The sequence below is a fragment of the Mycobacterium sp. NGS59 genome (assembly GCF_059812345.1).
This window is the reverse complement of sequence record NZ_JCALCN010000008.1, coordinates 1-57,483: the sequence shown is the minus strand read 5'-3', so window position 1 is coordinate 57,483 and position 57,483 is coordinate 1. Positions and strand designations below refer to the sequence as shown.

The window sequence follows — 57,483 nt, the reverse complement described above, 5'->3', positions numbered from 1 at the left end:
AGACGGTTCTGGGAAGCAGCGCACAACCGTTGAGGCCGATGTCGGCGGGGTTCGGCGGGTAGATCAGGCTGGTTCCGTTGGGACGGCGCAGCTGAGTTTGCAGGGTGCTCAGCGCCGATGTGTACGCGGTGGGATTTCGCAACTGGTCCTCGACGAGAATCAGGACGACTTCGTTGGGGTTGGCGTTCAACCACGCCGCGATGCTGGGCAGCACCTGGTCCAGCAGCGGTTCGGTGGTGCAACCCAGGTTGGCCTGAGCTGCCGAAAGACCGTGGCAGACAGCGACACCGCGGCCGCCGAGCTGGCCGATCTGTGGCACGTAATGCAGATCCAATTCGATGGCTCGGACGTCGATATCGAGTTGTTGAGGCATCGACAGCTGCTGGTTGGAGTCGGCGTGGGAGGGGGTGAACTCGTTGGCGAGGCTGTTGAACGAGTTGTGGGTGCCGATCCACTGGGCGTTCGCGAACGGCACCGGGTCGCCGAGCGCGTACTGGAATCGGGCGGTGCGGTGTACCCATGACTGCAGATAGGCGACGGTCGCCGCTTGAGTCACTTTGTGCGCCAACGGAACCCGGCACAGGTTGTCCGGGATCCCGACCCTGCGGCATTCGGCGGCGACCGCGTCGGCGAGTTTGCCGGTCCCCACGCACGGGAAAGCGACCGGGCTGATGGCGTTGCACGGCGCGGTCGGCGACGGAGGGTTCGGAAGCTCGTTGACGTCGGCGGTCACCGGTGCGGCGTTGGCCCACGTCAGTGCCAGCGCACTCATGACGACCGCACACTTCAGCCACGGGGCGCTAAGCATGCGCGCAACCTTGGCACGGCGGTACTACCGGTTCAGGAAACGTTGTCGAGTTGGTTGAGTGTTGCAATCACGTCGTAACTACCGCGGTCGCAGCCTCCGTTGCCACTTCTGCTTCGTTGACGTTTGGCCGGTTTTCCCGGTTCACCGCCTACGCGCGGCAACGGTGAATTGCCGGGGTCCTGGCCGGACAATAGCCTCGGTTGTTGCTCGGTCCTATCGGTAGGCGGAGGGAGCCACAAGTGTTCGTCGACAACGCAAGATTGCGTTCAGGCGGCAGCGAATCGCACGGCGCTGGTGAGCACACCCACGTGGCCGTCAAACATCTTGCGCAAGCGATGTTTTCGTCACAGATGTTCGGTGACTATGCCGCAGCCTCCGCTTTTCACGATGTGGCGGCGTCGGCACGCGACCGGCATCAGGAAAGTTTGTCAGCTCACCGGACGAGCCTGGTCGCGATCGGTGACAACGCAGATGTCGCGGCGCAACGCTTCGCAGACATGGACGCCGACAACGCAACCCGGATTCGGGCGGTGCGGTGCACCTCCGCTATCTGAACGTCGCACAGCTGGTCGATCGCGCCGGTGGTGATCCATGGATCATTGACCAGAGCTTGCAGCGCGGACGCCCGGCGCAGATCGCAAGTCTGGCACAGGCTTTTCATGATGCGGGTCAGGCGACCAGCGACGCCGAGGCGGCGTTCGCCGAAGCCCGCCGCCAGTTCGAGGCGGCCTGGAACCGGGAGAACGGTGATCACCCGATCAACGACTCGGCCGAAGTCCGACGCACCACTGAATCCTTGGGAGTGCAAGCGGCACAACTTCCCAAGATCGCAGTGGCTCTGGAACGTGTCGCGGCGGCTTTGGCCGACGCGCAACGCGCGTCCCGTAGTCAAATCACGTCGCTGGAACGCGAACTCGAAGACATCGACCGCCAAATCGGGGAAGCTTACGCGCTCGCGGACAAAGGCCTCCTGTCGTGGGCCTACGAATGGGAGCTTGAGCGAGAAGTTGAAAGCCTCGAACAGCAGGCCGCCCATTGCCTGGCCAGGGTACTGCACGTGGTCAATTGGGTCAGGGACACGTATTCCGCTGTGCTGCAACGCCTGTCTGGAACAATGCGCTTCGAATTTGGCTATGATGCGGCACCGTTGGGCGCTTTGGACGGATACGAATTCGAGACGCCCTACCAGGCCGAACGCGACGTGCACGATGCCCTCGCCGGTGATCGACAGGCCGCTTCGCGGGTCAACGACATGTTGAACTCGATCACCGACGAACAGCGTGCCGGCAAGCAACCATTGACGCCCGAACAGGCTGCAGTGCTGAGTCAGTTGCAGGCTCAGCAGCACGGGATGTCGATCGCCGCAGTGGAAGCTGCCCAGGGTCGACTCGGTGACCAGGGGCAGCTGATCGCCAACTCGTGGCAATTGATGAGCAATCCCGCGATCGCGTTTCCGCGCACCGAACTCAAACCCGGGGCCACGCAGGGAACCGAGATGGTCAACGGTGGTGCGGCACAACTGCCGGACACCGTGCGGCGCGCACTGGATTCCCCCGGGGTTCTGTATGCGACTGATCTGCAGGCGATTTCGCGGTTGGTCAAGGGCGGCAATCCGGCTCTGCAAACCAACACAGAGCTGGATCGAGGAATGATGCGCAAGGCATCAGCGATCATGGGTGCGCCGATCTGGTCACATGACCGCGCCAGCAACGGCGAGAACTTCGGGCGGGACCCTTATCTCGACCCGTTAGTCGCCGGTATGTTCGCGGCGGTGTCGCCGGATCACCAGGTTGTGCACGATGCGTTGACTGGTAGAGGGGGTGACGAGTTCCTGGGACGCGTTACCCACCACTTCTGGTCTGATAACGGCAAAGGTGTTGCATCGCTGTTCAATTGGGCAGAGGCCGCTACGCATGGCCCGGAAGCGCGGCTCGCCGGCGAAACAGCTCACGCCGTCGCCACTTATATCGGGAGTCACGAACAGGAACTTCTCCATCTTCCCGGCCATCACACCCTCGGTGATGTGAATCCGCATCTGGTTGGGGGCATGGCACATGGACTGGCGCCCTACATCGGCAATATCGCTCACACGCCAGGCGGCCTGACGGAATTCGGCGAAGCCCCCGACAACATGGGTGCGGCCGAGTCCGGAACGATGCCGATGGCCAAGGGAATTTTCTCCGTGCTCAGCACTGAGCGTGCGGCTTCCGACTACTTCAACGGGATCGCCGCGAACCAGGCTCTGGTCGCCGAAAATGCTTATGTCAGCGAGCTGTTGAGCCATGCGCCGAACATGCACAGCTACAACGCCAACCTGGGCCATGCCATGACCCTGCGCGGGTTGATTGATTCGGGAATCCACAACGCGGTACAGGCGCGCGCCGACAATGAGCATGTTGTCGAGGATGCCGCACTGCGCAGCGAATACGACCAAAGAAAAACGGCGTACGAGGCTGGGGTCAAGATCGCCAGCTCGGGGATAGGCCTGATACCTAAGGTCGGTGTGATCACCGGCGCTGCAATAAGCGTGTACGGCACCCTCGTTGAGAACGACATCCTCGGACCTGCTCCCACAGCAACCGTTCTTACCGACCACGCCGTGCCGCCGATGTCCATCGGCAGGGCTGACCGCGAAATCCTCGACGCTGTACTCGCTTCCAGGCATCCCATCTCCCTTCCGGATGCGTACCTGGTTAACGGACATGTCGGGACCCCGGAAGAAGTGGCGAGGCTTATCAGCGGTCTGACGCCGGACGAATACGACCACGTGCTCAGCCAGGCGGTGACTGACCTGTTCGCACAGAACTTCGAGGCAGGCGCGAACCAGCCGGTCATCATCGACCAGCACATGATGCAGCGCTACAACCTGATCGTTGCGGACCCCGACCCGGCGAGGAAATAGCAACGTCCTGCCTGGCCTGGGTGTTGCGGCGGCACTGAATAACCGGGATGTCGAATTGGCGCTAGCATCACCGAATGCCGTGACCCTGCGGACGGTAAGCATCGAGGCGTGTGCTGGAGGCTCACAGCTTCAGGTACGGCAGCAACGCTTGGAAGGACATGATGAGCGGGGACGACCAGCTACGAATCATCCTCGACCAGCTTTCACAGCTGCTGGGGATACCCCCGCCGCCGATGATCACCCCTGACCAGTTGGCGACAGGGAGTTCTCAGATCAGTCAACTGCTGCGGGCGTTGGGTGCTGCGGCCAACGCGGGCGATGCCGGGGACAACAGCGAGGCCCAGGCCGGCCACGACGAACGGGAGGCGAAAACGTCCGATGCGCTGGCCAAGTTCCCGGCCAACGAGGAACAGGCCGCGGCGCAATTGGCCGGCGTCGGCGGTCAAGGTGAGATGTCTCAGATGTTGCAGCAGATGCCGCAGATGGTGTCGGGCATGGCCGGGGGGATTGCCGGCGCGCTCGGAGGTCTGCTGCAACCGCTGAGCCAGATTCCGTCCCAGCTCGCGCAGGCCGGGCAGCAGGCGATGCAGGCCGGGATGGGGATGATGCAGCAGAGCGCGGGCGGGGGTATGGGCGAACCCGCGGACCTGGTCGACGCCGAAGAACTCAGTGGCGGTGGCGGCGGATTCTCCGGAGGTGGCGGTGGCGTCAGCGGTGGTGGTGGCGGCGGTGCGGGCATCGAGGGAACCACACCAACGGCGATGCTCGGACCGCCGCCGACGCCCTCGGCCGGTACCGTGCCCGCCTCATCGCAGGCTGTCTCGTCTGCCGCGCCCGCGCCGGCGGAACCTGCGGCGCCCCAACGAGGTGCGATGGGAGCTATGCCGATGATGCCGCCGGGGGCCATGCACGGCGCCGCGGGTAGCAACAACGAAGCCAAGCCTGATACCAAACGCATCGTCGGTCCGACGGTGAAGAACGGTGCTCCCGTGCAGGGGCGCATCACCACACCACCGCCCGCGCCCGCGGTGGTCAAACATGTCGAGGGCAAGCCGGTGGCGACGCGGCGCATTCTGTTGCCGGACGACAAGCGCGGCGAAGAGGGCGCCGGCCCCGGCCGTTAACGCTGTCGCGGAGCAAATGCATGCTGTGGCTCTCGTATCCAGGTCAGCGTGCTTGTTCGGCGGTGGTGGCAAAGTGTGACTGGCGGAATTCCGGATGAACGATACGATCCTCGCGTGTCGAATGTGTCTGTGCCGCAGCCAGCTCCGTGGCCGCCCGTGGCGCCTCCGCCCCGGCGGCCGTCGCGGGGGCTCGCGCTGGTGTCGTTAGGGATTGCGTTGGTGGCAGTCGGCGTCGCCGTTGCGGCCTGGCTTCGTCCCGTACCCAAATATGAGCCTCCGGCTCCTCCGACGTATTCAAGTCAGCAGGTGGCGGATGCGAAGGCGAAAGTGTGCGCTGCGTACTCCAAGGTTCATCAAGCATTTGCCGTGGTTGGCGGACGCGACGGCGGTACGGATCCCACCGCTAGCCTCGCGGTTGCGACAAGTTCCCGCCAGGCGTTAGAAGTGGGTAGCCGGTACCTCCTGGCCAAACTTGCCGAGGAACCAGCTACTGTCTCCGATCTGGCGACGGCTGTCCGCAAACTGGCTAATGCGTATCAAGAGCTCGCTATTGACTACCTCGGCGACGCGAGCGATTCCGATGTGAAACCGTTGCGGCTATCGGTTGACCAACTTTCGGCAACAATTGATGGGCTCTGCTAGGTGACGGATTTCCCACCGGGGGAATGGTCCTTCTTGCTCATTGGCGATCAATGGCCTAGTGATCAAGAATTGATGGCTTTGCAGCGTGGTAGGTCAAATCGGCAAGCGCTCAGGAACGAATACTCCTGTTTCGCCAATCTATTACAAAGAGCTCAATCGGAGCTGCTAGCCGAGCAACATGGGCTCACGATTGACGATCTGCGCCAGCAGTTCCGACTCGGAGAAGATCATGCTCGACGCGTCGAAGAAAAAAACTCCGTGAAAGAAAAGGCGTATGGGGAGGCGTACGACAGTATGCAATGCCTGCGCCAAGCCTTGACCGCCCTGGCCGAAGAAGGCAATCGAGAAATCAGCGGAATTCAGAACTCCACGGAACCTCAGGCTGCCAAAGTTGCTCAGATCGTCGCAGTTATAGAGCGTTATCGAATGCTTGCAAACCTCGCGGCGGCCAAATACGGTAGCAATCTATTGGAGGCAATCCAGAGAATTCTAGTCGTCGAGGAAAACAATCAATCGGCTCGTGAATTCGCTACCGCCCATGGTGCTGACGTCGGCCAGATGTTCCGTCCTAGTGACCAGACCAAAGTGGAGGACCAAGTACGGACCATGCTCGGCGGACAGCCTGGTCCGACAAATTTGCCGGGTAATGCTTCCACTGCCCCCACGTCGCCGGGATCAACCTTGCAGGCCACGGGAAGAGAGGGAGTCCGACTACCACCCCATCTCGAAGACAGCCGATTTGTCGGCGGCTCCTATATACCGACACGCGGCGAGAGTCCGCGTTTGCCAGCAAACCTCCGAACAATACCGAAGGTCGATCCCGCGTCAGCACAATTGTCAGTACCGATAGCGCCGACACCGGCAGGCCAAGGCGGTGGAGGATCGACGTCGTTGCCTCATTCCATAGCGCCTTCCAACCCTTCATTGCCAGTCACTAATCCTGCTCCATACGGCCCGGGACCCCTTGCCGGCACCCCCGCGCCCCACGTCCTCCCATCCCCAACCATCTCCCCATCCGAACTCGCCCAAAGCTTCAACAAGGGCCTTGAGTCCGGCACTCCTCTATCCGCGACTGCCCATGCCGCCGCATCAACACCAACGGTGTCTGCGGAATCGCATCTCAGCCATCCCGCATCGACGACTCCGGCAGCGGTGCCTGCCGCGCAAGCCCATGTGCCAGTGGTCGATTCGCCGCCGCCGGCTCACCACGCCGCGGCGCCGGAAGCTTCGCCGCCTCCGCAGATAGTCGCGGCCGCGCCTGCGGTGGCGCCTGCGGTCACGCCGCAACCCGTCGGTCCACTCCCCTCTTACGGCGCTGACTTGAGGCCACCGGTTTCGACGACCATCGCACCGCCGCCACCTTCCAGTCCGCCCACAGCCGTGTCGGCGGCTCCGACATCGGCGCCGGTGAATCCCTCGGCCGGCCAATCGGGCACGGGCCAGCCTGCGGTGGTGCGCCAGACCAGCGCCGCCAACGCCGCATCTGCACCACCTCCGTCGGGCACGGCAGTCGCGGCTCACGCCGTCGCCGCCACGGCGACCGGAGCCGTTGTCGGCGCCGCATCAGCCGATGCCACCGCGCAAGCACGACTCCAGCGCCTGGTCAACGCGGTCGCCCGTCAACAACCTCGCCTGGCGTGGGCGATCGGCGACTGCGCGGATCAAACCACCGTGCTGACAACGGATTTGGCGAGCGGCTGGATCCCTCCGGGCATTGAGCTGCCGTCCGCGGTGACCCTGCTGGCGCCAGCCCGACGCCGCGGCAACCTGGAAGCCTTGCTGGGCGATGTCACGCTCGCCGCCAGCTACACGCCAATTCATCACGTCGCCGCCGACGACGACGAGCGGCCTGTGATGTCACCGCGACCACGATCCGCGCCTGAGGTCAACGAACTCGGCTGGGAACTCTGTCAGGCCACCCAGTGGCGAGACGGCCTCCCGCGACTGGCGCACACACTCGCGAAGGCAGTGACGGCGGGTACCGGGGTGCTGGACTCCGAAATCGACCTGCTGCACCAGCATTTGAAGACGGTCAGCACCCAAGTCCTCGACAGCTACCCCGACGCCGTCGACGCACAGCACATCGGTAACTGGCAACTGCTGGCTGCCATCGATGCGCTCATCGGCGGGGAAAAGGCCGTCGCCAACTATCACCTGGCTTGGTTCCTGACGGGCACACCCGACAACGGTCCCGATTAAGCGGTGTCACAACTTGTCGCTGATAGCCGGTCAATCGAGAAGCAAGTCCGGACAGTGACAGATGTGGCAAAGGCCGACGCCCGGCGCCCAAATCAGACGCCTCGCCTCACAAGTACATCCCCACCGGCGGTTCGGCTCGATACCGTCCGCTACCCAACTCAGCCAGCAGCGCCGCCGTACTCAAAGTTCCACTCAGCACCGCGCGACGAACGATCTCGCGGATGTCGCTGCCGGTGGTGCGCTCGGGTAGCGCGGCCACGACCGCCGCGGGATCGACGTCGTCACCACCCGGCACCCCGCGGATCAGCGCGGCCAGGATCAGCGCGGCATCGGCACGATCCGGATAGCCGACCTCGACGATCGAGTCGAAACGGCCGGTGCGAATCGCCGCCTTGTCCAGCGTCGCGGCGTCGTTCGTGGACGCCAGCGTCAGGATGCGGGCCTCGGGCTTGATGTCCATGGCCTGCAACAGTTCTGAGAGCCCCCCGCCGCCGGTCGCGCGGTCCCGACACCACAAATCGACATCCTCCAACACCAGCAGCACCGGACCACCGAGCCGCTGCGCCTCTTCCACCACTACGGTCAGCAATTCCGCACCGGCTCGCGCCTCGACGTAGATGACGGTGAAGTCACCGACCACTTCACGCGCCACAACCGCGCTCACCGCCGACTTGCCGGTCCCGGGCGGACCGCACAACAGCACTCCACGCCGCGCGCCGAGGCTGTGCGCGTTCAGCAGTGCGTGACGGTCGAACCGACGTCACGCCTAGCGCGACCTCAGTCCACACTTCGTCGCCCACGATCACGTTCTCGCGCGTCGCGGTCGAAGGCAGGTCAATCACCGACAAGCTCAACCCGTGCCGGTAGCTGGCGCGCACGACCCGTCCTCGGTACGGGTTGAGTTCGTTGGCGCGTTCGGCGAGCCGGTCCAGCACCGCACGAGCCTGAGCCTGCTCGGCCGGCGTCACATAGACGCCCACCGCGGCCGAATGCATCATGGTTTCGCGCGTCTCGATCTGCACCACGCAGCCCGTGTGGTGGAGCAACGTCCCGGCGGCGAAATGCACACGCAGACAAAGCGGATGGCGGTAGCGCTGCTCCCCGATCTCGGTTTGCGTCCACATCGGCGGGTTCGCGTACTCCCCCGGGCCGATCTCGCAGACGCCCGTGAACTGATCGATCCACTCCGCGAGCGCCAGCGCGGTCGTCAACCCGGACACCGCGTTCAGTTCGCGTTCTTCCTCCAGCAGATGCCCGCAGTCGGCCACGCCTAGGCAGCGCGCGGTGAATCGTTCGGCGGTTTCGGCAGTTTCGCGCTCCGTCGCACCGACCAACAGCTCGCCCAGCGCTCGCAACGCCGGCCGCACACCGTATTCCAGTCCGTCGAGCCATGCGTTGACGTCGGCGATGGACCGGCGGTGCGGGCCAGTTCCGGCGGTGAAGTCGGTCAGTTCTTGGTCAGTGAGGTTCATCTGCTTCGTGGTTGTTTCGGGGACAGCGCAACGGAGCAGGATCGCACCCGCACAGGCGGAAGGTCAATCGAATTTCTCAGGACACCGGCACAATGACGAGCTCGTGCGGACGGTTGTTGACCGACGTCGCGCCGTCGTCGGTCACCACCACGATGTCCTCGACGCGCGCGCCCCACCGTCCCGGGAAGTAGATGCCCGGTTCGATCGAAAACGTCATGCCCGCAACCAATGGCAGATCGTTGCCGGCGACGATATAGGGCTCCTCGTGTACGGACAGCCCGATGCCGTGCCCGGTGCGATGCACGAAATACTCGCCGAGGCACGCCGAGGCCAATACATCGCGGGCGGCGGCGTCGACCTGTTCTGCGGTCACCCCCGGCCGCACGAAGTCGAACGCCGCCCGTTGGGCTCGTTGCAACACCGAATACTGTTGCGCCACTTCCGGACTGGGTTCACCGATGCTGTAGGTGCGGGTCGAGTCGGAATGGTAGCCGGGCTCGTAGGTGCCGCCGATGTCGACGACGACGATGTCGCCTACCGCCAATTCGCGGTCCGAATACCTGTGGTGGGGATCTGCACCGTGCGGCCCCGATCCGACGATGACGAACGCCACATCTGAATGCCCCTCGGCCACAATTGCTTTCGAGATATCGGCGGCAACGTCGGCTTCGGTCCGGCCCGGCACCAGAAACGACGGCACCCGGGCATGCACCCGGTCGATCGCCGCGCCGGCCTTGCGCAGCGCGTCGATCTCGGCCTCCCCCTTGACCATTCGCAGCTCGCGAAGCACATCCGTGGCCAACACGGGCATCACACCCAACGCCGCGGCCAGCGGCAGCAGATGCAGCGCGGGCATGGAGTCGGTGACGGCCACCGCGGCCGGCTCCGACCCCAAAGCCTCACGCACCAACCGGTAGGGGTCGTCGCCGTCGACCCAGTCCCGCACATCCAGTCCCAATTCGGCCGCGGCCGAGCCCCGCAGCGACGCGAGTTCCAATCTCGGCAGCACTACCGTCGGGTCACCGACGGCCGGCAACACCAACGCGGTGAGCCGCTCGAACGTCTCCGCACGTGAACCGAGCAGATACCGCAAGTCATACCCCGGACTGATCACCAACCCCGCCAGCCCGGCCCGAGCGGCCAATCCGGCGGCGGCGTCCAAACGGCGGGCATAAACCGCGGCCTCGAATCGGTGAGAGTCCATGGCAGCCAAGGCTAACCGGACGCCCCTGGCAGGATTACCCGCATGTCCGCTCCCCTCGCGCTGTTGGACGGCGCCAGCATGTGGTTTCGCTCCTTCTTCGGGGTGCCGACCTCAATCAAGGCGCCCGATGGCCGCCCGGTCAACGCCGTCCGCGGGTTCATCGACTCGATGGCCGTGGTCATCACTCGACAGAAGCCGAGCCGGCTGGCGGTGTGCCTGGATCTGGATTGGCGCCCGCAGTGGCGGGTGGAGCTGATCCCGTCGTACAAGTCGCAGCGCGTCGCCATGGAAGAACCGGCCGGAGAGCCCGACGTCGAAGAAGTGCCCGACGAGCTGACACCGCAGGTCGACATGATCATGGAGTTGCTGGACGCGTTCGGGATCCCGACGGCCGGCGCTCCGGGTTTCGAGGCCGACGACGTGCTGGGCACGCTGGCTTCCCGGGAACGAAAAGACCCGGTGGTGGTGGTCAGCGGGGACCGCGACCTGCTGCAAGTGGTTGCCGACGACCCCATGCCGGTCCGGGTGCTCTACCTGGGCCGCGGTATGTCCAACGCCACCTTGTTCGGTCCCGCGGAGGTCGCCGAACAGTACGGAGTGCCGGTGGATCGGGCGGGGTCGGCCTACGCCGAACTCGCGCTACTGCGCGGCGATCCTTCCGACGGTCTGCCCGGCGTGCCCGGGGTGGGCCAGAAAACCGCAGCCACCCTGCTCGCCCAATACGGTTCGCTGGACCGGATCGTCGCTGCCGCCGCCGACCCGAAATCCAAGCTGGCCAAAGCACTTCGCGCGAAACTGCGTGACGCCGCCGACTACATCGTGGCCGCGGAAAAGGTCGTGCGCGTCGCCACCGACGCCCCCGTCACGCTGTCGACGCGCACCGACGAGCTGCCGCTGCACGCCAAAGACCCGAAACGCACCGCCGAACTGGCGACCCGCTACGGCGTCGGCTCTTCGGTCGCGCGACTGCAGAAGGCTCTGGATGCGCTGTAGTTACTGCGGCCGACCGACCTCGTAGGTGCCCTTGTCGTCCTGGAACGTCACCGTGACGCGCTTTGATGCGCCGTCGATGCTGACCGTGCAGTCGAAGGTGCCGCCCTTCTTCACGGTCGGGTCAGAACCGCCGTTGCACTTGACGTCTTTGACGTTCTTGGCGCCGTAACCGTTGGTTTCGTCAGTGAGAATCGACTGCACGCCGGAATTGGCTTTGTTCACGTCGAGCTTGGTGGTGACGAAGAAGCCGGGCACCACGAACCCGAGTATCCCGATGACCACGATGAACAGCGCCGCGATGCCGCCGATCACACCGATGAGGAGACCTTTGGAGCGCTTGGGTCCTGGTTGCGCGTACGGCGCGGCCTGACCCGGGTACTGGGCGGGTTGGCCGTACTGCGGGCCCGTCTGACCGGGCTGACCGTACTGAGGCTGACCGTACTGCGGCTGCTGCCCGTACTGGGGAGTCTGGCCGTACTGCGGAGTCGCGCCGAACTGGGTGGCTTGCGAATTCGGGTCGTAGCCGGGCTGCGCGTACTGCTGCGGATAGGCCTGGTCGGCTTGCTGTTGGTAGCCGGGATACTCCGCGGCCGGGTACGACTGGGCGTGCCAGGTCGCGTCCTGGTTCGGCTGCTGCTGCCAGGGCGACCCCGCCATCGTCGGGTCCGAGGAACCCTGGCCAGGTTGCTGCCACCTCGGGTCTGGTCCACTCATCGTCACTCCTCAGTCCGATTTGTGCTGGCCACACGCTGGGCCGGCGATCACGTCCGGATGTAACCGTAGCTTCGGCTTAGCCTACCCGGCGTCAACTGCGACGACGCCGCGCCGAACGTCATTGATAGCGCGCTTGGCTGTGGCCCGCACATCGGGGTCGGGCGCCGCGTTGCGAACCTGGTCGAGCAAGTCGAGCACCTGGCGGCACCAACGTACGAAGTCCCCTGCTGACAGCGGTGTTCCGGAGTCCGACACCGCCAACGCCGCCGCCAGGTCTCCGCTGCGCGCCCAACGGTAGACCACGCGGACGAAACCGTCGTCGGGTTCACGACTCTGAGTGATGCGATGGGTGTGTTCGTCGGCGCGCAACGCCGTCGACAACCGGGACGTCTGCAACAGTGCCCGGCGCAATGCCGGCGTGGGCACGTCTGACGCGAACGGTGCGCCCGGGCCGTCACCGCCGCGCGCTTCGAACAGCACCGCCGACACGACCGCGGCCAACTCGGCCGGCTTCAGACCCGCCCACGCGCCGGTGCGCAGGCATTCGGCCACCAGCAGGTCGCTCTCGCTGTAGATGCGCGCCAGCAGTCGCCCGTCGTCGGTGACCTTGGGATCCGCGGCGGGGCCGGTGATGAACTCGCGCTCGGTGAGCAGCCCGACGATGCGGTCGAACGTGCGGGCCAGGGAGTTGGTGGCGGCGGCAACTTTGCGCTGCAGCTGCGCATTGTCGCGTTCGATGCGCAGGTAGCGTTCGGCCTGGCGGACCTGCTCATCCAGGCCCGCCGACTTGTGCAGCGGGTGGCGGCGCAGCTCCTCACGTAACGAGGCCAGCTCGGGGTCGTAGTGCGCGTCGTCCTTGTCGCGACGGCCGGCGGGGATCGTCAGCCCCTCGGCGGCCGAGCGCAGCGCGGAGGCCAGGTCCCGACGCACCCGCGGTTGCCGGTGTTCGACCCGCTTGGGCAGCGTCATGGAGCCGACCGGCGGCGTCGACCCGGAATAGTCGGCCGAGGAGATCCGCCCGGCCCAGCGATGTTCGGTCAGCACCAGCGGTCGCGGGTCGGAACTGTCGCGCGCCGACTCCAGCACCACGGCCAGCCCGCCGCGGCGTCCGTGGTTGATGTTGATGATGTCGCCACGGCGCAGCGCGGCCAGCGCATCACTGGCAGCCTGCCGGCGGTGCAGCCGAGAGGCGCGCGCCTGGGAACGTTCGCGCTCGCCGATCTGCGCCCGCAGCCGGGTGTAGTCGAGTACCGGCGTCTGGTGACCGCCGATCTCGGCGGCGATCTCGTCGAGCATTGCCTTGCCGCGTTCGATGCCGCGAACTATCCCGACGACCGACCGGTCGGCCTGATACTGGGCAAACGACTGCTCCAACAGTCGGTGCGCCTGCTCGGGCCCCAGCTGATGCACCAGGTTGATCGTCATGTTGTACGACGGAGCGAACGAGCTGCGCAGCGGGAACGTGCGGGTGGAGGCCAAACCGGCCACCTCGGACGGCTCGACGTCCGGATGCCAGAGCACGACCGCGTGGCCCTCGACGTCGATACCTCGCCGGCCCGCCCGGCCGGTCAGCTGGGTGTACTCCCCCGGCGTCAGTGGCACGTGCTGCTCGCCGTTGTACTTCACCAGCTTCTCCAGCACGACGGTCCGCGCCGGCATGTTGATGCCCAGGGCCAAGGTCTCAGTGGCGAAAACGGCTTTGACCAGGCCGGCGGTGAACAGTTCCTCCACGGTGTGACGGAACGCGGGCAACATGCCGGCGTGATGGGCCGCCAGCCCGCGCAGCAAACCCTCACGCCACTCGTAGTAGCCGAGTACGGCCAGATCGGCGTCGGCCAGATCACCGCAGCGGTGTTCGATGACCTCGGCGATCTGCGCACGCTCGGCCTCGGTGGTGAGCCGCAGCGGCGACCGCAGACATTGCTGGACGGCCGCGTCGCAGCCGACCCGGGAGAACACGAACGTGATCGCCGGCAGCAGTCCGGCGGAGTCCAGCGCGGCGATCACGTCGGGCCGGGCCGGCGGACGGTAGAAGCGGGGACGGGCGGGCCCGCGCCGCCGGGGCTGCCAGTCCGACATCCGGTCGGCCTCGCGGCGATGGGCGATGTGGCGCAACAGGTCAGGGTTGACGTGCGGTTTGTCCTTCTGGGTGTCCGAGCGGTAGTCGAAGAGGTCGAACAACCGCTTGCCCACCAGGACGTGTTGCCACAGCGGCACCGGCCGATGCTCGTCGACGACCACGGTGGTGTCCCCGCGCACCGTCTGGATCCAGCCGCCGAACTCCTCGGCGTTGCTCACCGTCGCCGACAGGCTGACCAGCCGCACCTCCTCGGCCAGGTGCAGGATGACTTCCTCCCACACCGGGCCGCGCATCCGGTCGGCCAGGAAATGCACCTCGTCCATCACGACGTGTGAAAGTCCTTGCAGCGCAGACGAATTCGCGTAGAGCATGTTGCGCAGCACCTCGGTGGTCATCACCACCACCGGGGCGTCGGCGTTGACCGACAGGTCTCCGGTCAGCAGCCCGATCCGCTCCTTGCCGTAGCGGGCGGTGAGGTCGGAATGCTTCTGGTTGCTCAGCGCCTTCAGCGGCGTGGTGTAAAAGCATTTGCCGCCGGCGGCCAGCGCCAGGTGGACGGCGAACTCCCCGACCACGGTCTTGCCGGCACCGGTCGGCGCACAGACCAGCACGCCGTGGCCGGCTTCGAGTGCGGCGCAACCCCGCTTCTGGAAGTCGTCGAGCTGGAAGGAGAGCTCGGCGCTGAAGCGGTCCAGTTCGGTCATTTCGCACTCCGCGAGGGCGCCCAAAATGTCAGCTCCGCCGGCGTGTCGTCGTACATTTGGGCGCGCTCGCGGACGGAGCGGGCAGGAAGGTCAGGTGACGTCGTCATGCGTCCCGCCGAGCACCGAGGGCTCCGGTATCGGCTCGGGTTTGTCGATGACCGAGGCCTCGTCGTCGGGGATTGCTGCGGCCTCGCGCTTGGCCCTGCGCTTGTCGTGCAGTCGGGCGATCTGAATGGCGAACTCGAGCAGCACCGTCAGCGCCAGCCCGAGCGCGGTCATCGAGAACGGGTCCGAGCCGGGGGTGAAGATCGCCGCGAACAGGAACATGGTGAATATCAGCCCACGCCGCCACGCCTTGAGCCGCTCGTAGGTCAGCACGCCGGCGAAGTTGAGCATCACGATGAGCAGCGGGAATTCGAAGCTGACGCCGAACACCACCAGCAGGTTGATCAGGAAGCCGAAGTACCGGTCGCCGGAGAGCGCGGTGACCTGCACATCGCTGCCCACCGTCAACAAAAAGCTCAGCGCTTTGGACAACACCAGGTAGGCCAGCGCCGCTCCGGCCACGAACAGCAGCGCCGCCGGGATCACGAACGCCACGGCGAAGCGGCGTTCCTTCTTGTAGAGCCCAGGGGTGATGAACGCCCACAGCTCGTAGAACCACACCGGGCAGGCCAGCACGATCCCGGCCGTCATCCCGACCTTGAGCCGCAGCATGAACTGGTCGAACGGCGCGGTGGCCAGCAGTCGGCACTGCCCGTCGGCGCTGATGCTGGCGCGCGCCGATTGCGGCAGCGCGCAGTACGGCTGCCGCAGCCATTCACCCAGGCTTTCCAGCCCGAAGATCGGGTGCGAGTACCAGATGAATCCGAAGGTGGTGGTGACCACGATCGCGGCCAGCGAAATCAGCAGCCGGGTGCGCAGTTCGGTGAGGTGATCGACCAACGACATGGTCGCGTCGGGGTTGACGCGGCTGCGCCGATTGCGCGGATTGAGCCGTTTCAGAGGACCGAAGGCGCGCGCTGAAGCCCGGGAACCTTTCACCACATTCGGTCGACAGAGCCGCCGGGTTAGGCCGGCCGCGCCTCGGTGTGACCCTGCTCAGCGGCAGCCGGGGGGTCGACGCGCTGCGATTGCACCGGCGTGGGGGTCTCGATGGCCGCGTCGGTCTTGTTTTCGCTCTGCATCTCGCGGACCTCGGATTTGAAGATCCGCAACGACTTGCCCAGCGAACGCGCCGCGTCAGGGAGCCGCTTGGCACCGAACAGCACGATCACCACAACGGCCAGGATCAGCCAGTGCCACGGTTGAAGACTGCCCACTTTGATTACCTCCAGACGTTCGCCCCGATGTTACCGCAGGACAGGCCGCCCACCGGACCACGCGCACCGCGCGCCGCCGGCCACGACGCTGTCAGCCCAGTTCAGCGGCCTGGTAGGCGTCCAGCGCCGTTGCCGCGGCCGCACGCACCCGCTGCGCGAGCGACTCGGGCGCCAGCACCGTCACCTCCGACCCGAATCCGAGCACCAGCCGCGTCATCCAGTCGTCGGAGGCGTAGGTCATCGTCGCCTCGCAGGATCCGTCGGGCAGTTCGCGCACCTCACGCATCGGGTAGTACTCGAACATCCACGACACCGACGGCGCCACCAGCAGCGTCGCCGACGGCAACGACGGATCCCCGTCAAACAGCGACGTGTCCGGCGGCGACTGCAACGCCGGTTCGGGCGCGCGGGCGGCTTCGCCCAGGTCGGTGGCGTCGACGATGCGGTCGAACCGGAACAGCCGGACGCCCTCGGCTTCGCGCGACCACGCCTCCAGGTAGCTGTGACCGCCGATCAGCAGGACCCGGATCGGGTCGACGACCCGCTGGGTGAGTGAGTCGTGCGAGGCGGCGTAATAGTCGATGGTCAGCGCGTGCTGGTCGCGCACGGCGGCCCGCACCGCAGCCGCAGCGCGGCTCTCGATCGGTGCCGGTTCGTCGACGGCGGCGACGTTGGGTTCGTGCCCGACGGCACCGGCGCCGGCCGCCGCCGCGATCTTGGCGATCGCGCTGCGCGCGGCCTGCGGATCGACCACACCGGGGATGTCGGCCAGCGCACGCAGCGCCACCAGCAAACCGGTCGCCTCGGGCGAGGTCAGCTTCAACGGCCGGTCGATGCCTGCCGAGAACGTCACTTTGACTGTGTCGCCGGAGAACTCGAAGTCGATGAGATCGCCAGGCAGGTAGCCGGGCAGCCCGCACATCCAGAGTTGGTCGAGGTCAGCCTGGAGTTGCTTCTCGGACACCCCGAGCTGGGCGGCAGCGTCGGCTTTGGTGATGCGCGGGTTGGCCAGCAGGTAGGGCACCATGTTGAGCAGCCGAATCAGGCGTTCGGAGATGGCCGTCATTCGTCCCCGCCCTTCCCGGTCTGCGCCCGCAACCGGACCAGCACGTCTTCGCGCAACGACGCCGGCTCCAACACGATCGCGTCGGCTCCGTAGCCGGTGATGTCGCGCGCCAACCGGTCGCTGAACACGATGTCGATCTCGATCACGTCGCCGTCGCGGCCGGCCAAGCGGCGCTGCCCCACCAACCTGCCGGCGCGGCGCAACGCGGTGGCGCGGCCGTCGGCAACCCAGACGGTGGCGTGCGCGCCGGTCGGCGCTTCGGTGACCGCGGCGGCGACGATCCCGGGGAGGTCGACACCGTCGGGCACGGCCACGTCGCCTGGTTCCCCGATGGTCGTGACGCCGGGGCCGATGCGCGACAGTCGAAAGGTCCGGGTGGCGTCGCGGTCGCGGTCATGGCCGACGAGATACCAGCGGCCCCTGTCGGTGACGACGCCCCACGGTTCGACGGTGCGGGTGGCGTAGGGTTCGGCGCGCGACGGCCGGTGCGGGAATTGGACAGCCTGCCGAGATTCAATGGCGGACAACAGGATTCCGAGCGCATCCTCCGAGCCGCGAAGTCCGGTGACGCCGGCCGGGCTGGCGATCGCCACCGGCACTCCCTTGTCTACGGGGTCGACGTCGACGCCGGCTGCACGCAGCTTGAGCAGCGCGCCCTGGGTGGCGGTGACCAGTTCCGGCGACTCCCACAGCTGCGTGGCCACCGCGACCGCTGCCGCCTCGGCGGGGGTCAGCTCGACTTCGGGCAGTGCGTAGGCCTCGCGGTTGATCCGGTACCCCTCGGTGGGGTCCAAGTTGGATACCCGGCCCACTTCGAGTGGGATGCCGAGGTCGCGCAGTTCGTTCTTGTCGCGCTCGAACATCCGGGAGAACGCCTCGGCGGTGGGGCTGTCGGAGTAGCCGGCGACGCTTGACCTGATCTTTTCGGCGGTGATGTACCCGCGCGTGGACAGCAGGGCGATGACGAGATTGACCAGGCGCTCGACTTTCGAAGTGGGCATCCGGTTAAGGGTTACATACTCGCGATCAGCCGCTTGACCCGCTCGTCGACCGCCCGGAACGGGTCCTTGCACAACACCGTGCGTTGCGCTTGGTCATTGAGCTTGAGATGCACCCAGTCCACGGTGAAGTCACGCCCGGCGGCCTGTGCTGCGCTGATGAACTCGCCGCGCAACCTGGCGCGGGTGGTCTGCGGCGGATGGTCGACGGCGTCGGCGATCTCCTCGTCGGTGGTCACCCGCGCGGCCAGACCCTTGCGCTGCAACAGGTCGAACACGCCGCGGCCGCGTTTGATGTCGTGGTAGGCCAGGTCCAGCTGCGCGATCTTGGGGTCGGACAGCTCCATGTTGTAGCGGTCCTGGTAGCGCTGGAAGAGCTTGCGCTTGATCACCCAGTCGATCTCGGTGTCCACCTTGGCGAAATCCTGGCTCTCGACGGCGTCGAGTTGGCGACCCCACAGGTCCACGACCTGCTCGATCTGCGCGTTGGGCTCGCGGGTCTGCAGGTGCTCGACGGCGCGGCTGTAGTACTCGCGCTGGATGTCCAGCGCACTAGCCTGACGGCCACCGGCCAGCCGGACCGGGCGCCGCCCGGTGACGTCGTGACTGACCTCGCGGATCGCGCGGATCGGGTTGTCCAACGAGAAGTCACGGAACGCCACGCCGGCTTCGATCATTTCCAGCACCAGTGCGGCCGTGCCGACCTTGAGCATCGTGGTGGTCTCGGACATGTTGGAGTCGCCCACGATGACGTGTAGCCGTCGGTACTTTTCCGCGTCGGCGTGCGGCTCGTCGCGGGTGTTGATGATCGGACGGGATCGGGTGGTCGCGCTGGAGACGCCCTCCCAAATGTGTTCGGCGCGTTGGGAAAGACAGAAGGTGGCCGCCTTCGGCGTCTGCAGCACCTTGCCGGCACCGCAGATCAGCTGACGGGTGACCAGGAACGGCAGCAGCACATCGGAGATGCGGGAGAACTCGCCGGCGCGCACGATCAGGTAGTTCTCGTGGCAGCCGTAGGAGTTGCCCGCCGAGTCGGTGTTGTTCTTGAACAGGTAGATGTCGCCACCGATGCCTTCGTCGGCGAGGCGCTGCTCGGCGTCGACCAGTAGGTCTTCGAGCACCCATTCCCCCGCGCGGTCGTGGGTGACAAGTTGCACCAAGCTGTCGCATTCGGCGGTGGCGTACTCGGGATGGCTTCCCACGTCGAGGTAGAGACGGGCGCCGTTGCGGAGGAACACGTTGGAGCTGCGCCCCCACGACACCACCCGGCGGAACAGATAGCGGGCCACCTCGTCCGGGCTGAGTCGACGATGCCCGTGGAAGGTGCAGGTGACACCGAACTCGGTCTCGATGCCCATGATTCGTCGCTGCACAGTTCGAGGGTACTTGCTGTCCGACAGCGACGGTGAGCAAGCCGCGCAGTGCAGCCACGGGTTTTGTCTTGCCCGGCGCAAATTGCCGCGGTTTCCGGAGGCGGTAGGTATCGTGATGCCGAATCGAAAAGTTCGGCTCATCGAAAATCTCCGTCCTCGGCCCGGTCGGGAGGTCCTGTTTGATGTCAGCACCGGATGCCCGGTGACTGCCCCGTTGTTCATGGCCACGCCGCCGGAGGTGCACTCAGCGCTGCTGAGCGAGGGCCCGGGGCCCGCGGCGTTGCTGGCGGCGGCGGCGGCATGGAATTCGCTGAGCGTCGAATACGCCACGGCCGCCGAAGAACTGACCGGGCTGATCGCGTCGCTTGCCTGGGAAGGGGCCGGCGCGCAATCTTGCGTAGCCGCGCATGCGCCGTATGCGGCGTGGTTGCTGGACGCGAGCGTCGACAGCGCAGCGATCGCCGCGCAGCACGAGACGGCGGCCACGGCCTACGTCGCGGCGCTGGCAACGATGCCGACCCTGGCCGAGTTGGCCGCCAACCATGTCACCCACGCCGCGCTGGTCGCGACGAATTTCTTCGGGATCAACACGATCCCGATCGCGTTCAACGAGGCCGACTACGTGCGGATGTGGATCCAGGCCGCCACCACAATGACCGTCTACCAGGCCAGCGCGGAGGCGGCGCTCACCTCGACTCCGCAGCCGGTCCCGGCGCCGCGAATCCTGGCAGCACCGGCAGCGACGCTGGATCCCGGGCGAATGTTCTTCAACGCATTCCAATCGTTCCTGCTCGACCTCGGAGTCAACCCGCTCATCCGTAACCCGTTGGTTTCCAACGCACTTACCGATCTCATCGCGGACGTGCTGGAGAACTTCGGCATCTACTGGGACCCCGCGACCGGCATGCTCAACGGTCTGAGCTACGAGTACTACGCCGACGCGACTCAGCCGATGTGGTACGTCGCCCGGGGACTCGAACTCATCGGGGACTCGATGCAGATGACGCAGAACCCCGCCCAGGCGCTGCAGTATTTCGTCGCCCTGTCCGTGTTCGACTGGCCCACTCACATCGCCCAACTCGGAAACGCGCTGACCCAAGCCCCGCTGCTGCTGGCAGCTGTCGGGGGTGCGATGACGGTCCCCGCGACGGGCGCGGGCGCGCTCACGGGTCTCGCCGGGCTGGCGGGCTTATCGCACCCGACCACCGCGGCCGCGCCGGTGCCCATCAGCACGGCGCCGGACTCCTGGCCGGTCGCAGGCATGAACTCTCCCGTGACGGCATTCGCGTCGGCTCCTGGAACCGCGCCCACACCCAGTCCCGCCCCGTCGACCGTGTCGACCGCCGCTTCCCCACCGCCGTCGCCGCCGTCGCCTCCGGCAGGTTTCATGCCGCCTTATGCAGTGGGTCCGCCCGGCATCGGCTTTGATTCCGGGATGGCCTCTGGCCTGAGCGCTCAGGCCAAGAGGAAGGCACCCGAGCCCGACACCGCAGCCGCCGCGGCGCAGTCACCGGCCGCGAGTCGCCGGCAGGCCCGGGCGCGACAGCGCAAGCGGACAACGCAGCGTCATTACGGCGACGAGTTCATGGATATGGATGTCGAGGTCGATCCGGATTGGGCGGGGCCAGAGCCCGCCGAACCCGACACAGCCACGGCCTCACACCAGGGTGTCGGCCACCTCGGATTAGCTGGGACAGTAAGCCGTGATACCGGGGCCGACGTCGCGGGATTGACGACGTTGACCGGCGACGGATTCGGCGGCGGGCCCACTGAGCCGATGGTGCCGAGCACTTGGCGGTGACGGCGGTTGCGCGGCGTCCGGCCGTCAGTTGCGGGGAACTCAGTCCGCCGAATCGCCCTCGGACTCGGATCCCTCTGCTGGCCCATCCGAATCGTCCGAAGCGGGTTCCTGCAGCAGTGATTCCAGCGTCGAACGGTTGATCCGGCGGAACGCGCGCCGAGGCCGGTTGGCGTCCAGGATCGCCACTTCCAGGCTGGCCACGCCGACGCTGGACTGGCCGTTGCTGCTGGCGTCCGCGCTGCCCGCGCGCAACGCCTCGACCGCGATCCGCAGCGCGTCGGGCAGGTCGGCGTTCTCGGTGAAAGACTCCTTGAGCGCGTTGGTGATCGGCTCGGTGGTGCCGCCCATCACCACGAAGTGCGGCTCGTCGGCGATCGACCCGTCGTAGGTGATCCGGTAGAGCTCGGGGGCCTTCGTCTCGCCGTAGTGCGCCACCTCGGCCACACACAACTCGACCTCGTAGGGCTTGGCCTGCTCGGTGAAGATGCTGCCCAGTGTCTGGGCGTAGACGTTGGCGAGCTGGCGGCCGGTGACGTCGCGACGGTCGTAGGCGTAGCCGCGGGTGTCGGCGAACTGGATTCCGCCGCGGCGCAGGTTGTCGAACTCGTTGAATTTGCCGGCGGCGGCGAACCCCACCCGATCGTATAGTTCGCTGATCTTCTGCAGTGAGCGTGACGGGTTTTCCGCGACGAACAGCACGCCGTCGGCGTAGGCGAGCGCGACCACGCTGCGCCCCCGGGCGATACCTTTGCGCGCGAGCTCGCTGCGCTCGCGCATCGCCTGTTCCGGCGAGATGAAATACGGAAAGCTCACTTCTCACCACCATCGGGGCCGAAAGTGTCGGCGCGCGAGCGGCTCTCGATGACCTCGCGGGCCAACTCGGCGATGCGTCGCTCCGGGATGTCCAGCGCACCGTCGGCGTCGATGGTGACCGCGGTCGGATAGATACCGCGCACCAGATCCGGTCCGCCGGTGGCCGAGTCGTCGTCGGCTGCGTCGTAAAGCGCTTCCACGGCCACCCGCAACGCCGAATCGGCGTCGGCGACTTGCGAATACAGCTTCTTGATCGACGACTTGGCGAAGATCGAGCCCGAGCCCACCGACTGATAGCCCTCTTCCTCGATGTTCCAGCCGCCGGCGGCGTCGAAGGAGACGATGCGACCTGCCGATTCGGGGTCGCCGGCGTGGATGTCGTAGCCGACCAGCAGCGGCAGGGCCACCAGACCCTGCATCGCGGCGGGCAGGTTGCCGCGCACCATGATCGCCAGCCGGTTGACCTTGCCGGCGAACGTCAGCGGCACCCCTTCGAGCTTCTCGTAGTGTTCGAGTTCGACGGCGTAAAGACGGGCGAACTCGACGGCGATCGCCGCGGTGCCCGCGATGCCGGTGGCGGTGTAGTCGTCGGTGATGTAGACCTTGCGCACGTCACGGCCGGCGATCATGTTGCCCTGCGTCGAGCGGCGGTCACCGGCGATCAGGACGCCGCCGGGGTATTTCAGGGCGACGATGGTGGTGCCGTGCGGCAGCTGGTCGCCGACGGTCGCGCCGCTGATGCTGGCCGGAAGCAACTCCGGAGCCTGGCGCCGTAGGAAGTCGGCGAAAGACGACAGGTCTACACCTGATGTACCGGAGAGTGCTGGGTTGATGGGTAGGCGGTCGGGCAACTGCCAGGTCACTGGCCGCCCTTTTGGACGTATGCCCGCACGAAGTCCTCGGCGTTCTCTTCCAGGACGTCGTCGATCTCGTCGAGCAGATCGTCGGTGTCTTCAGTCAGCTTCTCCCGGCGCTCCTGGCCCGCGGCCGCCGCGCCGGTGATGTCGTCGTCATCGCCGCCGCCACCGCCACGTTTGGTCTGCTCCTGCGCCATCGCCGCCTCCTGCTCCCTCACGGGCAGTCGCCCGTTGGCTTTTTTCTACCCTACCGGTCACGACCGACATCTCGTCGGCCTAACAACCCTCAGCTGGTCAGTTGTTCCACCAGTTCCGCGGCGCTGTCCACCGAATCCAGCAGTGCGCCCACGTGCGCTTTACTGCCTCGCAGCGGCTCCAAGGTCGGGATCCGCACCAGCGAATCACCACCCAGATCGAAAATCACCGAATCCCAGCTGGCCGCGGCGATGTCGGCGCCGAACCGGCGCAGGCATTCGCCACGGAAGTACGCGCGGGTGTCGGTCGGCGGGTTGTCGACCGCTTCGAGCACCTGGTGCTCGCTGACCAGACGCTTCATCGATCCTCGCGCCACCAGGCGGTTGTACAGGCCTTTGTCGAGTCGCACGTCGGAGTACTGCAGGTCCACCAGGTGCAGGCGGGGTGCCGACCAGCTCAGGTTTTCGCGCTGCCGGAAACCTTCCAGCAGCCGCAGCTTGGCCGGCCAATCCAGCAACTCGGCGCACTCCATCGGGTCACGCTCGAGCAGGTCCAGGGCGTGCGCCCAGGTCTCCACGACATGCGAGGCGCGCGGATCCGGGTCGCGGCTGTCGACCAGTTTGGCCACCCGGTCGAGGTAAATCCGTTGCAGCGCAAGGCCGGTGAGTTCCCTGCCATCGACCAGCGCCACGGTTTGACGCAGCGACGGGTCCCGGCTGATCGCGTGCACCGCATGCACCGGGCGCGCCAGCGCGAGGTCGCTGAGGTCGACACCTTCCTCGATCAGGTCGAGCGCCAGCGCGGTGGTGCCCAACTTCAGATAGGTCGAGGTCTCGGCGAGGTTGGCGTCGCCGATGATGACGTGCAGTCGCCGGTACCGGTCGGCGTCGGCGTGCGGTTCGTCGCGGGTGTTGATGATGCCGCGTTTGAGGGTGGTCTCCAGGCCCACCTCGACCTCGATGTAGTCCGAGCGCTGCGAGAGCTGGAAACCGGGCTCGTCGCCGGACGGGCCGACGCCGACGCGACCGGATCCGGTCACCACCTGCCTGGAAACCAGGAACGGGGTCAGGCCCGCGATGATCGCCGAGAACGGTGTCTGGCGGCTCATCAGGTAGTTTTCGTGCGACCCGTACGAGGCGCCCTTGCCGTCGACGTTGTTCTTGTACAGCTGCAGTTTCGCGGCGCCGGGCACGCTTGCGACATGCCGGGCGGCGGCCTCCATCACCCGCTCGCCCGCCTTGTCCCAGATCACCGCGTCCATCGGATCGGTGCATTCGGGCGCGGAGTACTCCGGATGCGCGTGGTCGACGTAGAGCCGCGCTCCGTTGGTCAGGATCATGTTGGCCGCGCCGACCTCGTCGGCGTCGACCACCGGCGGGGGGCCGGCCGAGCGGCTCAGGTCGAAGCCGCGGGCGTCGCGCAGCGGCGACTCGACCTCGTAGTCCCAGCGGGTCCGCTTGGCGCGCTGGATGCCGGCGGCCGCGGCATAGGCCAGAACGGCCTGCGTCGATGTGAGGATCGGGTTGGCGGTCGGGTCCGACGGCGAGGAGATGCCGTATTCGACCTCCGTCCCGATAATCCGTTGCATGCCTTGAGCTTAGGCGGGTCGACGATGCAGCCCCGGCCGGGGCTGCTGAGGAGGCCGCGGCTGGGGTGCTCGATTAGCGGGCTGGGCGCTCGATTAGCGGGCTGGGCGCTCGGTTAGCGGGCTGGGCGTCGAGTGTGAACTCAGGGACTCGAGCGTGAACTCAGGGACTTGAGCGTGAACTCAGGGACTTGAGCGTGAACTCAGGGACTTGAGAGTGCAGCTACGGTGGCCTGGGGGGCGAAATCCCGCCCAGGCTTCACCCGCAAAGCCTGGGCTTCACCCGCAACGCCCAGGCTTCACCCGCGGAAGCCCCGCGTTCAAACTGGAGACGCTGAGCGCCACACTCCACCGGACTAATTCGCGGATCGGCGAGCGTCCCGAGGTTAAGGTGAGCCGTCATGGGCCCCTCATCGGCCACGGACGAGGCGGAAAGCTGGTTCTTGGCGCGCGGTCTGCCGTCGGTGCTCACGACACGCGGCCGGTGGCGCCGACTGTGGTCGCGGTCGGCCCCGATGTTGACTGCCAACGCGACGCTGCACTGCTGGACCGTGCCGGTCCTGCTTGTCACCGAAGGCAAAGACGTCGTGATCGACGGCGCGCCGTCACCGCGGGAATGGGTCCTCCTGCTGCTCATCGTGCTCGCTCCGATAGCAATGACGACCATCGGGTGGCTGGTATCCCGCATATCGAACGGTCGTTATCGGGCATTGGCGTCCACGGTGGCGATGACGATCATCGGTGTCGTCATCGTCGTCGGAGCGAACCCTGCACACCTTTTGAATGCCGTCGGCGCCGCGGGGGTCCTGATGCTGCTGACCGGCTGCGGCGTCGGGTCGGTGGCGGGCTGGTCGGCGCGCATGACGCTCAGTCACTTCGCGACCATCGGGGGTCTTGCCGTCCGGGCATTACCGGTGGTGCTGTTGACCACGTTGGTGTTCTTCAACGGCAACGTCTGGCTGATGTCGGCCACGATCAGCGCCGAACGCCTGGCGTTGGCGATGCTGTTCCTGGTCGGTATCGCGGCCGCGTTCGTCGTGTCGGCGACGGCCGAGCGGGTCAGACCGATGCTGCGGACGCATGCGGCGGGTCCTACCGCATCGGAGTACCTGGTCGACACACCTTTCGAGACCATGCCGGACCCGCCGAGCAGTCCCCCGCTGAGCCGCACAGAGCGCGCCAATGTGGTCTTCGTGCTGGCGGCCTCACAGCTGGCGCAGATCACGGTCGTTGCGGTGCTGACTGCGGCAATATACGTGACACTCGGGCTCATCGTGCTCACGCCACAGCTGTTGAAGGAATGGGCGCACACCGCCTCGGACAACGCCACCATCTTGGGCCTGACCGTCCCCGTCCCGGACGCCTTGATCCATCTGTGCCTGTTCCTGGGCGCGCTGACGTTCATGTACATCAGCGCCCGCTCGGCCGGTGACGACGATTATCGCTCCACGTTCGTCGACCCGCTGATCGACGATCTGCGCGCGACGCTGACGGCCCGCAATCGCTACCGTAGCCGCGTGCGAACGCGCCGGTGACCATTGTTGACGCCGCTGACCTGGGTGATTAGGTTCACCCTGGTGTCAGCCCCTCAGTCGAGCTCCCCCCGCCACCAGAAGGCGGACGATTTGTCCGGGAAACGTTATGGCGAAGTACTTCTCGTCACTCCCGGCGAGGCGGGGCCCCAAGCCACCGTCTACAACAGCTACCCCCTCAACGACTGTCCGGCCGAGTTGTGGTCGGCCCTCGACGCCCACACCATCGCGACCGAAAACGGCGCTGCCACAGCGCTTCTCAACGGTCCGCGCTACTGGCTGATGAACCGGATCGAAAAGACTCCGAAGGGCCCGCAGATCGTCAAGAATTTCGGCGGCATCGACATGTTGCTGCAGGCCACCGTGCTGCTGTCGTCGATGAATCCGACGCCCTACACCGTCAACCAGGTGAGCCGGAACACCGTCTTCATCTTCGACGCCGGCGAGGAGATCTACGAACTTCAGGACCCCCACGGCCGGCAATGGGTCATGCAGACCTGGAGCCAGGTCACCGATCCCGCCCTGTCGCGGGCCGACCTGCCAGGGCTCGGCGACCGGCTCAACCTGCCAACCGGATGGGCCTACCGCTCGCGCGTGCTGACCGAAGAGTTGCGCGTCGACACCACGACTCAGGCGGCCCAGGTGCTGCAGGACGACCTGACGAACAGCTATTCGCTGGCAACCTAGTCCCTGCGGTTCGCCATCCAGCTGCGATGCTTGATGGCCGCCTTACGCGCGGCCTTCGAAAGCGCCTTGTCCGACAGGTGATGCCCTAGCGCATCGAGCACCACGGCGGTCTCGGGCGCGGCATGACGCCACAGGTCCTCGAGCACCTGCAACGGTTCGTCCAGTTTGGCGAAAAAGCTGCGGAGTTTCTCCGGGTTGTCCACCTCGATTGCCAGCGAGTCAACCAATACCGTGACGTCGATGAAGCTGCCGAGGGTCGCCGCGTCGGCGCGCTCGCGGGAGATCAACCACAGCGCCGCATGTCCGGCGACCGCAGTGTCCAAGAGTTGACGAATGATCGGCTCGGATGTCTCTACGTCGAACGAATCCAGCGCCGCGAAGCCCGTAATCCGACTCGCCGCGTCATCGGAAGCCACGATGGCCTGGGTAAGCATCTGCACCCGCTCGGCCGGCGACCGGGACGGTTGCCAACCGGCCATCAAGGCGTCGCAGCTGTCCGGCATCGACACCATCGCGGCGAGCAATGTGCTGGCGTCGCTATCGGCTACGTCCTCCGCCTGCCGCAGGACGTAGCCGGCCTGGTCGAGAAAGTCGGGCAACACATGACGACCAAGCGCGGTCAGTGACACGGTGCCATCAGTCCAATAGCCCCCATACCGATGCGGTACCTCCACGCGGTCGGCCCACCGCACTGCGCCGGTTTGCTCGAGAATCTCGAAAATGCGGCTCATACAGTCCCCGACGAACCTGTCCATCAGGTTTGCATCGTCCTGCAACTGATCGTCGGTGACGGAACGGGCCCACTGCAGAATCGAATCGAACGAAAGTTGGGAGTTCCCAGGTGCGAGCAGCGGGGCCAGCCAATGCACGACCCCGTCGTCGAGCAACTCGTGGAGGTCGTCGAAATACGGATAACCGCCGGCATAGCGCAACTGCAGGGGCCCGAACTCGATGATCGTCGCAACGAGTGTCTTCGCTCGCTGCAGGATCGAGTGGGCGTTCCACGCCTTGACTGGAACCAAACGGCGCTGATGCACCCGGACCGCCCCGACGACTTTCGCGATGTCCAGGACGAAATTCAACCCGGGCAAATTGGCCGTAGTGTGTGTCCGCCAGGTCTTGTCGCCGATCTGCGGGTCCATCTCGTCGCCGGTGTCGAGCAGTTCTATCAACGCCCGACCATCGGCTAACTTCAGATTTCCTTTGGCCGTCAAGGCTTTTCCGCCCGGGCCGAGATAGTCGCGCAGCGCATCGAGCTTGGCCATCAGTGGCGCCGCCGCGGCAGCAGCCTCCACGTCGGCCATTGGCGGCGCGACGTAGACGAACGGCAACTCGTATGGCTCGGCCGGAGCCGCTTCGGGCTCTTCGCCCTCGAAGAATCTGTCGGTGAGCGCTCTGCGCTGCTCGAACGGCAGCGCGTTGAACTCGTTCATCCGCGCGTCCAGCGCGGCCTGCACCTCGGACTCGGACAGTTCGGACAGATCCAAACCATCCAGTAATGATTTGCCCATGCCGAAGTTGGCGGGATCGCTCATCTCTTCTCGCATACTCGCGACGAGATCTACGGCCAAGCGCCCGAGTCGGTTCGCCCGATCCACACCGCCGACCAACCGGCCACTGCGGGCCATGAAGTCGAAGTAGACAGAGACCGCTTCGCACAACTCGTGGGCGCTGTCGGCTGCACGAGCGACCTTGCGGGGACACCACTCGAGCAGAAATTCAGTGACGTCGCTGGCGGAGAACTCGTCGAGCTTGCGGTTGGAGTAGTGGTAGCGCCAATCCAGGAAGAGCTGGATGTCGGACGTCAGTCCGTCCGGCACGTCTCCAGAACCGCCGAGTTCATAGAGCAACTCGTCCCGGACCGCGTAATAGGCATCGTCGTCCCCGGCCTCGAAACGCAATCGCACCGCTGCGACATTAGTCGCACAGGCCGCCGGATGCTTAAAGGTACTGACCCAAGTTCGACTCGGTGTCGATGGCCCGCGACGCGCTCGACGACTTACCCGTGACCAGCGTGCGGATGTAGACGATCCGCTCGCCCTTCTTGCCCGAGATCCGTGCCCAGTCATCCGGGTTGGTGGTGTTGGGCAGGTCCTCGTTCTCGGCGAACTCGTCGACGATCGAGTCGAGCAGGTGCTGGATGCGCAGACCCGGCTGCCCGGTCTCCAGCACAGATTTGATCGCGTTCTTCTTCGCGCGGTCGACCACGTTCTGGATCATCGCCCCGGAGTTGAAGTCTTTGAAGTACATGACCTCCTTGTCACCGTTGGCGTAGGTGACCTCCAGGAACCGGTTGTCGTCGATCTCGGCGTACATCCGCTCGACGACCTTTTCGATCATCGCGGCAATGCAGGCCGACCGGTCGCCGTCGAACTCGGCCAGATCGTCGGCGTGCACCGGCAACGTCTCCACCAGGTACTTGGAGTAGATGTCCTGTGCCGCTTCGGCATCCGGGCGTTCGATCTTGATCTTGACGTCGAGACGGCCGGGCCGCAGGATCGCGGGGTCGATCATGTCCTCCCGGTTGGAGGCGCCGATCACGATGACGTTCTCGAGCCCCTCCACGCCGTCGATCTCAGACAGCAGCTGCGGGACCACGGTGGTCTCGACGTCCGACGAAACGCCGGTGCCGCGGGTGCGGAAGATCGAGTCCATCTCGTCGAAGAACACGATGACGGGTGTGCCCTCCGAAGCCTTCTCCCGCGCACGCTGGAAGATCAGCCGGATGTGGCGCTCGGTCTCACCGACGAACTTGTTCAGCAGCTCGGGACCCTTGATGTTGAGGAAGTAGGACTTCGCCTCGCGGGCGTCGTCGCCGCGCAAATCAGCCATCTTCTTGGCCAGCGAGTTGGCAACGGCCTTGGCGATCAGCGTCTTACCGCAACCGGGCGGGCCGTAGAGCAGCACACCTTTGGGCGGCCGCAGCGCGTACTCCCGGTACAGATCCTTGTGCAGGAACGGCAGCTCGACGGCGTCGCGGATCTGCTCGATCTGGCGGGTCAGGCCGCCGATGTCGGAGTAGCTGACGTCGGGAACTTCTTCGAGCACCAGGTCCTCGACCTCGGCCTTGGGGATGCGCTCGAACGCATAGCCGGCTTTGGTGTCGACCAGCAACGAGTCGCCGGGCCGCAGCCGACGCGGCCGGCTGTCGTCGTTGAGGGCGTCGGGGTGGCCTTCTGGCAGATCCTCGGCGACGAGCGGCTCGGCCAGCCACACGATGCGCTCCTCGTCGGCGTGGCCGACCACCAACGCGCGGTGACCGTCGGCGAGCACCTCGCGCAGCGTGGAGATCTCGCCGACGGATTCGAACGTCCCGGCCTCGACGACGGTGAGGGCTTCGTTGAGCCGGACCGTCTGTCCCTTCCGCAGCACAGTGGTGTCGATGTTCGGCGAGCAGGTCAGGCGCATCTTGCGACCCGAGGTGAACACGTCGACGGTTTCGTCCTCGTGAGTGCCGAGCAGGACGCCGTAGCCGCTGGGCGGCTGCCCCAACCGGTCGACTTCCTCCCGCAACGCCAACAGTTGTTGGCGGGCCTCTTTAAGAGTTTCCATTAATTTGGAATTGCGCGCGGCAAGGGAGTCGATTCGGGCTTCGAGTTGGTGCACATCGCGGGCAGAACGCGTCGAGCCTTGATGCGCGACCGCGTTGTCCAACTGTTCGCGCAGAACGGCGGCCTCGCGGCGCAGCTGTTCTAGTTCGGCAGCATCGTCGCTGGACAGGGGGATATCGCGGGATGTCTTGAAGGCTTCAGAACGCTCTGAGTCACCCATGTTGCGCTCCTTTCCCGCACCAGGAATGGCGTGGCGGATACATCCAAGCTACCGGCCAACGGCGTTCGATGTGCGCAGTCAAATGCCGTTGAAAAGTTACAAGTTGGGTCACGCTGGTAATCTCTGCTTCTACTCGGGCCGAGCGAAAGGACTTCTGTGACCGTGAAATCCCTAGCCACAGGCATTCTGATCGGCACGGCACCGGGCGTTGCGGGCCCGGGTGTGACTTACGTTGCATTCCGCTGTTTACCCACTTTTTGCGGCTAATCGCGACGGTCGCCGGGATGTCCCGAAACGTCTGCGTAACAGTAGGTGCCGCGATCGTCGTGGCCGCGCTGGGGGTCGTTGGATGCTCACGTGACACGGCGAAGACGATGGACTCGGCAAACACGCCGCCGCCGCCTCCGATGTCGAGCACCGCGGCAGCCCAGCCCAACGCCCCCCTGCCGACGCCCGAGAACCTCTCCGACGTGTTGTCCCGCCTGGCCGACCCGGCGGTGCCGGGCAGCAACAAACTGGACTTGGTGCAGGGGTCGGGCCCGGAGACCGTCGGCGCCCTCGACCGGTTCACCAACGCCGCCCGTGACGGCGGCTACCTGCCGATGACGTTCGTCGCGAACAACATCGCCTGGTCGAGTCAGAACCCATCCAACGTCATGGCCACCGTCGTGGTCACGACCGCCAATCCGCAGCACCGCGAGTTCACCTTCCCGATGGAGTTCACCGCTTTCCAGGGGGGTTGGCAGCTGTCCCGCAAGACCGCCGAGATGTTGCTGGCGATGCAGAATGCGGGGACGTTGCCGCCGACGTCACCGCCGCCGCCCAGCCCAGAACCTAGCCCGTCGCCGACGCCCTGATCCTCGGATGTGGATCGGGTGGCTGGAATTCGACCTGTTACTCGGTGACGTGCGCTCGCTCAAGCAGAAGCGCTCGGTCATCCGTCCGGTGGTCGCAGAACTGCAACGCAAGTTCAGTGTGTCGGCCGCCGAGATCGGAACGCAGGATCTGCACCGGCGGGCGGGCATCGGCGTGGGCTTGGTGTCGGGTGACCGGTCTCATGTGGTCGACGTGCTCGATCGGGCCGAGCGGTTGGTGGCGGCGCATCAGGAGTTCGAGTTGCTGTCGGTGCGGCGGGGATTGAACCGCAGCGACGATTAGCCGTCGCGGCCAACCCGTTTGCGCCCCAACGGAGCCGGGGCCACCGCACCGGGCGCCAACCGTCGCATGGCGATCAGGAACGCGGTGTGCCCACGCATCGAATGCTGGGGCCGCACCGCCAACCCGACCACGTTCCAGCCGCGCTGCAATGTCTCCCAGGACCGGGGTTCGGTCCAGCACTGCTGGGCACGCACCGCTTCCACCACTTTGGAGAGCTGGGTGACGGTGGCGACGTAGATGACCAGCACACCGCCGGCGACGACCAACCGCGCCACGGCGTCCAACACCTCCCACGGCGCCAGCATGTCCAGCACCGCCCGGTCGAAGCAGCCGTCGGGCAGGTCGGAGTCGGCCAGGTCGCTGATGACCAGTTCCCAGTTGTCCGGCGGTTGGCCATAGAACGTGTTGACGTTGCGGCGGGCATGTTCGGCATGATCGGCGCGCTGCTCGTAGGAGACGACCCGCCCCTGCGGCCCGACCGCACGCAACAACGACAATGTCAGCGCACCAGAACCGGCGCCGGCTTCCAGCACCCGTGCTCCGGGGAAGATGTCGCCTTCATGCACGATCTGCGCGGCGTCCTTGGGGTAGATCACTTGCGGGCCGCGTGGCATGGACATGACGTAGTCGACCAGCAGCGGCCGTAGCACCAGGAACAGCGCGCCGTTGCTGGATTTGACCACGCTGCCCTGGTCCAGTCCGATGATCGCGTCGTGGGCGATGCGGCCCCGATGAGTGTGGAATTCGCCGCCCGGGGTCAGCGACATCGTGTAGTGACGGCCCTTGGCATCGGTGAGCTGGACGCGCTCGCCGGCGGTGAACGGACCGGTTGCTGACACGCCGTCCAGCGTGCCAGTCGACTCGCCGACGCGAGTGCTCGGGGCCATTTGTCGGTGTCCGGTCTTAAGCTGCGGATATGACCGAACAGCTGACGGTGGCACCACCGGTTGCGCACAGCGCGCGACTGGCGTTGTCGCCGTCGCGGGCCGCGGATTTCAAGCAGTGCCCGCTGCTGTACCGCTTCCGGGCGATCGACCGGTTGCCCGAAGCGCCGTCGACGCCACAGCTGCGCGGTTCGGTGGTGCACGTCGCGTTGGAGCAGCTCTACGGGCTGCCCGCCGGGCAGCGCGGCCCGGACACCGCATGTTCGCTGGTAGAGCCGGCGTGGGAGCAGGTGTGCGGTCGCGACCCTGCCCTGGCCGGTGATCTGGACGCCGAGCAGCGAGCGCAGCTGCTCGACGAAGCACGCGCGCTGTTGTCGGGCTACTACCGTCTGGAGGACCCGACCCGCTTCGACCCGCAGTGCTGCGAGCAGCGGGTGGAGGTCGAGCTGGCCGACGGCACCTTGCTGCGCGGCTACATCGACCGGATCGACGTCGCGGCCACCGGTGAGCTGCGCGTCGTCGACTACAAGACCGGCAAAGCCCCGCCGGAGGCGCGCGCGCTGGCCGAGTTCAAGGCCATGTTCCAGATGAAGTTCTATGCGGTGGCGCTGCTGCGCTCGCGCGGGGTGCTGCCCACCCGGCTGCGGCTGATCTACCTCGCCGACGGCCAGTTGCTGGATTACACACCAGACCATGACGAGTTGTTGCGATTCGAGAAGACCTTGATGGCCATCTGGCGGGCCATCCAATCCGCCGGCCAGACAGGCGATTTCCGACCCAGCCCGTCGCGGTTGTGCGACTGGTGTTCCCATCGGGCGCTGTGCCCGGCGTTCGGCGGCACGCCACCGCCGTACCCGGGTTGGCCGACCGAACCGGCGGCATGAGCGGAAGCTTCTATCGTCGTCTGCCCGCGGCCGGCGACGGTTACCAGCGGTTCGATTCGACCGAGTTCACCCGCAGCAACTGGGGACCCGACCTGCAGCACGGCTCGCCGCCGTTGGCGCTGCTGACCAAAATGATCGAGGAACTCGCAGCCGGGACTGGTTTGCGGATCGGCCGGCTCAGCCTGGACATCCTGGGCGCAATCCCGGTCGCGCCGGTACAGGCCCGAGCCTGGGTGGAACGACCGGGATCGCGGGTGGCGATGATGTGCGCCGAAATGCGCGCCGAGCGCGCCGACGGCTCCACCCGCGCCGTGGCACGGATGTCCGCCTGGCTGATCGCAGTCTCCGACACCTCCGACGCTGCCTCCGACCGCTATCAACCATTGCGGGAAGACCCGGCCCAGCCGGTCCCGGACGTCTTCGCCGATGCCGGCGGCTATTTCGACGCGATCAACTGGCGGCCGCAACGCGTCGACGACGGGGCCGCGGCGGTGTCCTGGTTCAGCCCGACGGGATTCATCGTCGACGCCGAGGAGACGACGCCGCTGCAGCGGCTGGCCGCGGTGGTGGACTGCGCGAACGGCGTCGGCAAGATCCTGGACCCGAACGAATTCGCGTTCATGAACACCGACACCGTCGTGCATCTGCATCGACTGCCCGTCGGCAACGACTTCGCGCTGCGCGCCCGCGCATCCGTCGGTCCGGACGGTGCCGGAGTGACGACGGGCGAAGTCTTCGACACCGACGGATTCGTCGGGACCTCGGCGCAGACGCTATTGATCCAGCGGCGCTAACTCCTGAAGCACAGTCGGAATCAGCTCGCTGACCGTCGGATGGATGTGCATCGTCCGCGACAGTGTCGGGTACGGAGCCTTGGCCGACATGACGTCCAGAACGCAGTGCACGGACTCGTCGCCGCCGACACCGAAGATCGCAGCGCCGAGGATCTCCTTCGTGTCGGCGTCGACCACGACCTTCATGAAGCCTTGCGTCTCACCCTTTTCCACGGCACGGCCGACCCTGGTCATCGGCCGCTTGCCGACCAGCACAGTGCGGCCGGAGTCGCGGGCCTCCTTGACCGTCATGCCGGCCCGCCCCAGCGGCGGATCGATGTAGAGCGCGTAGGTGGTGATGCGGTCACTGACCCGGCGCGGGTCCCCGTCCAGCAGGTTGGCTGCCACGATTTCGAAGTCGTTGTAGGAGGTGTGGGTGAACGCGCCTTTGCCGTTGCAGTCCCCCAACGCCCAGATGTGGTCGACGTTGGTTCTGAGCTGGTCGTCGACCTCGATGAACCCTCGGGAGTTGGTCCGCACTCCGGCCGCTTCTAAGCCCAGGTCGTCGGTGTTGGGTTGCCGCCCGACCGCGATCAGCAGGTGGCTGCCGGTCACCGGGTCGGCACCGGCACTGGGAGTCAGTTGTATGTTGTTGTCGTGCTTGGCAACTCGTACATCGTCGGCGCCGGTGACGATGTCGATCCCCTCGCCTTCCAGGATCTCGCGGATGGTCGTCGAAACGTCTTCGTCCTCGCGTGACGCCAGTCGCGGCCCACGCTCGACGACGGTCACACCGGCGCCGAAGCGGCGATACATCTGCGCGAACTCCAGCGCGATGTAGCTGCCGCCGACGATGATCAGATGCTCGGGCACCGTGTCGAGATCCAGGATCGACACGTTGGTCAGGTAGTCGACCTCGGACAGACCCGGAATGTCGGGGACCACGGCACGGCCACCGACGTTGAGGAAGATCCGGTCGGCTTGCAGCACGTCGTCGCCCACCCGGATGGTGTGCGGATCCTCGAAACGTGCGTGCCCACGATAGAGGGTGCAGCCGTCCATGCCGTCCAGCCAGGATTGGACGCCGCTGCGGTCTTTGAGCATGATCTCGTCTTTGCGGGCCTTGACCTTGCCCATGTCGACGCTGACGTCGCCGGTACCCACGCCGTACTCCGCGCCGCGGCGCGCCAGGTGAGCGGCGTGGGCGCTGGCCACCAGCGTCTTGGTGGGGATGCATCCGTAGTTGACGCAGGTACCGCCGACGTGCTGACGCTCGATGACCGCGACCCGCTGCCCGGCGGCGGTCAGGCGCCCCGCCAGAGGTGGTCCGGCCTGGCCGGCGCCGACGACGATCGCGTCGAAGCGTCGGGTCACAAAGCCGCTGCCGCGGCGACGATCGCGAACGCGCCCAGCACCGCGACGGCGTCTTCGAGCAGGGCGATCGGCAAATCATGACCGCCGTTCTTGGCCACCAACGCACGTCGTGCCTGGTAGCCGCCGATAGTGCCCAGCACCGCGCCGATGACACCGGCTCCGAGTGCCTCCCATTTGTGGCCCCACGCGGTGCCGATGACCGCACCGGCGAATCCGCCCATGATCAGCCGGACCAGGAACACCGGCGTCGCGGTGCGCGGCGGTGTCTTGGGAAGCTTGTCATTGACCAGTTCTGCGACCGCCAGCAAACTCAAGATCACCACGGTCACCAGGTTGCCCACCCAGGACGCCCAAGTGCCGGTCAGGTTGAGCCAGCTGAGGAAGACGGCCCAGGCGACGGCGGCCGGAGCCGTCAGGGAGCGCAGACCAGCAACCACTCCGATTAGCAAGGCCAACAGCAGGACGAGAACTTGCGTCACAGCATCCCTCCTGGGACAGACGTAGAGCCTGGCGACGGTCATGGGAATGCCGTGGATGCACGGGTCCCAGCGGGACGTTAACACAGCTAACCGCTTGAGAGCGGATCAGAATCGGCAGAACCTGATGTCGGAGGCCAGGATCGCCTTGGCGCCGATCACGGCGAGTTGATCCATGATGCCGTTGATATCGCGGCGCGGCACCAGGGCGCGCACCGCGACCCACTCCGGATCGGCGAGCGGGGCGATAGTAGGCGACTCCAGGCCCGGGGTAATGGCGGTCGCCTTCTCCAGTACTGAACGCGGACAGTCGTAATCGAGCATCAGGTACTGCTGGCCGAACACCACACCCTGGACCCGAGCGACCAGTTGATCGCGAGCCGCGGAGGGTTGGCCGTCGGCGCGTTCTATCAGCACCGCCTCCGAATCACACAGCGGCTCACCGAAAGCCACCAGATCGTGCAAGCTCAGGGTGCGGCCAGAGCCCACGACGTCGGCGATTGCGTCGGCAACCCCGAGCTGCACCGAAATCTCAACTGCGCCATCGAGTCTGATGACGGTCGCGTCGATTCCGCGGTGGGCCAGGTCTTTTCGCACCAGGTTGGGGTAAGCGGTGGCGATGCGTTTACCGGCCAGGTCTGCGATCGTCCAGTCCCGCCCGGCCGGGCCGGCGTAGCGGAATCTGGACGACCCGAAACCCAGCGCCAGTCGTTCACGTACGGGTGCATCGGAATCCAACGCCAAGTCGCGTCCGGTGATGCCGAAGTCGAGTTCTCCCGAACCGACATAGATGGCAATGTCTTTGGGCCGCAGAAAGAAGAACTCGACGTTGTTGACGGGATCGATGACGGTCAGGTCTTTGGGATCGGTGCGACGGCGGTATCCGGCCTCCGACAGGATCTCGGTGGCCGGCTCGCTCAACGCGCCCTTGTTGGGCACCGCGACGCGCAACATGCTCACAGCTTCCGGTAGACGTCGTCGAGGGACAGGCCGCGCGAGATCATCAGCACCTGGGTCCAGTACAGCAATTGGCTGATCTCTTCGGCCAGCGCCTCGTCGGGCTCGTGCTCGGCGGCCAGCCACACTTCGCCGGCCTCCTCCAGGATCTTCTTGCCCAGGGTGTGCACGCCGGCGTCCAGCGCCGCCACCGTGGCGCTGCCCGGGGGTCGGGTGCGGGCACGTTCACCGAGCTCGGCGAACAGATCCTCGAAGGTCTTCACGGCCAGCGATTGTTCCATGCGCCGGCCAGCAAAGTCATATTGATATCACGCCGAGCAGACGCAAAAGCCCCTCATTTCGGCACGAAATGGGGGCTTTTGCGTCTGCTCGCGCAACCCTGGCGTCAGTCCTCGGGGTTGTAGCCCAGGTTGGGGGCCAGCCAGCGTTCCGCCTCCTGCAACGTCCAGCCCTTGCGCTTGGCGTAGTCGGCGACCTGGTCCTGGGCCATCCGGCCGACGACGAAGTACTGCGACTGCGGATGGGAGAAGTACCAGCCGCTGACCGCCGCACCGGGCCACATCGCCATCGACTCGGTCAGCTCGATGCCGGTCCGTTCGCGGACGTCCATCAACTTCCAGAGCGTCACCTTCTCGGTGTGCTCCGGGCAGGCCGGGTAACCCGGCGCGGGACGGATGCCGACGTACTTCTCACCGATGAGTGACTCGTTGTCGAGATTCTCTTCGGGCTGGTAACCCCAGAATTCCTTGCGGACCCGTTCGTGCATCCGTTCGGCGAACGCCTCGGCCAATCGATCGGCGATCGACTCCAGCAGAATCGCGCTGTAGTCGTCCAGGGCCGCCTTGAACTCCATGATCTTGTCCTGGCTGCCCAAGCCGGCGGTGACGGCGAACGCTCCGACATAGTCAGCCAGACCTGTGTCCTTGGGCGCGACGAAATCGCCCAGCGACCGGTTCGGGATCCCTTCGCGGTGCTCGCCCTGCTGGCGCAGATTGTGCAACGTGGTCAGCACCTCGGTGCGGCTGTCGTCGGTGTAGACCTCGATGTCGTCCCCCACGGCGTTGGCCGGGAAGAACCCGATCACCCCGTTGGCAGTCAGCCACTTCTCCTTGATCAGGGTGTCGAGCATCTCCTGGGCGTCGTCGTACAGCTTGCGCGCCGCCTCGCCGGTGGCGGGGTTGTTGAGGATGTCGGGGAACCGGCCCTTCATCTCCCAGGCGTTGAAGAACGGTTGCCAGTCGATGTACTCGCGCAGCTCGGCCAGGTCGTAATCCTGGAATTCTCGTACTCCGGCACCGATCGCCGGCACCGGTGGCGTGTAGCCGTCCCAATCGACCGGCGTCCGGTTGGCGCGCGCCTTCTCCAGCGTCAGCATCGGCCGCTCGTTCTTCTGGGCGTGCCGTTCGCGCAGCGACGCGTAGTCCTTCTCGGTCGCCTCCAACAGCGCCGGACGCTGCTTGTCGTCGAGAAGCGCGGCGGCAACCGGCACCGAGCGGGACGCGTCCTTCACCCAGACCACCGGACCGCTGCGACGCGGCGAAATCTTCACCGCCGTGTGGGCGCGCGAGGTGGTCGCGCCACCGATCAGCAGCGGGATCTCCAGGCCCTCGCGTTCCATCTCGACGGCGAAGTTCGCCATCTCGTCCAGCGACGGGGTGATCAGCCCGGACAGCCCGATGATGTCGGCGTCGTGCTCCTTGGCCGCGTCCAGGATCTTGCTCGCGGGCACCATCACCCCGAGGTCGATCACCTCAAAGTTGTTGCACTGCAGGACAACCCCGACGATGTTCTTGCCGATGTCGTGGACGTCGCCCTTGACGGTCGCCATCACGATGGTGCCGTTGGTGTCCTTGGAATCAGCTGTCCCGTTCTCGGCCTTCTCCTCTTCGATGAACGGCAGCAGGTAGGCGACGGCCTTCTTCATCACCCGGGCCGACTTCACGACCTGGGGCAGGAACATCTTGCCCGACCCGAAGAGATCACCGACGACGTTCATGCCGTCCATCAGCGGGCCCTCGATCACCTCGATCGGGCGGCCGCCCGCACCGGCGATCTCGGCGCGCAACTCCTCGGTGTCGGCGTCAACGTGGGCGTCGATGCCCTTGACCAAAGCGTGCGTGATCCGTTCGCGGACCGGCAGGCTGCGCCACTCGGCCGCCTGCGGATCTTCGCCCTTCTCGGACTTGTTGAACCGTTCAGCGATCTCCAGCAGCCGCTCGGCGGCATCCTCGCGACGGTTCAGGACGACGTCCTCGATACGGTCCCGCAACTCGGGATCGATCGAGTCGTAGGGCACCAGCGCGCCGGCGTTGACGATACCCATGTCCAGGCCGGCCTTGATGGCGTGGTAGAGGAACACCGCGTGGATCGCCTCGCGGACGGGGTTGTTGCCGCGGAACGAGAACGACACGTTCGAGATGCCGCCGGAGATGTGCACCCCGGGCAGGTTTTCCTTGATCCAGGCGCATGCCTCGATGAAGTCGATCCCGTAGGTCGCGTGCTCTTCGATGCCGGTCGCCAGCGCGAAGCAGTTCGGGTCGAAGATGATGTCCTCGGCCGGGAAGCCGACCTGTTCGGTCAGGATCCGGTAGGCGCGCCCGCAGATCTCTTTGCGGCGCTCCAGGTTGTCGGCCTGCCCCTGCTCGTCGAAAGCCATCACGACGACGGCGGCGCCGTATTTGCGGCACAGCTTCGCCTCGCGGATGAACTTCTCCTCGCCCTCCTTCATCGAGATCGAGTTGACGATCGGCTTGCCCTGCACGTTTTTCAGGCCCGCCTCGATGACCTCCCATTTCGAGGAGTCGATCATCACCGGCACGCGGCTGATGTCGGGCTCGGCGGCGATCAGCTTGGTGAACCGGTCCATCGCGGCGACGCCGTCGATCATGCCCTCGTCCATGTTGATGTCGATCACCTGCGCACCAACCTCAACCTGCTGCAGGGCGACCGAGAGCGCGGTGTCGTAGTCCTCGGCCTTGATCAGGTTGCGGAACCGGGCCGAGCCGGTGATGTTGGTGCGCTCACCGATGTTGACGAACAGGGAGTCGTCGTCGATATTGAGCGGCTCCAGGCCCGAAAGCCGGGTGGCCACCGGGATCTCGGGCAGCTCGCGCGGCGGTTTGCCCTCGACGACCTTGGCGATCTCGGCGATGTGCGGCGGCGCCGTTCCGCAGCAACCACCGACCAGGTTGACCAGGCCGGCCTCGGCGAACTCGGCGATGTAGGTGGCCTGACGCTCCGGGGACTCGTCGTACTCGCCGAAAGCGTTCGGCAGCCCGGCGTTCGGGTAGCAGGAGACGAACGTGTCCGCGATCCGCGCGACCTCGGCGATGTAGGGCCTCATCTCCGGAGCACCCAGGGCGCAGTTGAGGCCCACCGCGATCGGCTTGGCGTGCCTGATCGCGTTCCAGAACGCCTCGGTCACCTGACCCGACAACGTTCGTCCCGACGCGTCGGTGATGGTGCCGGAGATGATCACCGGCCAGCGGCGTCCCCGGTCCTCGAAGAGCGTCTCGACGGCGAACACGGCGGCCTTGGCGTTCAGCGAGTCGAAGATCGTCTCGATGATCAGCAGGTCGGCACCGCCGTCGACCAGGCCGTTGGCGGCTTCGAGGTAGGCGGCGACCAACTGGTCGTAGGAGACGTTGCGGGCGCCGGGGTCGTTGACGTCCGGCGAAATCGACGCGGTCCGCGTCGTGGGTCCCAGCGCCCCGGCGACGTACCGGGGCTTTTCCGGGGTGCTGAACTCGTCGGCGGCCTTGCGGGCCAGAGCAGCGCCGGTGTAATTCAGCTCGTACGCCAGCTCGGCCATGTCGTAGTCCGACAGCGAAACCGCGTTCGCGTTGAACGTGTTGGTCTCCAGGATGTCGGCGCCGGCCTCGAGGTACTCGCGGTGAATGCCCTCGATGATCTGCGGTTGGGTGAGGTTGAGCAGGTCGTTGTTGCCGACGAGGTCGCTCGGCCAGTCCTTGAACCGCTCGCCGCGGTAGCCGGCCTCGTCGGGCCGGTCCCGCTGGATCGCCGTGCCCATCGCGCCGTCGATCACCATGATTCGCCGGCCGAGAGCGGCCGTGAGTTCCTCGGTGCAGTCGGGGCGGATGTTCGGCGCGAAAGTGTTCTGATCAGCGGCGTTCACGTACGTTCCTTCCGTAGCGGAAGGCGTCCTTGACTCTGCCGAGCGTGGCGGATACCAGGGGAACCCAAGCCCCCCGATAGCCGTTGCAACGCCTCTCGACCAGCAAAGTCTACGTCGTCACCCGACGCCTGGACGCCCAGTGCTCGACCCGACCCACGTGGCGGTCGCGGGGCCGTTTACGCGCCCGCTCGCGGATCTGGTCGGCAATGTCGTAGTTACCAAGGTCAACTGGTTTGCAGCCGAACATATTTCGTCTCGACCGCGTCGGTCTGCATCGGATAGCCGGGTCCTGGGGACACCGTTGTCCACCACCACGCGCCGCGACAGAACGCCAGCGAGGTCGGTGTCGTACTGGTGTCGGTCAGGGTCGACCACATGCCAAGGATAGTCGGCCTATCGATCTGCAACAGGCGTTACGCCACACCGCACATGCGCATCCGGGTGGGGTCGCCACACCGTAGGCTGGCTAGGTGACTTTGCCGGATGGCGGGCCGAGCGGCGGCGACGAAACGCTGCCACGGCTGCAGAACACCGTCGTGGTTGCGGCCTTCGAAGGCTGGAACGACGCCGGCGACGCCGCCAGCGACGCGGTGTCACACCTGTTCGACATCTGGGACGCCACCCCGATCGTGGAGATCGACGACGAGGCCTACTACGACTACCAGGTCAATCGGCCGGTCATCCGCCAGGTCGACGGCGTCACCCGGGAGCTGGAGTGGCCGGCGATGCGGATCTCACATTGCCGACCGCCCGACAGCGAGCGCGACGTGGTCCTGATGTCCGGGGTCGAGCCGAACATGCGTTGGCGCACCTTCTGCGACGAGCTGCTGGCCGTGATCGACAAGCTCAATGTCGACACCGTGGTGATCCTCGGGGCGTTGTTGGCCGACACGCCGCACACCCGGCCGGTGCCGGTTTCGGGGGCAGCCTATTCGTCGGAGTCGGCGCGCCTGTTCGGGCTGGAGGAAACCCGTTACGAGGGACCTACCGGCATTGCCGGGGTCTTCCAATACGCCTGTGTGGCGGCCGGTATCCCGGCGGTGACGTTCTGGGCGGCGGTGCCGCACTACGTGTCGCACCCGCCCAACCCGAAAGCGACGGTGGCGCTGCTGCACCGCGTCGAGGAAGTGCTGGACGTCGAGGTGCCGCTGGCCGACCTGCCGACCCAAGCCGAGGCCTGGGAGCAGGAGATCACCGAGATGGCCTCCGACGACCAGGAGCTGGCTGAGTATGTGCAGTCGCTCGAACAGCACGGCGACGCGGCCCTCGACGTCAACGAGGCGCTGGGTCAGATCGACGGCGACGCGCTGGCCGCCGAGTTCGAGCGTTACCTGAAACGCCGCCGACCGGGATTCGGTCGCTAGTCGTCTGCGCTGCCCTCGCGCAGCATGGCGATCACCGCGGGATGCTCGCCCACCAAAGCTTTGATGATGCGCCGGTTCACCGCGGGCAACCGAGCCATCCGCAGCGCGGCGCGTCGGGTCCGCAGCTGGAACTTCGACGACGGCAGGAAACGCTCGGCTGCGTCGCGCCCGGCCCGCTGCTTCTCCTCGATGACCGGACGCCACAGCCGCTCGTAGAAATCCAGCGCCCGCTCCACCGACGACGTCCGCCGCAGTTGCTCGGCCAGCACGTACGCCGCGCCGATGGCCAGCGATGCGCCCTGACCGGCCAGCAGCGACACCGCCGAGCAGGAATCGCCGATCAGCACCACCCGCTTGGAGCTCCAGCGGGGCATCCGGATCTGGGCGACCTGGTCGTAATAGATGTGTTCGGATTCCGGGCAGCGCTGCAACGCCTCGGGCACCACCCAGCCCATGCCCGCGTAGCCGTCCTGGATCGCCGCCCGCACGTCATCGGGCAGCTGGGGATCGGTAGTGCGGTGCACCGCGAACACCGCGACCCGCCCGTCGCGCAATGCGTAGAAACCCAGCTGCCGGCCGATCGTGTCGGTGAGCACGACGCGGTCGGCGGTGGCGTCACGGATCTCTGGCGACGCGAATACCCAAGCGGCAGTGTGGAATCCGAGATAATGCAGGTAGCCGGCCTCCGGTCCGAAGGCCAGGGTGCGCACGGTGGAGTGAATGCCGTCGGCGCCGATCAGCAGGTCGGCGTCCAACTTTGAGCCGTCGTCGAGGGTGACGGTGACCCCGTCCTCGCGGTTGTCGAGGCCGACCACCGAAGTGCCGAACCGGAGCTCGACGGCCTCGGGCAGATTGTCGCGCAACACTTTTTCCAGGTCGGGCCGCATGACACTGCACAGCCGGCCGCCCAATGCCCGGTCCATGTTCGCATAGGACAACACCGCGCGTTGTCGGCCCGTTTCGTCGACGAAGGCGGCCTCGTCGAAGTTGTAGCCGACGTCGCGGATCGCGGGCAGCACCCCCATCGCTTCGGCCGCGTCGTAGCCGGCGCCGAAGAAATCGATCATGTAGCCCTGAGCGCGTGGCCCGGGCGCCCGCTCGAGTAGCACGACTTCGGCATCGAGGGTCGTCATGCGCTCGGCGGCGGCGAGTCCGGCGATCCCGGCGCCGCAGATGATCACCTTCACGGCATCAGGTACTCGGCGGCTTTTCCAGGCCCTGGGTGTAGGCGCTGGTGTACCGGCCGAGCGCGGCGACTTGCGCGTCCATCTTCGGCACGACCTCGGTGGCCGCCCGGGCGGTGGGCAGGGTCCCCAATTTCGTGCTCAGTACCGGCTTGAGCCACCGGAACCCGGCAACCCAGTCCGGGCAGTAGATGTGGTCCTTGCGGCCCTCGATGCCCTTGACGAACGCCGCGGCGCACTTGTTCACCGACGTCGTCTGGTTCAGCGGGAACGGCAGCTTGGACAGCAGTTCGGTGAAGGCGGGCAGATCTTCCTTGGTATCGCGGACCAGCGCGGTGTCGATCCAGGACATGTGCGCCGAGCCGACGCCGACACCGAGCGGGGCGACCTCCAGCCGCAACGCGTTGGCCAGGTGTTCGTTGCCGGCCTTGGACATGTCGTAGGCCGCCATCCCCGGCGCGGCGGCAAACGCTGCCAGCGAGGAGACGATCAGCACATAGCCGCGGCGGTCGATGATGGCCGGCAGTGCGGCGCGCACGGTGTAGAAGACTCCGAGCAGGTTGACGTCGATCACCCGCTTGAACGCCTCGGGGTCGATGTTGAGTACCGAGCCGTAGCTGGCGATGCCGGCATTGGCCACGACGACGTCGAGGCCGCCGAACTTTTCGACGGCCTGGGCCACCGCGGCCTGCATGGCCGGCAGGTCCCGCACGTCGGCGACCGCGGTCAGCACCCGCCCGTCGCCGCCCAGTTCGGCAGCGATCGACTTCAGCTCCGCGTCACCGAGGTCGGTCAGGAGCAGTTTGGCGCCCTTGTTGTGCAGCCGGCGCGCTACCTCCGCGCCGATCCCCCGGCCGGCTCCCGTGATGAAGACGACCTTGTCCTGCACTGTGCCGCGCGCCCCTGTCATGGCCGAAAACGTACCACCGCGGGTTTACAGCTTCACTCCCAGCAGGGCGTCGATCGCGGTGCCCACCAATTTCGGCGCGGCCTCGTCGTGGCCGCCGTACTCCAGCGCATCAGTAGCCCAACCATCCAGTGCGGCAAGGGCTTTGGGCGTGTCGAGATCGTCGGCCAGGTACCGGCGCAGCCGGGCCAGCACGTCGGCGGCGTCGGGGCCGGCGGGCAGCGTGGTCGCGGTGCGCCAGCGGTGCAGGCGCTCGGTCGCCTCGTCGAGCGTGGCCTGGCTCCAGGATCGGTCGGCGCGATAGTGCCCGGCCAGCAAACCCAGCCGGACCGCCGACGGGTCGACGCCCTGGGTTCGCAGTTGCGAGACCAGCACCAGGTTGCCGCGGCTCTTGGACATCTTGTGCCCGTCCCAGCCGATCATTCCGGCATGCACGTAGTGACGGGCGAATCTGCGTTCACCCGAGACGCATTCGGCGTGCGCGGCGGTGAACTCGTGGTGCGGGAAGATCAGATCGCTACCGCCGCCCTGGATGTCGAGTTCGCTGCCGATGCGGCTGAGCGCGATCGCCGCGCATTCGACGTGCCAGCCCGGACGGCCCGGTCCGAACGGCGACGGCCAGGACGGCTCCCCGGGGCGGTTGGCGCGCCACAACAGGGCGTCGAGTTCGTCGGTCTTGCCGGGGCGGTGCGGGTCGCCGCCGCGCTGTTCGAACAGATCAAGCATGGTGTCGCGGTCGTAACCGGACTCGTAGCCGAACTGCAGCGTGGCGTCGGCGCGGTAGTAGACGTCGGGATATTCGTCCTCGAGGACGTAAGCCGCGCCCGAGGCGACCATCTTCTCGACGAGTTCGACCATCTCCGCGACGGCTTCGGTGGCCCCGACGTATTCCTGCGGCGGCAATACCCTTAGTGCGGTCATGTCCTGGCGGAACAGTTCGGTTTCCCGGTCGGCGAGGTCGCGCCAGTCGATGCCGTCGCGCTCGGCGCGTTCGAACAGCGGGTCGTCGACGTCGGTGACGTTCTGCACGTAGTGCACGTCGTGACCGAGATCCAGCCACAGCCGGTGGATCAGGTCGAACGCGAGGTAGGTGGCGGCGTGGCCGAGATGCGTGGCGTCATAGGGGGTGATGCCGCAGACGTACATGCTGGCTTTTGCGCCGGGAGTGACCGGGCGCACCTGACGGTCGGCGGTGTCGTAGAGCCGTAGCTCGGGGCCGCGTCCGGGCAGTCCCGGGACGGGCGGAGAAGACCACGACCGCATGCGATGACTTTAGGCCGGGCGAGGAGAAGGCGGGCAATCGGTTCGACACCCGAGGGCGTAGCGCAGGCGAATGCTTTGGCTGTGAAGCCTGGGCTTTGGGTGTGAAGTCTCGGCTTTGGGTGTGAAGCCTGGGTTTTGAGCGTGCAGCCGGGGCGGAAAAAATCGCCAATCTCCGCCCTGGTTACACCCGCAACGCCACAGCTTCACACTCAAGCCGCCGACGACCGACGCCGACTCACCACCACGCCTGACGAATGGCGTCCAGCAGGATCGGCGCCACGTCCTTCCGGCACATGAGCAGGTCGGGCAGGTAGGGGTCCAGCTGGTTGTACAGCAACGGCGAGCCGTCCAGGCGCGACGCGTGCATCCCGGCGGCCAGCACCACACCCGCCGGCGCGGCCGAGTCCCATTCCCACTGACCGCCGGCGTGCACGTAGGCGTCGGCGATCCCGTCGACCACCGCCATCGCCTTGGCTCCGGCCGAGCCGATCCGGACCAGTTCGATGTCGATGAGCTGCCGCATCCGGTACAAGATGGCGGGCGGCCGGGTGGCGCTCGCGGCGACCCGGATGACGCCCGGGACGCCGACGGGCGCCGCGTCGGAAGTGACGGTGTCGCTGCGGTACACGACGTTGCCGCGGGCCGGCAGTGACACTGCGGCGTCGGTGATCTGAGTTGGCCCGTTGCCGGGGCCCCCATTGGTACGTTGCCACAGCGCGATGTGCACCGCCCAGTCGTCGCGGCCGCGGGTGGAGAACTCGCGGGTGCCGTCCAGCGGGTCGATGATCCACACCCGGTCGCACTTGAGCCGGTTCAGGTCGTCGTGAGCTTCCTCACTGAGAACCGCGTCGCCGGGGCGCTCGACCGCCAGGCGTTTCAGGATCAGCGAGTTGGCGCGCCGATCGCCGGCGTCGCCGAGCTCCCACGGATAGTCGAATCCGACCTCGTCGCGGACCGCGAGCAGCAACTCCCCGGCATCCGCGGCCAGGTCGGCGGCCAGCGCAGCGTCGGTCAGCTCACCAGCGGCCGAATTCACCGACCCAGTATCGCCGTTCAGAACGCCGGCCACGGAATCGGGCGGTGCCGATTGGGTCCGGGCATGACGGGATCGTCGAGCAGCGCGTGCGCGCGCCGGGTCAGCGCGGCGATCTCCGCGCTGGTGATCCGGCCACGCAGCTGTTCGGCCAGCGGGCCGCGCAGCGCGCCGACCAATCCGGCGACGGCTTCCAGGGTCTCGTCGTCGATCGGCTTGCCGGCCCAACCCCACAGCACGGTGCGCAGCTTGTCCTGCACGTGCAGGCTCACCCCGTGGTCGACGCCGTAGACGTTGCCGTCCAGGCCGTACAGGATGTGGCCGCCCTTGCGGTCGGCGTTGTTGACCAGGATGTCGAACACCGCCATCCGGCGCAGTCGGGTGTCGTCGGCGTGCATCAGGACGACCTCGTCGCCGGCGTAGTCGTAGGCGCGCAGCACCGGCAGATATCCCGGTTGCGGCTTGCGGGCAGGAAACAGGTCCACCAGGTCGGGGTCTGCCGGCGGGTCGGAGTCGGCCGCGTCGCCGGGTTGCTGCACCCACCGCTGCAACATCCCGGGACCGGCGGGGCCGTCGCGAATGATGGTGTACGGCACGATGTTCCAGCCCAACGACTCTGACACCAGGTACGCGCCGAGCTCGCGTCCGGCCAGGGTGCCGTCGGGAAAGTCCCACAGCGGTTGCTCGCCGGTGACCGGCTTGTACACACAGTGGACGGTCTGGGCGCCCGACGATGCCTCGCAGAGAAAAGTGGCGTTGCTCGCCGAGCGGATCCGACCCAGGACGGTCAGCTCGCCGTCGCGCAACACCGTATTTTCGTCATTCCTCGGGTTCATCGGTGGACCCGAAGAGCGCGTCGCGCCGGTAGCCGTTGGTGCGTGCGCAGATGTGTCCCTCGGGATCCAGCGGTTCGTCGCACAGCGGGCACGGCGGACGGCCGGCCGAGATGACGCGGTTGGACCGGGTCGCGAACTGTCGAGCGGACTCAGGTGTCAGGAACACCCGCACCGCGTCGGGCCCTTCGTCGGTGTCGTCGAGCACCACTGAGGCATCGAACTCGGCGTCCGTGACGGCCAACAACTCGACCACCACGGTCTGCGCCTCGGAATCCCAACCCAGCCCCATCGTCCCCACCCGGAACTCGGCGTCAACCGGCATGATCAACGGGTTCAGGTCGTCGACTTCGGTGGGTTCGGGCGGCACCGGAGTGCCGAAACGGCGGTTGACTTCGAGCAGCAGGGCGCCGATGCGTTCGGCCAGCACCGCGACCTGCTGCTTCTCCAAAACCACCGAGACCACCCGGGAGTCGTGTGCGGCCTGGATGTAGAACGTGCGATTTCCGGGCTGCCCGACGGTCCCGGCCACGAAACGGTCGGGTGTGCGGAAGACGTGAATTGCGCGGGCCATGGCTCTTTCAAAATACCGTGCAGACGTTGTCGCTGTGCGCTTCGTATCCCCACGCGCAGGCGGTTCTAACCGGTGGAGCCGCCGACGACGGCGTCCCCGGAAGGCACCTCGCCGTCGGGAGCGGCTGGGGTCTTTTCTTCGGGCTGAGCCGGTGGCGCAGCGCGCAGCCCGGCCGTCAGGCGCGCGCCGGTGTGGTTGACGTGCAGCACGAACGGTCGCAGCGGGGTGTAGCGCACCACGCTCACCGAGGCGGGGTCGGCGTTGACCCGCTGGAAGCTGTCCAGGTGCATGCCGTAGGCGTCGGCGATCACCGCCTTGATGACGTCGCCGTGGGTGCAGGCGATCCACAGCGCGTCGCCGCCGTGCTGTTCGGCCAGCCGCTGGTCGTGCTCCCGGACGGCGGCCACCGCGCGGGCCTGGACCTGCGCCAGTCCTTCGCCGCCGGGAAAGACTGCCGCGCTCGGATGAGCCTGGACCACCCGCCACAGCGGTTCCTTGACCAAATCGCCCAGTTTGCGGCCGGTCCATTCGCCGTAGTCGACCTCGGCGATGCGGTCCTCGACCACAGGTTCCAGGCACAGCGCCTCGGCCAGGGGGGCCACGGTGCGACGACAGCGCAGCAGCGGGGAGGTGACCACCGCCCGGATCGGCAGGTCACCGATGCGGTCGATGATTCCGGCGGCCTGCTCGCGTCCCTTGTCGTCGAGGTCGACGCCCTCGGAGCGGCCGGCCAACACGCCCGCGGTGTTGGACGTGGACCGGCCGTGGCGCAGCAGCAGGACGGTCATGTCGCGGCGACCGTCCCGCCGGCCAGCAGGAGCAGCACGACCGCGCCGGCCAGCACCCGGTAGCCCACGAACCAATACATGTTGTGCCGCACCAGGAAACGCAGGAACCACGAGACCGCGGCCAGTCCGATACCGAACGCGATCAGCGTCGACACCAGCAACTGCGGACCGGTCGCGCTCATCCCTTCGGTGACCGGATGAAAGGCGTCCGGCAGCGAGAACAACCCGGAGGCGAATACCGCCGGGATGGCCAGCAGGAAGCCGAACCGGGCGGCCAGTTCGCGTTCCAGACCGAGGAACAGTCCGGCGCTGATGGTCGCTCCGGACCGCGAGACGCCGGGAACCAGGGCCAGGCATTGTGCGGCGCCGACGACGACGGCGTCACGCCAGTTGAGTCGTTCGACGTCGCGGGTCTGCCGTCCGACGTACTCGGCCAGGGCGATCACCGCCGAGAAGACCACCAGCGCCGTGGCGACCACCCACAGGTTGCGCACTCCGGATCGGATCACGTCTTTGAACAGCAGTCCCAGCACGCAGATCGGGATGGTGCCGATGATGACGTACCAGCCGAGCCGGTAGTCGGCGTTGCGCTGCGACTTCACCACCAGACCGTTGAACCACGCCCGGAGGATCCGCGCGATGTCGCGGGCGAAGTACACCAACACCGCGGCCTCGGTGCCGAGCTGGCTGACCGCGGTGAACGACGCGCCGGCGTCACCTCGGAAGAAGATGCGCGAGACGATCGCCAGGTGCCCGGAGGAGGAGACCGGCAGGAATTCGGTCAGGCCCTGCACCACGGACAAGACGACGACTTGCCCCCAGGACATCGGCGCGACCGCAGACACGACGACGACCGTACCCGGTCGGTCAGGAACTGGTTCAGCGTGAGACGGGCACCGCGTGGGCGACCGAGTCGCGCACGGCGGCAGCTAGGCTGCGCTCGTCGGTGAGGTCGATGTAACGGATGCTGTGTACGGCGCGGGCGACCACGTCTTCGTCTTGCGGAACGGGACCCGACAACCGCGGCCGGTAAACTTCGACGACCAGCGAGTGATGTTCGATATGGAAGGAAAAACTGCGCCCATCTCCGACTTGTCCGTAGCCGCTGGCGAAAATTCCCGCGCACATGTCTTCGATAGCAAACTCGTTGTTTGCGATATGCCGGTCGACGATGACGGTCATGGCGTGAGAATACCTCTCCGGCGGGTTTCTAATCAGCCAACATGGCCAAATTGAGCGCGATAGCGTTCCTTAGAGTTTTCTATGTGCCACTGAAGGGTCTGGAGCGCAGATTTGCTGTTGAGGTCTCGTAAGCGGTGCCATCAGTGCGTGGTGGCCCTGACGGCTTTGCTGCTGCTCGCGACCGGGTGTTCCTCGAATCCGCTGGTCGCGCCGCCACCGACCATCGAACCCGCCCGCCCGGCAGTCGCACCGCCCGCCCAGCAGCCTCCGCCCGGCGCGGTGCAACCCGTGGATGGGCGACCGCAGGAGGCCTTCTTCGATGACGGGACCCGCCAGTTGGTGGTGCTGTCCCCCGGCCGCGAGGCGGGCGCACCTGCCACTCTCACCGTGCTGGGTCCGCAGTCCGCACCGCGTGTCCTCACTCTGCCGGCGCCCGCGACGTCGCTGACCGGCGACGGACGCGGAACCGTCTACCTGGCGACCGCAGGTGGCTTCCTGGCGGTGGACGTGGCGCGCGGCGCGAGCACCCCGGTGACGGTTGCTCAGGGCGTGGACTTCACCGCGATCGCCCGGCGCGCCGACGGCAAACTGGTACTGGGCAGCGCCGACGGCGCGGTGTACACGCTGGCCGCGGACAACTCGGTGGCCAGTCGCAACAAGATCTTCGCACGGGTCGATGCTCTTGTGACGCAAGGCAATACGACAGTCGTGCTGGACCGCGGTCAGACGTCGGTGACGACGATCGGAGCCGACGGGCGCGCCGAACAGGCGCTGCGCGCCGGTGAGGGTGCGACCACGCTGGCCTCCGATCCTTACGGCCGGGTGTTGGTCGCGGACACCCGCGGCGGCCAGCTGCTGGTCTACGGGGTCGACCCGCTGATCTTGCGGCAGGCTTTCCCGGTCCGGCAGGCCCCGTACGGACTGGCCGGATCCCGGGAGCTCGCGTGGGTGTCCCAGACGGCGTCCAACGTCGTCGTTGGTTACGATCTGAGCACCGGAATACCCGTGGAAAAGGTGCGATACCCAACCGTGCAGCAACCCAACGCGCTGGCCTTCGACGAAGCCTCGGACACGCTTTACGTGGTGTCGGGTTCGGGTGCCGGGGTTCAGGTGATCGAGCACGCGGCGGGCAAGCAGTGACCGCGCCGCGCTGGAGTCGCCTGCCGGCGGGCTGGGAAGCCGACATGTCCGACGAGTACGAGTGGGCGCCGCTGCGCCTGCCCCCGGACGTCACCCGGCTCAGCGCCTCCACCCGGCTGTCGATCGAGGCGGAATACCGCGGCTGGGAGCTGACCCGGGTGCGGCTCTACACCGACGGCAGCAGGCGAGTTCTGTTGCGCCGCAAGAAGACCCGCATGTCCGATCAGCCCGAACCATGACGGTCACCGAACCGCTCGCCGAGCGTCATCAGCTGTACGGCCTACTGCGAAACCTGCTGTTCATGGTGCCCGCGGAACGGGTGCACACCCTGGTATTCGCCGCGCTGCGCGGTGCCACTGCGGGGGCGCCGGCCCGCCGGGCGCTGAGCCGACGGCTGGGTCCCACAGACCCGATCCTGGCCAGCACGGTGTTCGGGGTGCGGTTCCCGGCACCGCTCGGGCTGGCGGCCGGATTCGACAAGGACGGGACCGGCCTTTCCGTCTGGGGCGCAATGGGTTTCGGCTATGCCGAGATCGGCACCGTCACCGCCCACGCCCAACCCGGCAATCCGCCGCCGCGGCTGTTCCGGCTACCCGACGACCGCGCGCTGCTCAACCGGATGGGCTTCAACAACCACGGCGCCGGAGCGCTGGCCGCGCGACTGGCCCAGCACGTGCCCGAGGTGCCGCTGGGAGTCAACATCGGCAAGACCAAGAACACCCCGGCTGAGGAGGCCGTCGAGGACTACCGGGCCAGCGCCCGGTTGTTGGCGCCGCTGGCCTCCTATCTGGTGGTGAACGTCAGCTCCCCCAACACTCCGGGACTGCGCGATCTACAGGCGGTCGAGTCGCTGCGGCCGATCCTGTCCGGGGTCCTGGCCGAAGCATCCGGCACCCCGGTCCTGGTCAAGATCGCACCGGACCTCTCCGACTCTGACGTCGACGAAATCGCCGATCTGGCAGTGGAATTGGACCTGGCCGGCATCGTGGCCACCAACACCACGGTGTCGCGGGACGGACTGCGCACCCCGGGGGTCGACGAGTTGGGCGCGGGCGGCATTTCCGGGCCGCCGGTGGCGCGGCGCGCTGTGGCGGTGCTGCGTCGGCTGTATCGCCGCGTCGGGGATCGGTTGACGCTGATCAGCGTGGGCGGCATCGAGACCGCCGACGACGCTTGGGAGCGCATCACCGCGGGTGCCTCACTGCTGCAGGGCTACACCGGCTTCGTCTACGGCGGAGGGCTGTGGGCCAAGGAGATTCACGACGGGATTGCCCGGCGGTTGCATGACGGCGGGTTCGATTCGCTCAGTGACGCCGTCGGCACGGTCGTCTGACGTCAGGCGGAGCCGCTCGGCGCAGTGAGGCTCTCGGCAATGAAATCGGCAGTGCGACTGTGCCATTCGCGCCACCGACGGACCATGTGGTGACCAACGCCCTTGATGCCCACCCACTGCGCGTCCACCCCACGCTGCTGCGCACGCTCGGTCTGAATGCGGGAGACGTCCGGATCGGTGCGGGTGTCGGCGGTGCCGTGAATGACCAGCAACCGGGTACCGACCGGGATCAGGTCGCCCTTGTCGCCGTACCACCACGGTGCCAGCGCCACCAAGACGTCGATGTCATTGTGGGCGGCGAGGTGCGCCGCCACCCGTCCCCCCATCGAATGTCCCACCAGTGCAACGTGTTTGGGCTCATACTGGGCCCGCACCCGGTCCAGCACTGCCTGCGCGTCGCGAACCGGGTCCTGCCGGGGGCTGTTCCACCCACGCAGCCGATAACGGACGCTGACGACTTTGACGTCGGGCCCCAACCGGCGACGTAACGCGTGCGCCAAGGCGGCTGCCCGCACGCCCGCCGGCTGCCACCATCGGTAAGCCTGCTCACTGCGGATCATGCCGCCGGGCAGGACTAGCACGCAGGCGAGCATCCGGCTGCCCCGGCGCCTAAGTCTGCTCGTAGGTGGCGTGGATGACGGCGCGGGCGATCGCGTGCTGGAACAGGTTGAAGCCCAGGTATGCCGGTGTGGCGTCCTCGGGCAGATCCAGCTTGTCGACGTCCACCGCGTGCACGGCGACGTAGTAGCGGTGCGGGCCGTGTCCTTCAGGGGGTGCGGCGCCGATGTAACGCCGCTGCCCGGCGTCGTTGGCCAGCGTCAGGGCCCCACCCGGCAGGTCGCTGCCGTCGCCGGCGCCGGCCGGCAGCTCGGTGACGTCGGCGGGCAGGTTGGCCACCGCCCAGTGCCAGAACCCGGACGCGGTCGGGGCGTCGGGGTCGTAGACGGTGACCGCGAAGCTACGCGTCTCGTCGGGGAAACCCGACCAGCTCAGCTGCGGGCTCTCGTCGTCGCCGCCGGCCCCCATGATCCCGCTGACCTGTGCATTGGAGAGCGACTGCCCGTCGGTGATCGACTCCGAGGTCAACGTGAACGACGGCAAGTCGGGCAGCGCATCGTAGGGGTTGGGCACACTCATGGTCTGTCCTCTCGTGTGATCAGCAGTGGGTGAGAAAGTGGGCCAGCACCTGCGTGCCGAACCGCAGCGCTTCGATGGGTACCCGCTCGTCGACCCCATGGAACAGCGACGAGAAATCCAGGTCCGGCGGCAGTCGCAGCGGGCTGAACCCGAAGCAGCGAATTCCCAACCGCGCGAAGGCTTTTGCGTCGGTGCCGCCGGAAAGCATATAGGGCACCGTGCGCCCGTCCGGGTCGACGGCGAGCACCGCGGCGTTCATCGCGTCCACCAGATCGCCGTCGAAAGAGGTCTCGTACGAATCCAGGCTGCGGATCCATTCGCGGGTCACGTCGGGTCCGAGCAGGGCGTCCACCTCGGCCTCGAAAGCGGCCTGTCGCCCGGGCAGCACCCGGCAGTCGATCACCGCTTCCGCCGTCGCGGGCACCACGTTCGCTTTGTACCCAGCTTTGAGCATGGTGGGGTTGGCGGTGTCGTGCAGCACAGCCTTGAGCATGCGGGCCATCGGTCCCAGCTTGTCGATCACCCCGTCCAAGTCAGGCGAGTTGACGTCGAGGCTCAGGCCGGTCTCCTCACTGACCGCAGCCAGGAACTGAGCGACGGTGTCGGTGACCACCAGCGGGAACTGGTGACGACCGAGCCGGGCGACGGCCTCGGCGAGAACGGTGACCGCGTTGTGGTCGTGCACCATCGACCCGTGCCCGGCCCGGCCCCGCGCGGTCAGCCGCATCCACTGAATGCCCTTCTCCGCGGTCTCGATCAGATACAGGCGGCGCTCGCCGCCGTCGCGGCGCGGCACGGTCAACGAGAAGCCGCCGACTTCACCGATGGCTTCGGTGACCCCGGCGAACAGATCGGGGCGGTTGTCGACCAGCCACTGTCCCCCGTATTTGCCGCCGTTTTCCTCGTCGGCCAGGAACGCGAAAACCAGATCGCGGGGCGGCACGATGCCCGCGCGGCGCAGGTGCCGGGCCAGCACCAGGGTCATGCCCACCATGTCCTTCATGTCGACCGCGCCGCGGCCCCAGACGTAGCCGTCCTCGATGGCTCCGGAGAACGGGTGCACGCTCCATTCGGCCGGTTCGGCCGGCACCACATCCAGGTGGCCGTGGATCATCAGGGCGCCGCGGGATGGGTCAGCGCCGGGTAGCCGGGCGAAGACGTTGCCGCGGCCGGGCGCACCGGATTCGACGTATTCGGGCTGGTAGCCGACTTCGGCAAGTTGCTCGGCGATCCAGTGGGCGCACTCCGCCTCGCCCTTGGTCGTCTCCAGTTCACCGGTGTTGCTGGTGTCGAACCGGATCAACCTGCTGACCACCTCGGCCACGTCGTCGCCGAAAACGCTGTCCGACCGAGGAAGGGTCACAGTCACCTTTCCTACCACTACACCGGCAGCCGCGACCCGGGCCGGGCCGATTGGGCGGTCGCCCGCCGATCCGATAGCCTTAGCTGCCAACTCTGTTGGTCTGGTCCGAGTGGCGGAATGGCAGACGCGCTAGCTTGAGGTGCTAGTGCCCTACTAATGGGCGTGGGGGTTCAAGTCCCCCCTCGGACACGTCCGGCGACACGACTTAAGTCGGCAGTCGCCGTGACTCGCTGAAGATGCGGGTCGTAGTCGAGGCGCAGGCCCAGGCTTGCGTATACCTGAGCGCGTTCCGCCCCGGTTGCCTCACCAAGCACTGCTGACAGCCCGCCCAATTCCTCAACCAACTCGCTGATTTGTGCGGCAGTCATGACGCGAGGTCGCTCCGCTTGCTCAAGACGGACCTTCAGCTCGTCGCGCTCGGCGGTGCGGCGGCGCAATGCAACAGTCAAATCCTCAACGGCCACACCAGACTCCACGGCGGTAACCAGAGCAGCAACCTTCGCATTCGCCTCGCTGAGCTGGCGCCGCAAGGCCGCGTAGCCAGCCCCTGCTACCGGGTCCGCGTCTTGCCCGCGTGCCAAGTCGGCCGGATCGGCCAGGGTGGCGATCCATTCGTCAAGTCGCGCAGTCACCTCATCTTCACGGAGGTAGACGGTGCGCGGGTGATCACTCAGGTCCGCGGGTACCGAACGCGACTTACCGAGCTCACAACGGTAGAGGATGCGTGTTGTTCGCTTCCCGGCGCGGGCAGCGCCCTGCATCCGCCGTCCACATGCGGCACAGAACAGCAGCCCACGCAGTGCATATGGCACTGTTGACTCTCTGCTGCAAACAAGACCGGGACCCCGCCGCGCCTGCATCCGAAGACGAACAGCCTGCGCTAGTTCGTCACGGATCAGCGCTTCATGCGTGCGGCGTTCTGGTGCGATCCAGTCGGCCTCATCACGCCACCGCATACGAGTCTCATACCCCGCAGCGACATCATCGGGGTTGACCAGAACCTCGTATTTCTCCTGCTTGCCCCAAACACGGATACCGCGGTACGCCGGGTTGTCGAGTATCGCGCGGATCGCCGAATGGGACCATCCTCGTGGGTCACGATGCCGATTCCGTGCCGGGTCGTACTGGCTCGGTGACGGTACACCATCGTCGGTGAGCCGTTGCGCGATATAGCGCAGGCCCGCTCCGTCGGCGTACATGCGGTAGATCCGCTCGACGACCGAAGATGTCGCGGGGTCGGGTTCGAGGCGGTGAAGCCGCTGCCCAAGATTGGCCTTGGCAGGGTTTGGATGCGGGCCGGCATCGACGAGCCGGTAACCGTAGGGTGGTCGACCACCGAGATATCTGGCGGTGTCGTGCGCGAGTGCTGACATCGCCGTACGGACGCGCATCTGGATTCGAGCGCGCTCTCCCTTGCTCATGCCGCCGAACAGAGTCATCACCAGGTCGTGTGCCTCGGAGCCGGGATCGACCGCTCCGCCGACCTCGGGTACCCACAGGCCAACTCCGTAGTGCGTGAGGACAGGGAAGGTGAGCGCGAACTGCGGCCCGTAGAACGCACGGGCGGGTTCCCCAATCACTACGGCATCAAAGCTACGGTCCCGACAAGCGACATCAGCAAGCAGACGTGACGCCTCTGGCCTGCGCTTCCACGGCAGTGAACGGCTCTGTCCCACATCGAAGTAGTCGGCGGCGATGAATCCGCCGTGCGGAGTGATCAGGTCCATGGCACGCCGCTTCTGCCAGCTGCGGCTCGCCTCCGGGTCTTGAGCGTCCTCCGTGCTCACTCGGCCATAGAAGGCGAACCTCAGGCTCACGCCACTCCCCTCCCTGATCCAAGCATCCGGTCCCGCTGAACCAGCCCGGGTTTCGTGCGCACCTTCTTTCGAGGGAAGGATG

Annotated in this window: 52 protein-coding genes, 1 tRNA gene and 2 pseudogenes (1 of these 55 only partly in view); 18 read left to right on the top strand and 37 right to left on the bottom strand. The window is 66.5% G+C overall.

Annotated features, from left to right (window positions below):
• Nucleotides 1-808: the 5' portion of a phosphoinositide-specific phospholipase C-related protein gene (locus AC5Y46_RS11605; RefSeq protein WP_499991139.1), read on the bottom strand. 653 nt of this gene lie to the left of the window's left edge; 808 of the gene's 1,461 nt are visible here — the first part of the coding sequence; it begins with the start codon at nucleotides 806-808; its stop codon lies off the left edge, out of view.
• 239 nt (nucleotides 809-1,047) lie between these two features.
• On the opposite strand from AC5Y46_RS11605, the gene AC5Y46_RS11600 reads away from it, so the two are divergent.
• From AC5Y46_RS11600 to AC5Y46_RS11585, 4 genes are all read left to right on the top strand, one after another.
• The gene (locus AC5Y46_RS11600; RefSeq protein ID WP_499991137.1) at nucleotides 1,048-1,362 is read left to right on the top strand and encodes a DUF2563 family protein; all 315 of its coding nucleotides are present in this window, start codon (nucleotides 1,048-1,050) and stop codon (nucleotides 1,360-1,362) included.
• Nucleotides 1,344-3,710 carry a putative alpha/beta hydrolase gene (locus tag AC5Y46_RS11595; protein WP_499991135.1) on the top strand — a complete coding sequence of 789 codons (2,367 nt, stop codon included), beginning with the start codon at nucleotides 1,344-1,346 and terminating at the stop codon, nucleotides 3,708-3,710. Before AC5Y46_RS11600 ends, AC5Y46_RS11595 begins: the two co-directional genes overlap by 19 nt.
• 161 nt (nucleotides 3,711-3,871) lie before the next feature.
• A complete protein-coding gene (locus AC5Y46_RS11590) occupies nucleotides 3,872-4,834 on the top strand; it encodes a hypothetical protein (RefSeq protein ID WP_499991133.1) in 963 nt (320 codons plus the stop codon).
• A gap of 219 nt (nucleotides 4,835-5,053) precedes the next feature.
• Nucleotides 5,054-5,476, top strand: coding sequence for a hypothetical protein (locus AC5Y46_RS11585; protein ID WP_499991131.1), 423 nt, complete (start codon nucleotides 5,054-5,056; stop codon nucleotides 5,474-5,476).
• Nucleotides 5,477-6,783: 1,307 nt separating this feature from the next.
• Here AC5Y46_RS11585 and AC5Y46_RS11580 read toward each other — a convergent pair.
• Nucleotides 6,784-6,912 (bottom strand): hypothetical protein, encoded by a 129-nt coding sequence (locus tag AC5Y46_RS11580; RefSeq protein WP_499991129.1) that lies wholly within the window; start codon nucleotides 6,910-6,912, stop codon nucleotides 6,784-6,786.
• Between the two features lie 16 nt (nucleotides 6,913-6,928).
• Here AC5Y46_RS11580 and AC5Y46_RS11575 point away from each other — a divergent pair, with 16 nt between their 5' ends.
• Nucleotides 6,929-7,675: a DUF5631 domain-containing protein gene (locus AC5Y46_RS11575; protein ID WP_499991127.1), complete on the top strand. Its 747-nt coding sequence runs from the start codon at nucleotides 6,929-6,931 to the stop codon at nucleotides 7,673-7,675.
• 106 nt (nucleotides 7,676-7,781) lie between these two features.
• Here the strand turns inward: AC5Y46_RS11575 and AC5Y46_RS11570 are convergent.
• Nucleotides 7,782-9,147: pseudogene (locus AC5Y46_RS11570) on the bottom strand (AAA family ATPase).
• Between the two features lie 76 nt (nucleotides 9,148-9,223).
• Complete coding sequence (locus AC5Y46_RS11565; RefSeq protein WP_499991125.1) at nucleotides 9,224-10,351, bottom strand: M24 family metallopeptidase; 1,128 nt, start codon at nucleotides 10,349-10,351, stop codon at nucleotides 9,224-9,226.
• A gap of 42 nt (nucleotides 10,352-10,393) precedes the next feature.
• Here AC5Y46_RS11565 and AC5Y46_RS11560 point away from each other — a divergent pair, with 42 nt between their 5' ends.
• Complete coding sequence (locus tag AC5Y46_RS11560; protein ID WP_499991124.1) at nucleotides 10,394-11,344, top strand: 5'-3' exonuclease; 951 nt, start codon at nucleotides 10,394-10,396, stop codon at nucleotides 11,342-11,344.
• On the opposite strand, the gene AC5Y46_RS11555 is transcribed toward AC5Y46_RS11560, so the two are convergent.
• The 7 genes from AC5Y46_RS11555 to pafA form a co-directional block, all read right to left on the bottom strand.
• Nucleotides 11,345-12,058 (bottom strand): DUF4333 domain-containing protein, encoded by a 714-nt coding sequence (locus tag AC5Y46_RS11555; RefSeq protein ID WP_499945108.1) that lies wholly within the window; start codon nucleotides 12,056-12,058, stop codon nucleotides 11,345-11,347.
• Between the two features lie 81 nt (nucleotides 12,059-12,139).
• Nucleotides 12,140-14,842 carry a DEAD/DEAH box helicase gene (locus tag AC5Y46_RS11550; protein ID WP_499991121.1) on the bottom strand — a complete coding sequence of 901 codons (2,703 nt, stop codon included), beginning with the start codon at nucleotides 14,840-14,842 and terminating at the stop codon, nucleotides 12,140-12,142.
• A 90-nt stretch (nucleotides 14,843-14,932) separates the two neighbouring features.
• The gene (tatC, locus tag AC5Y46_RS11545; RefSeq protein ID WP_499991120.1) at nucleotides 14,933-15,793 is read right to left on the bottom strand and encodes a twin-arginine translocase subunit TatC; all 861 of its coding nucleotides are present in this window, start codon (nucleotides 15,791-15,793) and stop codon (nucleotides 14,933-14,935) included.
• Nucleotides 15,794-15,912: 119 nt separating this feature from the next.
• Nucleotides 15,913-16,164, bottom strand: coding sequence for a Sec-independent protein translocase subunit TatA (tatA, locus tag AC5Y46_RS11540; RefSeq protein ID WP_499945103.1), 252 nt, complete (start codon nucleotides 16,162-16,164; stop codon nucleotides 15,913-15,915).
• A 91-nt stretch (nucleotides 16,165-16,255) separates the two neighbouring features.
• On the bottom strand, nucleotides 16,256-17,230 hold the full coding sequence (locus tag AC5Y46_RS11535) for a helix-turn-helix transcriptional regulator (protein ID WP_499991117.1): 975 nt from the start codon (nucleotides 17,228-17,230) through the stop codon (nucleotides 16,256-16,258).
• Complete coding sequence (locus AC5Y46_RS11530) at nucleotides 17,227-18,231, bottom strand: helix-turn-helix transcriptional regulator (protein ID WP_499991115.1); 1,005 nt, start codon at nucleotides 18,229-18,231, stop codon at nucleotides 17,227-17,229. Before AC5Y46_RS11530 ends, AC5Y46_RS11535 begins: the two co-directional genes overlap by 4 nt.
• Before the next feature lie 11 nt (nucleotides 18,232-18,242).
• The gene (pafA, locus tag AC5Y46_RS11525) at nucleotides 18,243-19,601 is read right to left on the bottom strand and encodes a Pup--protein ligase (RefSeq protein WP_499945096.1); all 1,359 of its coding nucleotides are present in this window, start codon (nucleotides 19,599-19,601) and stop codon (nucleotides 18,243-18,245) included.
• Nucleotides 19,602-19,803: 202 nt separating this feature from the next.
• Here pafA and AC5Y46_RS11520 point away from each other — a divergent pair, with 202 nt between their 5' ends.
• The gene (locus AC5Y46_RS11520; protein ID WP_499991112.1) at nucleotides 19,804-21,402 is read left to right on the top strand and encodes a PPE family protein; all 1,599 of its coding nucleotides are present in this window, start codon (nucleotides 19,804-19,806) and stop codon (nucleotides 21,400-21,402) included.
• A 39-nt stretch (nucleotides 21,403-21,441) separates the two neighbouring features.
• Here AC5Y46_RS11520 and prcA read toward each other — a convergent pair whose 3' ends face one another.
• From prcA to dop, 4 genes are all read right to left on the bottom strand, one after another.
• A complete protein-coding gene (prcA, locus tag AC5Y46_RS11515; protein WP_499945092.1) occupies nucleotides 21,442-22,215 on the bottom strand; it encodes a proteasome subunit alpha in 774 nt (257 codons plus the stop codon).
• A complete protein-coding gene (gene prcB, locus AC5Y46_RS11510; protein WP_499945091.1) occupies nucleotides 22,212-23,078 on the bottom strand; it encodes a proteasome subunit beta in 867 nt (288 codons plus the stop codon). Before prcB ends, prcA begins: the two co-directional genes overlap by 4 nt.
• Nucleotides 23,075-23,269, bottom strand: coding sequence for a ubiquitin-like protein Pup (locus AC5Y46_RS11505; RefSeq protein WP_499945090.1), 195 nt, complete (start codon nucleotides 23,267-23,269; stop codon nucleotides 23,075-23,077). Before AC5Y46_RS11505 ends, prcB begins: the two co-directional genes overlap by 4 nt.
• A gap of 89 nt (nucleotides 23,270-23,358) precedes the next feature.
• Entirely contained in the window at nucleotides 23,359-24,855 is a 1,497-nt protein-coding gene (gene dop / locus AC5Y46_RS11500) for a pup deamidase/depupylase (RefSeq protein WP_499945088.1), read from the bottom strand.
• Nucleotides 24,856-25,253: 398 nt separating this feature from the next.
• On the opposite strand from dop, the pseudogene AC5Y46_RS11495 reads away from it, so the two are divergent.
• Together AC5Y46_RS11495 and AC5Y46_RS11490 are read left to right on the top strand one after the other, a co-directional pair.
• Nucleotides 25,254-26,419 (top strand): annotated as a pseudogene (locus AC5Y46_RS11495) (hypothetical protein).
• A gap of 10 nt (nucleotides 26,420-26,429) precedes the next feature.
• A complete protein-coding gene (locus tag AC5Y46_RS11490) occupies nucleotides 26,430-27,071 on the top strand; it encodes a hypothetical protein (RefSeq protein WP_499945087.1) in 642 nt (213 codons plus the stop codon).
• Here AC5Y46_RS11490 and AC5Y46_RS11485 read toward each other — a convergent pair.
• Nucleotides 27,068-28,978: a hypothetical protein gene (locus tag AC5Y46_RS11485; RefSeq protein ID WP_499945085.1), complete on the bottom strand. Its 1,911-nt coding sequence runs from the start codon at nucleotides 28,976-28,978 to the stop codon at nucleotides 27,068-27,070. The two genes, AC5Y46_RS11490 and AC5Y46_RS11485, sit on opposite strands and share 4 nt — an antisense overlap.
• Nucleotides 28,979-29,012: 34 nt before the next feature.
• Nucleotides 29,013-30,842: a proteasome ATPase gene (gene arc / locus AC5Y46_RS11480; RefSeq protein WP_499991105.1), complete on the bottom strand. Its 1,830-nt coding sequence runs from the start codon at nucleotides 30,840-30,842 to the stop codon at nucleotides 29,013-29,015.
• Between the two features lie 284 nt (nucleotides 30,843-31,126).
• On the opposite strand from arc, the gene lppK reads away from it, so the two are divergent.
• Nucleotides 31,127-31,699 (top strand): lipoprotein LppK, encoded by a 573-nt coding sequence (gene lppK / locus AC5Y46_RS11475; protein WP_499991103.1) that lies wholly within the window; start codon nucleotides 31,127-31,129, stop codon nucleotides 31,697-31,699.
• A gap of 7 nt (nucleotides 31,700-31,706) precedes the next feature.
• The gene (locus AC5Y46_RS11470; protein WP_499991102.1) at nucleotides 31,707-32,000 is read left to right on the top strand and encodes a DUF503 domain-containing protein; all 294 of its coding nucleotides are present in this window, start codon (nucleotides 31,707-31,709) and stop codon (nucleotides 31,998-32,000) included.
• Here the strand turns inward: AC5Y46_RS11470 and trmI are convergent.
• A complete protein-coding gene (gene trmI, locus AC5Y46_RS11465; RefSeq protein ID WP_499991099.1) occupies nucleotides 31,997-32,839 on the bottom strand; it encodes a tRNA (adenine(58)-N(1))-methyltransferase TrmI in 843 nt (280 codons plus the stop codon). The two genes, AC5Y46_RS11470 and trmI, sit on opposite strands and share 4 nt — an antisense overlap.
• A gap of 77 nt (nucleotides 32,840-32,916) precedes the next feature.
• Here trmI and AC5Y46_RS11460 point away from each other — a divergent pair, with 77 nt between their 5' ends.
• Nucleotides 32,917-33,768 carry a RecB family exonuclease gene (locus tag AC5Y46_RS11460; RefSeq protein WP_499991098.1) on the top strand — a complete coding sequence of 284 codons (852 nt, stop codon included), beginning with the start codon at nucleotides 32,917-32,919 and terminating at the stop codon, nucleotides 33,766-33,768.
• Nucleotides 33,765-34,562 (top strand): thioesterase family protein, encoded by a 798-nt coding sequence (locus AC5Y46_RS11455; protein WP_499991097.1) that lies wholly within the window; start codon nucleotides 33,765-33,767, stop codon nucleotides 34,560-34,562. Before AC5Y46_RS11460 ends, AC5Y46_RS11455 begins: the two co-directional genes overlap by 4 nt.
• Here the strand turns inward: AC5Y46_RS11455 and AC5Y46_RS11450 are convergent.
• The 6 genes from AC5Y46_RS11450 to AC5Y46_RS11425 all read right to left on the bottom strand — a co-directional run bounded on the left by AC5Y46_RS11450 (nucleotide 34,542) and on the right by AC5Y46_RS11425 (nucleotide 41,860).
• A complete protein-coding gene (locus AC5Y46_RS11450; RefSeq protein WP_499991094.1) occupies nucleotides 34,542-35,915 on the bottom strand; it encodes an FAD-containing oxidoreductase in 1,374 nt (457 codons plus the stop codon). The two genes, AC5Y46_RS11455 and AC5Y46_RS11450, sit on opposite strands and share 21 nt — an antisense overlap.
• Complete coding sequence (locus tag AC5Y46_RS11445; RefSeq protein WP_499991092.1) at nucleotides 35,912-36,394, bottom strand: glycine zipper 2TM domain-containing protein; 483 nt, start codon at nucleotides 36,392-36,394, stop codon at nucleotides 35,912-35,914. The genes AC5Y46_RS11450 and AC5Y46_RS11445 overlap by 4 nt, the downstream gene beginning before the upstream one ends.
• 105 nt (nucleotides 36,395-36,499) lie before the next feature.
• Entirely contained in the window at nucleotides 36,500-37,345 is an 846-nt protein-coding gene (gene hisG / locus AC5Y46_RS11440; RefSeq protein WP_499991090.1) for an ATP phosphoribosyltransferase, read from the bottom strand.
• A 2-nt stretch (nucleotides 37,346-37,347) separates the two neighbouring features.
• Nucleotides 37,348-37,629 carry a phosphoribosyl-ATP diphosphatase gene (locus AC5Y46_RS11435; protein WP_499945070.1) on the bottom strand — a complete coding sequence of 94 codons (282 nt, stop codon included), beginning with the start codon at nucleotides 37,627-37,629 and terminating at the stop codon, nucleotides 37,348-37,350.
• Between the two features lie 104 nt (nucleotides 37,630-37,733).
• A complete protein-coding gene (metH, locus tag AC5Y46_RS11430) occupies nucleotides 37,734-41,483 on the bottom strand; it encodes a methionine synthase (RefSeq protein ID WP_499991087.1) in 3,750 nt (1,249 codons plus the stop codon).
• Between the two features lie 224 nt (nucleotides 41,484-41,707).
• On the bottom strand, nucleotides 41,708-41,860 hold the full coding sequence (locus AC5Y46_RS11425; protein WP_499991085.1) for a hypothetical protein: 153 nt from the start codon (nucleotides 41,858-41,860) through the stop codon (nucleotides 41,708-41,710).
• A gap of 93 nt (nucleotides 41,861-41,953) precedes the next feature.
• Here AC5Y46_RS11425 and AC5Y46_RS11420 point away from each other — a divergent pair, with 93 nt between their 5' ends.
• Nucleotides 41,954-42,847 (top strand): PAC2 family protein, encoded by an 894-nt coding sequence (locus AC5Y46_RS11420; RefSeq protein WP_499991084.1) that lies wholly within the window; start codon nucleotides 41,954-41,956, stop codon nucleotides 42,845-42,847.
• Here the strand turns inward: AC5Y46_RS11420 and AC5Y46_RS11415 are convergent.
• From AC5Y46_RS11415 to AC5Y46_RS11375, 9 genes are all read right to left on the bottom strand, one after another.
• Nucleotides 42,844-44,034 carry an FAD-dependent monooxygenase gene (locus AC5Y46_RS11415; protein WP_499991082.1) on the bottom strand — a complete coding sequence of 397 codons (1,191 nt, stop codon included), beginning with the start codon at nucleotides 44,032-44,034 and terminating at the stop codon, nucleotides 42,844-42,846. The genes AC5Y46_RS11420 and AC5Y46_RS11415 overlap by 4 nt on opposite strands.
• A 4-nt stretch (nucleotides 44,035-44,038) precedes the next feature.
• On the bottom strand, nucleotides 44,039-44,941 hold the full coding sequence (locus AC5Y46_RS11410) for an SDR family oxidoreductase (RefSeq protein WP_499991079.1): 903 nt from the start codon (nucleotides 44,939-44,941) through the stop codon (nucleotides 44,039-44,041).
• Between the two features lie 24 nt (nucleotides 44,942-44,965).
• Complete coding sequence (gene mshC, locus AC5Y46_RS11405) at nucleotides 44,966-46,201, bottom strand: cysteine--1-D-myo-inosityl 2-amino-2-deoxy-alpha-D-glucopyranoside ligase (RefSeq protein WP_499991075.1); 1,236 nt, start codon at nucleotides 46,199-46,201, stop codon at nucleotides 44,966-44,968.
• Nucleotides 46,202-46,436: 235 nt separating this feature from the next.
• The gene (locus AC5Y46_RS11400; RefSeq protein WP_499945058.1) at nucleotides 46,437-47,237 is read right to left on the bottom strand and encodes a 3'(2'),5'-bisphosphate nucleotidase CysQ; all 801 of its coding nucleotides are present in this window, start codon (nucleotides 47,235-47,237) and stop codon (nucleotides 46,437-46,439) included.
• A gap of 17 nt (nucleotides 47,238-47,254) precedes the next feature.
• Nucleotides 47,255-48,070 (bottom strand): SCO1664 family protein, encoded by an 816-nt coding sequence (locus tag AC5Y46_RS11395; RefSeq protein ID WP_499991072.1) that lies wholly within the window; start codon nucleotides 48,068-48,070, stop codon nucleotides 47,255-47,257.
• On the bottom strand, nucleotides 48,054-48,641 hold the full coding sequence (locus tag AC5Y46_RS11390) for a DUF3090 domain-containing protein (RefSeq protein ID WP_499945054.1): 588 nt from the start codon (nucleotides 48,639-48,641) through the stop codon (nucleotides 48,054-48,056). Before AC5Y46_RS11390 ends, AC5Y46_RS11395 begins: the two co-directional genes overlap by 17 nt.
• A 65-nt stretch (nucleotides 48,642-48,706) precedes the next feature.
• The gene (locus AC5Y46_RS11385; RefSeq protein ID WP_499991070.1) at nucleotides 48,707-49,429 is read right to left on the bottom strand and encodes a histidine phosphatase family protein; all 723 of its coding nucleotides are present in this window, start codon (nucleotides 49,427-49,429) and stop codon (nucleotides 48,707-48,709) included.
• Nucleotides 49,426-50,256 (bottom strand): undecaprenyl-diphosphate phosphatase, encoded by an 831-nt coding sequence (locus tag AC5Y46_RS11380; RefSeq protein WP_499945151.1) that lies wholly within the window; start codon nucleotides 50,254-50,256, stop codon nucleotides 49,426-49,428. Before AC5Y46_RS11380 ends, AC5Y46_RS11385 begins: the two co-directional genes overlap by 4 nt.
• A gap of 52 nt (nucleotides 50,257-50,308) precedes the next feature.
• Nucleotides 50,309-50,611, bottom strand: a complete 303-nt coding sequence (locus AC5Y46_RS11375) for a hypothetical protein (RefSeq protein ID WP_499945051.1) — start codon at nucleotides 50,609-50,611, stop codon at nucleotides 50,309-50,311.
• A 111-nt stretch (nucleotides 50,612-50,722) separates the two neighbouring features.
• Between AC5Y46_RS11375 and AC5Y46_RS11370 the strand changes: the two genes are divergently transcribed.
• The 3 genes from AC5Y46_RS11370 to AC5Y46_RS11360 are packed head-to-tail and all read left to right on the top strand — an operon-like array spanning nucleotide 50,723 to nucleotide 53,084.
• Nucleotides 50,723-51,751 carry a YncE family protein gene (locus tag AC5Y46_RS11370; RefSeq protein ID WP_499991069.1) on the top strand — a complete coding sequence of 343 codons (1,029 nt, stop codon included), beginning with the start codon at nucleotides 50,723-50,725 and terminating at the stop codon, nucleotides 51,749-51,751.
• Nucleotides 51,748-51,990: a DUF5703 family protein gene (locus AC5Y46_RS11365; protein ID WP_499945048.1), complete on the top strand. Its 243-nt coding sequence runs from the start codon at nucleotides 51,748-51,750 to the stop codon at nucleotides 51,988-51,990. The genes AC5Y46_RS11370 and AC5Y46_RS11365 overlap by 4 nt, the downstream gene beginning before the upstream one ends.
• Before the next feature lie 32 nt (nucleotides 51,991-52,022).
• On the top strand, nucleotides 52,023-53,084 hold the full coding sequence (locus AC5Y46_RS11360; RefSeq protein WP_499945150.1) for a quinone-dependent dihydroorotate dehydrogenase: 1,062 nt from the start codon (nucleotides 52,023-52,025) through the stop codon (nucleotides 53,082-53,084).
• 2 nt (nucleotides 53,085-53,086) lie between these two features.
• On the opposite strand, the gene AC5Y46_RS11355 is transcribed toward AC5Y46_RS11360, so the two are convergent.
• From AC5Y46_RS11355 to AC5Y46_RS11345, 3 genes are read right to left on the bottom strand one after another with little or no spacing between them, the layout of a single operon-like run.
• The gene (locus AC5Y46_RS11355) at nucleotides 53,087-53,665 is read right to left on the bottom strand and encodes an alpha/beta fold hydrolase (protein ID WP_499945046.1); all 579 of its coding nucleotides are present in this window, start codon (nucleotides 53,663-53,665) and stop codon (nucleotides 53,087-53,089) included.
• A gap of 28 nt (nucleotides 53,666-53,693) precedes the next feature.
• Nucleotides 53,694-54,221: a YbhB/YbcL family Raf kinase inhibitor-like protein gene (locus tag AC5Y46_RS11350; RefSeq protein ID WP_499945044.1), complete on the bottom strand. Its 528-nt coding sequence runs from the start codon at nucleotides 54,219-54,221 to the stop codon at nucleotides 53,694-53,696.
• A 19-nt stretch (nucleotides 54,222-54,240) separates the two neighbouring features.
• Entirely contained in the window at nucleotides 54,241-55,584 is a 1,344-nt protein-coding gene (locus AC5Y46_RS11345) for a M20/M25/M40 family metallo-hydrolase (protein WP_499945042.1), read from the bottom strand.
• A gap of 103 nt (nucleotides 55,585-55,687) precedes the next feature.
• Here AC5Y46_RS11345 and AC5Y46_RS11340 point away from each other — a divergent pair.
• Nucleotides 55,688-55,773 (top strand) — tRNA-Leu (locus tag AC5Y46_RS11340).
• On the opposite strand, the gene AC5Y46_RS11335 is transcribed toward AC5Y46_RS11340, so the two are convergent.
• A complete protein-coding gene (locus AC5Y46_RS11335) occupies nucleotides 55,755-57,401 on the bottom strand; it encodes a recombinase family protein (RefSeq protein ID WP_012394803.1) in 1,647 nt (548 codons plus the stop codon). The two genes, AC5Y46_RS11340 and AC5Y46_RS11335, sit on opposite strands and share 19 nt — an antisense overlap.
• Nucleotides 57,402-57,483: the final 82 nt, after the last annotated feature.

Coding starts and splice junctions, on each gene's coding strand:
- AC5Y46_RS11395 (WP_499991072.1), bottom strand. CDS start 48,070: ATGAACCCGAGGAATGACGAAAATACGGTGTTGCGCGACGGCGAGCTG.
- AC5Y46_RS11555 (WP_499945108.1), bottom strand. CDS start 12,058: ATGAGTGGACCAGACCCGAGGTGGCAGCAACCTGGCCAGGGTTCCTCG.
- hisG (WP_499991090.1), bottom strand. CDS start 37,345: ATGTTGCGCGTCGCGGTGCCCAACAAGGGCGCGTTGAGCGAGCCGGCC.
- AC5Y46_RS11435 (WP_499945070.1), bottom strand. CDS start 37,629: ATGGAACAATCGCTGGCCGTGAAGACCTTCGAGGATCTGTTCGCCGAG.
- AC5Y46_RS11390 (WP_499945054.1), bottom strand. CDS start 48,641: ATGGCCCGCGCAATTCACGTCTTCCGCACACCCGACCGTTTCGTGGCC.
- AC5Y46_RS11385 (WP_499991070.1), bottom strand. CDS start 49,429: ATGACCGTCCTGCTGCTGCGCCACGGCCGGTCCACGTCCAACACCGCG.
- AC5Y46_RS11410 (WP_499991079.1), bottom strand. CDS start 44,941: ATGACAGGGGCGCGCGGCACAGTGCAGGACAAGGTCGTCTTCATCACG.
- AC5Y46_RS11375 (WP_499945051.1), bottom strand. CDS start 50,611: ATGACCGTCATCGTCGACCGGCATATCGCAAACAACGAGTTTGCTATC.
- AC5Y46_RS11565 (WP_499991125.1), bottom strand. CDS start 10,351: ATGGACTCTCACCGATTCGAGGCCGCGGTTTATGCCCGCCGTTTGGAC.
- dop (WP_499945088.1), bottom strand. CDS start 24,855: ATGCAACGGATTATCGGGACGGAGGTCGAATACGGCATCTCCTCGCCG.
- AC5Y46_RS11350 (WP_499945044.1), bottom strand. CDS start 54,221: ATGAGTGTGCCCAACCCCTACGATGCGCTGCCCGACTTGCCGTCGTTC.
- AC5Y46_RS11505 (WP_499945090.1), bottom strand. CDS start 23,269: ATGGCGCAGGAGCAGACCAAACGTGGCGGTGGCGGCGGCGATGACGAC.
- AC5Y46_RS11455 (WP_499991097.1), top strand. CDS start 33,765: ATGAGCGGAAGCTTCTATCGTCGTCTGCCCGCGGCCGGCGACGGTTAC.
- AC5Y46_RS11535 (WP_499991117.1), bottom strand. CDS start 17,230: ATGACGGCCATCTCCGAACGCCTGATTCGGCTGCTCAACATGGTGCCC.
- AC5Y46_RS11530 (WP_499991115.1), bottom strand. CDS start 18,231: ATGCCCACTTCGAAAGTCGAGCGCCTGGTCAATCTCGTCATCGCCCTG.
- lppK (WP_499991103.1), top strand. CDS start 31,127: ATGTCCCGAAACGTCTGCGTAACAGTAGGTGCCGCGATCGTCGTGGCC.
- AC5Y46_RS11590 (WP_499991133.1), top strand. CDS start 3,872: ATGAGCGGGGACGACCAGCTACGAATCATCCTCGACCAGCTTTCACAG.
- AC5Y46_RS11550 (WP_499991121.1), bottom strand. CDS start 14,842: ATGACCGAACTGGACCGCTTCAGCGCCGAGCTCTCCTTCCAGCTCGAC.
- AC5Y46_RS11470 (WP_499991102.1), top strand. CDS start 31,707: ATGTGGATCGGGTGGCTGGAATTCGACCTGTTACTCGGTGACGTGCGC.
- AC5Y46_RS11560 (WP_499991124.1), top strand. CDS start 10,394: ATGTCCGCTCCCCTCGCGCTGTTGGACGGCGCCAGCATGTGGTTTCGC.
- AC5Y46_RS11460 (WP_499991098.1), top strand. CDS start 32,917: ATGACCGAACAGCTGACGGTGGCACCACCGGTTGCGCACAGCGCGCGA.
- AC5Y46_RS11380 (WP_499945151.1), bottom strand. CDS start 50,256: ATGTCCTGGGGGCAAGTCGTCGTCTTGTCCGTGGTGCAGGGCCTGACC.
- arc (WP_499991105.1), bottom strand. CDS start 30,842: ATGGGTGACTCAGAGCGTTCTGAAGCCTTCAAGACATCCCGCGATATC.
- AC5Y46_RS11425 (WP_499991085.1), bottom strand. CDS start 41,860: ATGTGGTCGACCCTGACCGACACCAGTACGACACCGACCTCGCTGGCG.
- mshC (WP_499991075.1), bottom strand. CDS start 46,201: ATGCGGTCGTGGTCTTCTCCGCCCGTCCCGGGACTGCCCGGACGCGGC.
- tatC (WP_499991120.1), bottom strand. CDS start 15,793: ATGTCGTTGGTCGATCACCTCACCGAACTGCGCACCCGGCTGCTGATT.